This is a genomic window from Methanosarcina sp. DH2, from assembly GCF_020804225.1.
Classification (GTDB): domain Archaea; phylum Halobacteriota; class Methanosarcinia; order Methanosarcinales; family Methanosarcinaceae; genus Methanosarcina.
The window spans coordinates 57672-112899 of the sequence record NZ_WJBI01000014.1; the positions used below are offsets into that span (position 1 = coordinate 57672).

Here is a 55228-nt window from a genome sequence, read left to right on the forward strand (position 1 = left end):
CTTTATTTGCTCGGGTTCTATATCAGGTTCCACATTAATGGCATATTCCCTGAAGGTATGGCTGTTGCCCTGGTAGTTTGCCGAAAGCAGCCTGTTGAAAGATTCTGCCGTGATATCCTTTATAGGACTTGCTTCAATCTGGAACCAGTCCGAGGCTTTGAGTTCGTCTCCATAATAGAGTTCAATGGATGCATATCCTGCTTCTCCAGTTTCCGGAACTTCCACATACTCATCAAAGGAAACTTTTTGAAGAAAACCGGTAGCTTTACCATAATTCACACGTTTGAGTTGCTTCCCTGCAGAATCTTTTACGACCAGGACAACGTCCCTGTTTTTCCAGAGTGATTCGATTCTACCCCAGACATCGGAGGGCAGGTTTAAGGAGATTTGAAGGGTGTCTCCTTTCTCAAGGTTCTGGTTTTGTGGAACTGCCATAAAATTGTCTTCGGAGAACCTCTCAACAGGAGAGCCTTCGGGCAGAATAACAGGGTGTTCTCCCTGCCATTCCAGAGCTTCCATCCCGGCATAGTTAAGACAGCGGGAAAGATCATACACGGCGAGATTGATAGCCGTCTGCCTGGGATCGCTTTTCTCAGTAGTATAGATTGTTTCGGCAACTTCGCTGTCCATTTTCAGAAGGTAGACAGAAGTAAAGGTTGCAGCAAGGACAATGAAAATCCCTATCACAGCATAAGGAATATAGGCGCTGGTATCCTGGAAAAACCAGGAACATTTGAAAAAAGAGCGTTTAATAAATTGTTTCCCAGCTATACGCCTCACCCGCAAAATAAATATTGTAAAGAATTGAAGAATTAGAGTAAAAAATATTAGATAGTTTTATGCATAAATAGTTTCCTTTATATTGGAAAAGCATATAAATAAAAATAAAAGATAGATAAATAAAAATAAAAGGGAGATAAATGAAAAAAAAAGTAAAAAGCAAATCAAAAAAATTGAAAAAAATAATTTATTTTATTTGTTGATACTGTTATTTGCTGACACATTTCATCCTTAACTGATAATTTTCCCCAGGAAATAGCCGGGCTTCGCGCTCGTAATTTCCACTTTAGCATACTCACCGGGCCTGAGATTGGAGCCACTAATCACAACCGGGCGGTAGGAATCAGTACGTGTAAGAACATCCCCCATCTCCGTATATTTCGAGACAAAAACCCTGCCTTTCCAACCAATCATCTCGTGCTTGGACTCGATCTTTATCTGCTCACAGACTTTATGTAGAGTGTGGGAGCGCTGCACGGAAATCCTGGAATCGAGGTTCCGGAAAGAAAAGGCTTTAGTGTGCGGACGCGGGGAGTATCTGGAAATATTGATCTTTTCCGGGCGGTATTTTTTTACCCATTCTACAGTCTCTTCGAAATCCTCATCGGTTTCCTCACAGAAGCCAACAATTATGTCGGTAAAAAGGGAGAGGTCTTCGAAGCGAGAACGGAATTTCATAATGATTTTATCCACAGCGTCCATTTTATGCAGGCGGTTCATTTTTTTCAGTACAGAGTGAGAGGCAGACTGAATCGGAAGATGGAGGAGCTTGAAAACTTTATCGGAGTCGAAGGAATCTACCAGATCGTCCAGGATAGGAAGAACGGAAAATGGGTTCATCATGCCGACCCTTACCTTGAAATCACCGGGAATTCCCGAAATCATGCGCAGGAGCTCAGGGAGTTTGACGCCTGTATCCATACCGTACTGGCTGTCGTCCTGTGAGGTGAGCCAGATCTCCCGGCAGCCGTCTGCAACTGCGGAGCGAATATCCTCTACGATTTCTTCAGGCGGGAAAGAGCGAAGCTTACCCCTTGCATACTTTACTATACAGTAGGAGCAGGCGAAGTTGCAACCCTGGGAGATCTGGCAGATATGAATAATGGGGTTGGAGCGCTCACGCGGGACATTAAGAAAACCCATGGGCTCGGAAGTCCGCAATTCCAGGTGCTCTCCTCCGGAAATCCCTGACTTTTCCCTCTTTTCGATAGAGGAGAGAAGATCGCCCAGACGAGAAATTGCATTTACCCCAAGAATATGGGCTTCAGGGTTTGCATGCAGGATATCTTCAAGCTGGACTTCGGGCATGCAGCCGGAAACAATTACCTGGATGCCCTTCTCGCCCATAATGCGGATCTTATAGAGGATTTTTTGTTCTGTTGTATACTTGACCGTGCAGGAGTTGCATATATAAATCTCTGCCTGACTGACAGCGCCAGGGCTCAATAATTCGTGCCCGAGCCTTTCCACACTTGCCTTCATGATCTCTGCTGATGCCTGGCTTGCAGAACAACCAAAACTCTCAAGATAGACTTTCATACTCTGCCTTCACAATTTGATTTGACACTTTGACGTGACATTTTTTAATTTTATTTTTTGATTTTATTTTTTAATTTTATTTTTTGATCTGACATTTTTGATTTGGTTTTTTGATCTGACATTTTGATTTGACATTTTGACTTCGTACTGTGACTTGATATTTTGACTTGACACTTCGAATTAATACTTCGGCTCAAAATTTTGCAGTTTGCCCTGATATTTATAACGATGTCCATAATCCATATTCACTGATTATACCAGAAGATACCTGAGAAGATACCTGAGAAGATACCTGATCCACACCGGTCCGTGTTTCAAAAAGTAGTGGAAATAAAAAGATGAAAAAAGGATTTACAGGTAGAGTGGAGTCTCCCGCTTATCCTTGATATAAATACTGTCTGTGAACCTGACAGCTCCAGATGCACCCATGGAGACTGTGTGTACTCTGGCATCTCCGCCACCAAAGAGGTTGGCTTCACGCAGGAAGTGACCCGGAGTTACGGCTGTTGCGGAAAAAATTACATCTTTTCCTGGAACAAGTCTATCGGTATCAAGGATGTCATTAAGATTCTCAAGGGTGATTCCCATCTTTTCGAGCCTGGGCATTTTTTCTTCGATTTCTTCCTCAATTTTGTCTTTCGTCTTTCCGTTTGCAACGGTTGGCAGGACAAGCCTTGCAAGGATTTTTCCACCCAGGATCTTGATTGCAGCGGCTGTCAGGACAGCCTCTCCCGAACCACCTGCTCCCATAACCATATGGATCCCTGAGCCACGGACAGCAGTTGCAACGCCAGGCATAAGGTCTCCGTCGGTAACCAGCCTTACGCGGGCTCCAGCTTCCCGGATTTCGGTTATTTTTTGGACGTGTCTGGGACGGTCAAGAATCACTACCACAAGTTCTTCAACGCTCCTTCCGAGCGCTTTTGCAACAATTTGAAGGTTGTACCTGACAGGGGCATCCAGATCGATCCTTTCATCAGGATGGTCCATTTCATAACGAACAACATCCGGACCGACAACTATCTTGTCCATATAGATATCCGGACCGTGGAAGATCCCTCCCCTTTCAGCCATAGCCATGACTGCAACCGAACCCGGGCAGCCGTCTGCTGTAAGGTTTGTGCCTTCCAGAGGATCAACTGCAATATCAACTTCAAGGTTACCTTTCCCTGTCCCGACCTCTTCTCCGATATAAAGCATAGGGGCTTCGTCCCTCTCTCCTTCCCCTATCTTAATTATGCCTTTCATGTCAAGCTTGTTCAACATCCTTCGCATGGAGGCAACTGCTACCTGGTCGGCAAAGTGCTTGTCCCCGCGTCCCATCTGATAGGCTGCGGCAATTGCAGCAGCTTCGGTTACATGAATGAGCCTTGGCAGCAAGTTGTATTCAATAGGCCCGGCACACTCGAACATCTCTTCTACAGTCTTTGGATGAGGCATGATAATCGACTCTTATTTCCTGCTTCCTGATAAAATCCTGAAATAAAAATCCTTTTCTAACTATTCCCTTTGTCTGTTTATGTGATCTGTTGGCACAATACTATATTAAGGAATCTATTAGCAAGGTCCAAAGACAGATATTTATTTCATGAAATATCTATCGAAGAAAACCCTATAAAAATATCAATAAGACAGTATAAGGTTGACCCGAATCAATTATAAATACGGAAATATTAAACACGAAAACTTTTTATTACACTCACAACTGAAGTGAAAAAACCATGAAAGTCCACTGCCTCCAGCACCTTAAAAATGAGACCCTTGGAAATATAGGGACCTGGGTGTCCCTGAGAGGGCACAGCCTGACAAAAACCCTGCTTTATGAAAAACCTGTCTTTCCTGAGCCTGAAGACTTTGATTTGCTCCTGATAATGGGCGGTACAATGAGTGTTTATCAGGAAAAGGAGTTCCCATGGCTCAAGCCTGAAAAAGAGTTTGTAAAAAAGGTAATAGATACAGGCAAACCTGTGCTTGGAAGCTGTTTTGGAGCACAGATGATTGCAGAGGTTCTCGGAGGAAAAGTTACCAGAAGTAGGTTCAAGGAAATAGGCTGGCACAGGGTGAAATTTTTACCAGGAAAAGACACGAACAATGAGGAAGGGATAAGCTCAGAGTTCCCTCCAGGCTTATTTCCCGAATTTACTGCTTTCATGTGGCACGGAGAAACTTTTGAAACTCCCGCAGGCGCAGTAAGACTTTTCGAAAGCGAAGCCTGCCTGAATCAGGGTTTTATTTATAGAGGAAACATTCTCGGGCTGCAGTTTCACCCTGAAGCTGACAGGCAGTGGATAGGGAACCTTATAGAGGATTCGGGGCACGAGCTTGTTGAAGGAAAATTCATCCAGTCTAAAGAGGAAATACTCAGGCATGAACATTTTCTTGGAGGCTCCCGAAATATTGCTTTTTCCCTGATGGACTGGTTTGAGAAAAAGTGTGAAAATTGAGGTAGAGGCGAAAAGGTCATAATATGAAATAGGAGCTTAAAAAGATAATCCTGTGTTTAAAAATCAGGTAAGCCTGGGCATTAATTTAAATCCAGGCATTAATTTAAGTTCTGTTCAAGTTAATTTCTGCTTATTTTAAGAAGTCTGCGAGAGCTACTCTTTCGATCACGAGTTCCGGGATATGTTCTTCTCCTGAGGCTTCTATTTCTGCATCTGTAATTTTGAAGAGAGAAAGGATCCCTTTCCTTTTCGCACTGGAATAAGCAAGCAGTTCAGAACACGGTTTTTCTTCGATAAGATTCTGAAGTTCGGAGAAAGCAGGAAGCAAATTATCCATTTTTCCAAGCAGCACGAAAACCGCATTATTTTCTCCTTCATGCAGGCCTATAGAAAAACTCCTTTCAATCTGCCTCTCTCCGGCTGCATAACGCATGATCTCGATGCCCGGGTCTTTTGCAACGTTCCTACCTGCTGCGACAGCTCTGAGAGCCTTCCCTACTGCAAAATGAAGGTGTCTTTCGCCCGCGACAAGGTCGGCATTCAGACCCTGGATTGTTACTCTGTTTTCGGAAGCTGTTGTATTTATTGTCTTTAGAAAACCGGGAAGGTTCGGGATTCCCACCGCTCCGCAAATAACCTGGATTTCCCTTTGCATTTCCATACTCCTGCCATATCCCGGACTCTACAATAAGGGTTTCGGTTGAGGAAAATGTGTGATAAAGCAAGCAGGCAATCTGGACCTGATATAAAGGTTTTTATTCTTCCAATGTATAAACTTAATGACTAATAAAATTAATGGAGTAGTTATATATATATTATAAAAGTCCCTAATATATTTTGCACTTAAACAGTTCGGAGAGCTAAGTCCATATGTCTCCGGGAAGGTGTTAAACATAAAAAATAATAGGATCAAGTCAGAGTTATGTTTCTGTTCAGTTATTCCGTCCAATGGCCTTACTGCGATCTATAAGGAAGCGGAAGAAAGGACAGAGCTTACAGCAGCTTATATTAAGGCAGGGCTGCAACAAAACGAGCGCTGCATCTGGCTTGTCCCGAACCCTGAAAGTGCAGAGTTAGCAAAAGATTTGCTTGCAAACTCGGAGCTGGATATCGAAAACTGCATAAAAACAGCAAGGCTCAAGATAATCCCCCTGCAGGAAGCGGCAGCCGTTTCTGTCAAGCAGCCTGAGGTTTCAGAGATATATTTTGATTGGAAAGCAGGAGCTCCGCAAAAAGAGATTATTAAGTTTATCCATACAGGAAACTGGCGGTACCTGCGCATCAACCTGGAAGTTAAAACGTTTGGAAAATCAATTACCGGCTCCCTTAAAGAATTAAGACGTATCCTTGCTGAAAATATACCTGAAAAGAAAATCAGGTCACTCTTTATGATTAAAGAGGAAGATCTTTCCCCAGGGGAGGTTTTCGACCTTATAGAAGCCGGGGAAAAATTGCTGACAAGAAGAAACGGAAAATGGAAATTTCTCAGAATAAAGCAAGAAAGTCCGGACAAAAAGTTTAAGACATTACTTGAGAGTTCAGGGGACTCCATTCTCATACATGACATGAAAGGCAGGGTTCTGGAAGCAAACCATGTAGCCTGTGAAATCTTCGGATATACACGTAGCAAAATGCTCGGAAAGCACATTAAAGATTTACGGACCAATATCCACCTTACCGAGTTCGGACAGCAGATAGAGAAGCTAAAACAAACCGGATATTTTATTTTTGAAATGGACTCCCTGAGGAGAGACGGCACGGTTATTCCTCAAGAAATCAACAACAGGCTAATTGAATACGAAGGAGAGGCAGCCGTAATATCCATCGGAAGGGACATAAGTGAAAGGAAGCATACCGAAGAAGCCCTGAGGGATTCGGAAAGAAAATACCGGATGCTTTTTGAAGAGTTTCCCGGAGGAATAGCCCAGTTCGATACAGAGGGAGTAATTACTCTATGCAATGAAAGCTTTGTGAATCTTGTTGGAAACCATGAAAAGGAAAAAATCAGCTTAAATTTACTTAATCTTTTAGAAGAAAAAAATCCTGAAGAAAAAAATCCTGAAGAAAAAAATCCTGAAGAAAAAAATCCTGAAGAAAAAAGTGCCACACACCTCCCAGAAGTTCCTGTACACTATGATATGAAGTACATATCTGGCAATAAAAATGGAGGGAATGGAAGGATACCTGTTGCGATAACATACAAGCCTCTAATGTCTGAAAACTCAGGACTTGCCGGAGGCATCGTACTTGTAGAGGACCTCACTGAGGTAAAGAGGCTGGAAATTGTAAGGCTTCAGCAGATCGAGTCTCTTCGAAAACTAGTGGATTCAATACCTGTACCCGCCTTTTGTAAAGACAGGAATGGAATATATATTGCCTGCAACAGGGCTTTTGAAACTCTTATGAGGATGCAAAAAAAGGAAATCCTGGGGAACTCTCTTCGTAGTTTTACCTCTCCTAAATTTGCTGAAAAGTACCATATAATGGATATAGAACTGGTAAAACATAAAACAACCCGGGTCTATGAAACCTCTTTAAAGTTTGCTGATGGTTCTGTACACCAGGTAATGCTCAACAAGTTCGTATTTAGCGGCGTGACAGAAGAAGACTCGGTGCTTCTCGGTATTATAATTGACATAACCGAACGCAAGCAGGCTGAAGAGAAAATGCTTCAGGCAAAAATGGCTGCTGAAGCTGCAAACAAAGCAAAAACCACTTTTATTGTCAACATGAGCCACGAACTGAGAACTCCCCTGAACGCGGTTATAGGTTTCTCAGACCTCCTCTTAAGTGAAACTTTTGGTCCTCTTAACGAGAAACAAAAGAGGTATACTGAAAATATTTCAAAAAGCGGTAACCATCTTCTTGACGTAATCAATGATGTACTGGATATCTCAAGGCTTGAGCTGGGAAATATTGAGCTTTATTATGAAACAGTGGACGTACCCGGAATAATTGAAGAAGTTCAGAGAGTACTCTCTCCCCTCTCAGTTGAGAAGAATATCAGTATAGAAACTAATATTGGACAGGGATTGAAAACCATAATTGCTGATAGGGTAAAGCTCAAACAGATCCTTTACAATATTTTGAACAATGCAATTAAGTTCTCTTCCGAAGGCGGGAAAGTAAATATCGCTGCAGAGCTTCGGGAAGATATGGTTGAGATCAGTGTAAAGGACGAAGGTCTCGGCATACACGAGGTTGACTACGAAAAGGTTTTCCAGCCATTCGTACAGATCGATGAGTCCATATCCAGAAAACACGGAGGGGTGGGGCTTGGACTCGCACTCGTCAAAAGGTTTGTCGAACTCCATGGAGGGAAGGTATGGGTAAAAGCAAGTCCCGGAAAAGGCAGTACCTTCATCTTCAGAATTCCGAAAAGACCTGAAAACAAAATCCAGGAAAAAAATGCTACGAATTACTTACAGGTCTTGTATAACCCTGAAATTGAAAAGGAAGAGGAAAGAGTTAAAGAAGAAATAAAATTAAAGGTAACCTGAGAGTTAAAGAAGAAATAAAATTAAGGGTAACCTGAGAGTTAAAGAAGAAAAAATTAAGGTTAGTTTGAGGAAAATAATATTATGGGATAAGAATTAAAGTTAGGAAAAAATAAAAAAGAAAATAAAAGAAAAGCCGAAGTTTCAGTATGGGCCCTGAATTATCAAACATTTGAGAACAAACTCAACCACAAGTAACCCAAGCACCACCATTAAAAAAAGAATAAAAAGGTTGAGGATGATCTGGCCGACTTTTGTCCTGACCGACGCCAGTTCATACATCTGGATTCCCATATATAAATATGAAATGGACGATATATAACCATTTGGAAATCCCCATACTTACCTGAATAGTTGAGCTTGAAAATTCAGGTTAACAAAGAAGTTTCAGGCAATTGCTTTTTTAGCGACCTGCTCTTCGCTGCAATTATCTTCTGCTGATCAGCCTTTTGTTACATTTTATTATTAATGCTCTTCCATTACTCCTTTTTGATCCTTTTCTTCAATTACCTTGACAAAATGTCTGTCTGATAAATCTTCTTTTCCGGACCAGAAAATTGCTTTATGGTATTTCCATACATCAGGGTCAAACTCAAGAATGCCTACATGGACAACAAGTTCAAAGACAAACCAGTAACCTGCAAGCAGATGCCCTAAACGGATCAGTCCCAGAGCATCAATGTTAAGCAAAGGCGCAATATACCAGGCTGCAGAGAGAATCCAGCCGGAGATAGGGATCCCTAAAGGAGCCCAGGCAATATTGTAAAGCACTATTCCCGTTATGGCAATAACAGCAATTGCAGTGCTTTCTAAAATAATAAGCAGCTTGAGCAGGGGATGAAGTTTCGTGACATAATGTCCCTTGCGTTCATCATAAACCGTAAAAGCAGGGTACTTGCCTTTCCCGAAAAAATTCCTGACAATACCGAACAGGCGTTCTGCATCATCCTCTCCGAACATGTAGGATTCCCTGAAATGCCTTATTCTATCCCTAAAACACAACCTCTGCCCTTCGCAGGAAAAGACATTATAGGGGACCAGAAGCCAGTTTGCGACCAGGAAAAAAGGAACTGCAATCATGTGTAGAGTCCGAGCTGTATGAAACTCCATGAAATCCCAGCCAAAATAAATCTTGAACCCTGTGATAAGAAGGGTAAACATAGCAAGTAAATGAACCAGATGAGTAACCCTCTCAAGCCAGGTGTACCGTTCAACGACCATCCTTCTGGAAGCAGGTTTCTCAGCAGACCGTACCATATCAAGCCTCCTTAAAGCACCCTGATTATCTGATCCGGATGTTTTCCGGTTCGATCAATTGTATGGACCGCACATGCGAGACAGGGGTCATAGGAGCGGGCGGTATGCAGGATACCAAGAGGGTTTGCATAGTCTACCCCGAGGGCATTTTCAGCAGCTGAGATTTTAGTTCCTATGAGAGCCTGCTCAACAGGGCTCGGAATTCCCTGCGCGTTCCTTGGAGCAAGGTTCCAGGTACTCGGAACCACAGCCTGGTACAGAGTGGTCATGGAGTCCGGACCTGTAGCAATCCAGTGCCCGAGAGCTCCACGCGGAGCTTCCCATAAGCCCATCCCTTCCGAGTCCTTTGCCATGGAAAGGTCGGTATGCACTGCAACCTTTGCATCTGGCTCCAGATCCTGTAAAATCCATTTCATAAGTTCCGGGATAACTACAAGGATCTCCTGCATTCTTGCAATCATTCGGGTATAGTTATTTGCAGGAGAGTAGCCGTTTTCCTCAAAGGCCCTCACCAGTCCTGTAGTGAGAGGTTCCCCCATAATCAGAAGACGGGCAAGAGGTCCAACCTCACAGGGAATACCATCGTAATGGGGAGCTTTTGCCCAGGAGTAACGGCTTTCCGACCCTCCCGTGTAATTGATTTTATCGGGATCTCCTTCGGGGACTGTAATCCCATTCCAGGGGGCTCGATCTTCTTCCTCATCAACATAAAATGAATGGGTAATATTCTCCGAAATCTTCCTGTAATCGAATTCTTCAAGTTCCAGATGCCCGTTCATATGACCTGAAGGAATGACCCTGTCATCCGCAGGGCTTCCAGGGTCATACCCATCCCCTTTCTCAGGCTTGAAGAAGAGTCCATAAGAGAGAAAACCGATTTTATCAGGGTCACTGTAACCTCCTGCCCGATCCATTTTCATACTGATAGGCAGGTCAAGAAGCTGTTCCCCTATCAGTTCCGAGCCGAAAGCCGCAAAAAGAGGGACGTCTCCCCAGCCGGAGGAGTGTGAAAAATCATTGCTGGCAAGGGAATTCCCCAGAAGTTCCTGCAGGCGTTCCAGGAGGAAATCGACAGCGTTTTGCGGAGAAGAAGCCCTGTAAGTATTTTCAATCCAGGTATCGGGAGAAACTCCGAGAGTAAATGTTTCAACAAACTCTGCAGTCTTCGAGACATAAGCTGCAAGTTCTCCGATATCTCCTATGTGTGGAGAGTAAACCACTCCTCCTACATGCTGCAGGACAGAATGAGGCATCTTGCCGCCGAAAAGGGAAATTGCTTCATGCAGGCGGCGAAGTTCGCCTATAGCACCAAGGTAAGAAGAGCCAGCAGGATGACGGATACCATTGTACTGATTAACCAGAGGCGCAAAACGCCCGGATAATTCCCCCCATACTGCGCTCCCCATATCTCCGTGCTGTATCAGGATATCATGATAAGCAGGGTTTGCAAGGTCCGGACCCCAGAGCACATAGATATGGGCAGCATGGCTTGCAATCAGATTCATTCCCTGGTGAATATTCCGCATAACAAGGGCATCTTTGGGGACCTGGTCAGCAACCCCGAAAAGGTCATCCAGAGCATTTGCTGCAGCTATGCTGTGGCATACAGGACAGACCCCGCAAATCCTTTCGGTCATAAGTGCTGCATCCCTGGGGTCATGCTTCTGAAGAAGCCTCTCAAAACCTCTAAAGAGCAAAGCATTGCTCTGGGCATCGGTAATCACGCCGTCTCCGTCAACCTCGGTGTTGATTCTGTAATGCCCTTCAATTCTTGAAACCGGGTCTACGGTTACCTGAACCATTATTTTTCATCTCCTGTTTTTTCTGGAGCATGTTCTTCAGAAATATCCTTTTTTTCCTCAGGCTTTTTCAAAACAGTCCTCCTTATGGCGTGAGCACCTGCAGCAAGAAGCGCCCCTCCTATTGCCACGCCTGCTATAGTATCGAGATCGGTACCGACAATTCCGGTATCTTCAATCTCCACGTAAAAAGGTCTGGTGCTGTCAGGAAAACCTGCCTGCACGCAGCCGATACAGGGAGAGCCTGCCTGCGGACAGAAATTGCGGTGTCCGTTCCAGTGGCGAGTGGCACAGTCGGCATGGGAATAGGGGCCCTTGCACCCCAGTTTCCAGAGACATTTTTCTCCCCCAACAGTAAGGTCAAACTCTCCACGGTCATAGAATCCGCGGCGTGGGCAGTTATCGTGCACTGTATGGTCAGGAGGGTAGAAAACTTTAGGACGTTTCCATCTATCCAGCACCTCAGGTAAATCTTCAGGCACCCTGATCTTCCTCAGGGCAAGTGCCCCTATCGTCAGAAAAACCCAGTCCGGATGAGCAGGACAACCATTGATATTAATTACCGGAGTATTGATACTAAGTAGATCGACAATACCCTTTGACGAGTCTTCAAGAGTAAAAGCAATCCCGCGGTGATCCAGAAGCTCACTCACGTCGCTCTCAGCAGCATTTACTCCACTATGGGTCGCACACTGCCCTATTGCAACAATTACCGAGGCATTTTTTGCAGCTCTCTCGTAAACCTCTTTATAGGGCCTGCCTCCAAGGATCAGATATTTCCCTGAGCCGTCAGGCCCATTCGGGACTCCACCCTCAGAAATAAGAATATAGCCTCTTTCGTGTTCAAGAATCTCATCCAGCAGGATTTCAGAATTCAGTTCACTGTTATTTGCTGGCTTTCCATCCACGAAAATTCCCTGCTGCATCATGAGAACTTCCTGATAAAGCAGATTTAGATTAAAAATCTGGAGTAATTCTACAATATCAGGGGATTCTCCGTCCAACATTGATATGCTGCAACCAGTACATTCTACCCCATGGAGCCATACTATTTTAGTTTCAGGGAGTTCATTAAGGGCTTTTGCCATATCGCTTTTATATGTTTGTAAAAACAGCGAGGCCCCCAGTACCCCAACCGCCTTTATAAAGGTTCGGCGGTCCATCATCATGAAATCAAGATTTTTAAACTTTTCAAGTAAAGATTCTCCACTCGTTCTACTTCCCCCGAAGAAAATAAATAATTTTTATATAGAAATATAATAAAACATAAACCCTATTGTATTAAAAGACTATTACGCCCTTGAACACGGTCATCCAAACTGTATAACCACCACCTGTCATGGCTATTCTTCAATTTATTAAAGCAGTCTAATTACATTTAAAAAAAATATGGTTTTTTCTAAAGATTTATATATTTTAATGACCAGTTTATATATTGAAATTTTAAATCTAGTATCTGCAGTGTAATATGGAAAAAACAATATGCGCTGCATACTATAGGGAGTAGAATTATGGATAATGTGGGGAATAGAATATGACTATTGGGGACGGTCACGATTTAAAATCGTCGAGGTTTGCAGGCGACGAGGTTTTAGAGGCTTGCTATGACAAAGAAAAGGTTCTTCGCAGAGGCGATAGCGGCTCAGCAGTAAAAAAAGTTCAGGAAGCTCTGATAATTCTGGGCATTCCTGTGCCCAAAGTTGGAGCCAATGGTATCTTTGGCGACGAAACTGAGCTGGCTGTCAGGAGCTACCAGGAGGCACGCGGCTTGAAGGTTGATGGGGTAATAGGGCAGGATACTATAGAAAGTCTGGACGCGGAATTCCCCAGGGTAGTACAAGAACCTTCAGTTTCACCAGCAACAGAACCATATGTTTCTGAGGTTCCAACTCCATTGGAACCGGAGCCTCCGGTTAAACCACCCAGGGCATCTACGGTTAGACTATCCGGGGACTATCCGGAACCTGTAAGAGCGCCTCCGGTCCCGATAGTAGAGGAGCCTCAGGTTCCGCCAGTACAGGCTCCTGTTGTAGAGCGAGTAAGTGCGCCTGTGATCGAACCGGTAAAGGCACCACCTGTTCCGCCTGTACCGGAGGTATCAGCTCAACCAGAGAGTGCAGCCAGGCGTTTAAAAACAACACCGCCTTCAACTGCACCTGTAACTCCACCTGTAACTCCGTTGCCCCCGCAGGCTGACAGCCAGGGCAGAAAATTCCATTCGTCAGGGATATGGAGTGGGGATAGTTACTTTGAAGTCCAGGGTGGCCAATCAATGCACTTTGAGGTGAAAAATATCCATGCTCTTGCATCAACTATCCGGATAAAAGCCAATACTGGAGAAGCTCAAGAAGCTATGATTTTGTCTCAAACAACTGCCACTTTCGAATTCTCCATGGTTGGCAAAGAGCCTTTTAACTGGAGATTTGAGATTGAAACGGATAGTGATGATACAGCTTTACTTGAGTGGTATCTCTACAGTACCTGGGTACCAGGAGATCCAGATAATTTTTGAGCGGAAAGAAAAAATCTTTCCTTTTTTTAATTTGCCTGCTCAGCACGTTCTTTAAGCGCCCGGTTCATCTCGTTAAAGCTACTTTTCGTATCTTTAAGCAATTTAGTAGAAAATGGGATCAGTATCCCGTTAAATTCCTCATGTTGAATGAAACGCACCTGATTCTCATTCAGTGGTTCGATGATAAAGCTGTGCTCGCCGTCAAATATCCAGGGGATAAAAAGACGTCCCAACCAGCATAATTGTCTTTCAGGCCTCGCGATAAGAACGGTTGGATGCAATGTCATAATGAGATTTCCCGCACGCATCTTAGCTGTCAGCTTTTCACCTGGACTTGGAGTTCCGGTCATATTCTGAATAGAGGGATTCCACTGAGGATATGCCTTGAAATCGAGTAACACCTGCCACACCCTGGAAGCAGATGCGTTAATGACTGCTTCAGCCTGAATATCTTTATGAGTAACAGATGTATTTACAGAGACAAGCCTTACTACATGGAGAACTAATAGGAAAAAAAGCATTCTTATTATTAATTTGATAGTAGATTTTGACATTGTTTTCCCCCTCGTTTATAAAATTATCAAATAAATATATTAGATTAAAAAGAATCTGTTAATTTATCAAATAAGTATATTAAATTAAAAAGAATCTGTCAATATATGATTTGTATCTTTATATTGATCTTTCATTGATTTTTGTATAGTTTATCAAAAATAAAGAAATTCTGCCAATAAATCAATGAGAAAGGGTTTTGAGATAAAACAGAAAAAAGCCAAAGCAAAAATCAAAGCAAAAATTAAAGCAAAAGTCAAAACAAAAGTCAAAAAGAAAAACCAAAAAGAAAAACCAAAACAAAAGTCAAAACAAAAGTCGAAAAGAAAAACCAAAAAGAAAAACCAAAAGTTACAAAAAATAGATTAAAGAGTGTAAGAAAGCTCGTCCCTGATAAGCACTATAGTTTCATCCACAGCCTCGAGGACTTCAGGACTGATATCACAGGAAATTTCAGTAGCTAATTCTCCGATTTCTATCCCTATTACTACAATTTCCGGAAGCGACTGTACCTGCTCTCCAATTCTCAAAACATCGGTAATTGTAAGGTCGTGCACAGAGACAAGGGTGTGCGGTTCAGCACCTTTTATCAGGTCCCTGCCTTCGATACGATGTATCGAACCTGTCCGACTGCCTGTCAGAACTGCATCGACTATTATGACTTTTTTCGCACCGTCAAGCAAGTTAAGGAGATCAAGCCCACAGACACCTGCATCCGCTATATCAAGGCCTTCGAGTCCTTCAAGTTCCGTTTTTTTAAGGGCTTCGATAACTTTCAGGCCGACGCCATCATTGCCCATTAGAGGGCTTCCGCAGCCCAGGATTCGGACAGGAGCATGTAATATAGACATATTATCACTTTAAAGAGTTGATTATGTGTTTATTATTCTTTTTTAGCTATTGTATTTTTCTAGCTATCGTATTTTTCTAGATATGGTACTTTTCTAGCAACTTTAGATCCATGCAAATCTATATGCCTATATTACATTCCTTGCATTCTTCCCGGGCTCTGGAATTCCCTGAACGTTAATCTTTTACGACTTCAGAAGGCGTATCGGACGAATCGTGCCAGAGTTCCCTGTCAGGAAGGTGTTTTGGATTGGGCTTAACAATTTCCACATAGTGAGCATCTGACAGGTCCTCTTTTCCGGACCAGAAGATTGCTTTGTGATACTTCCAGACGTGCGGGTCAAACTCAAGGATACCCACGTGGACAACCAGTTCAAAGATAAACCAGTACGTCAAGAGCAGATGAGAGGCCCTGAGGAACTGCAGGGAACTCATCCCGAATGAAGGTGCAATCAGGTCTCCTGCAGACAGGACCCATGAACCTATAGGGAGCCCGAAAAGTGCCCAGTCAAGCCTGTAAAGTACAACGCCTGAAACGGCAATTGCAAAGATGGCGGTGCCCTCAAGCACAATAAGGATCTTCATTACGGGATGAAGTTTGGTTTTGTAGTGTCCCGACACTTCATCATAAATGGTGAATGCGGGATACTCACCCTTTCCGAAGAAATTGAGGATTATTGCTTTCAGGCGTTTTGCATCTTCAGGACCGAAGACATAATGGTCCATGAAATGTGCCAGTTTCTCCTGAACTCCACCTTCGCTTGAAGAGAAGATGTTGTACGGAATAAGGATCCAGTTCACTGCAAGCAAAGCAGGAACCATGATCATGTGAAGGGCGCGGGCGTTGTGGAAACTCATAAAGTCCCAGCCTGCGTAGATTTTTAACCCGGTAATGATGAGCACCAGCATTGCCACAGCATGGATGGTGTGGGCCGTCCTGTCAAGGACGGTATAGCGCTCAACAACCATCGGGTTGTCTTTGGATTTCATCTATAGGTCGCCTCCTTATACTATTCTTAAAGTACGTGGAGCGTTTTTCCCGGTAAGGTCAATGGTGTGGACTGCGCATGAAACGCAGGGATCATAGGACCTGCCGATATGAAGGATGTTAACCGGATTGGTGTAATCGACGCCAAGAGCATTGTCTACGGCATTGATCTTTGCCCCTATAAGGGACTGCTCAAGAGGACCGGGCACACCTGCACCATCTCTCGGGGAGAGGTTCCAGGTGCTCGGGACCACGGGCTGATAGGTAATAACCTTAGAGTTGCTGTCGGTAGAGACCCAGTGCCCGAGAGCACCGCGCGGAGCTTCCCAGAGACCCATGCCTTCGGAATTCTTTGCCATTGAAAGGTCGGTGTCAACAGCGATCTTGCCGTTAGGGTCATAATCGACAGTTACCCACTTAAGGAGCTCATTTGCGATAATGGCTGTTTCCTGGATGCGGGCCATCATTCTTGTGTAAACGTTAGCCGCAGAGTAACCGTTCTCGTTAAAGGCCAGAGCAAGTCCGGTCACAAGAGGCTCTTTAGCTGCAAGCATACGTGCAAGAGGTCCGACTTCACAGGGAACTCCGTCATATCTCGGAGCCTTATTCCAGGTGTACCTGCTCTCGGAACCCTGATCGAAGCGGATTGCTTCAGGATCGGTAAACGGATTGGTCTCACCTTTTGAAGGATGGACATCAGTTGTGTCTTCATAGAAGGCGTGAGCAACACTCTCGGTAATCTTGCTTGCATCAAAATTCTGATATTCGAGGCTTCCGGTTACCACGCCTGAAGTCAGGAAGCGGTCTCCTGCAGGGCTGTTCGGGTCATATCCGTCCCCATTATCAGGGTTGTAGAACCCACCATATGAAAGGAAGGCGATCTTGGAAGGGTCGCTGTATCCGCCGATTTTGTCATGTTTGAGGCTTGCAGGAAGGTCAAGAAGGGTCTCTCCAACAAGTTCGGAACCGAAGGCAGCATAGAATTCCGCATCTCCCCAGCCGGCTTCTCTACTGAAGTCGTTTGAGTCTACGGATTTGTCAACAAGGCCTTTGAGGTGTTCAACCACAAAATTTACAGCTTTCTGAGGGGAGCTTGCCTTATAGGTGTTTTCAATCCAGGTATCGAATGGAACTTTCAGAGTGTAATTCGAAACAAAGTCCATGACCTGAAGGTAGTAAGAAGAAAGCTTGCCAATATCTGCCACATTCGGCTTGTAAGTATACCCGCCCGGATAGGAAGTTACCTGATGAGGCATTTTTCCGCCGATGACTGCAATGGCTTCCTGAAGACGTTTCTTTTCAGGAATTGCTGCAAGGTAGGAAGAGCCTGCAGGTATAGCTTCCCCATCGATCTTGTAGCTGATAGGGGCAAACCTGCCAACCATTTCTTTCCAGACTGCGTTTCCGGTCTCTCCGAGGGGGGTGAGGACATCCCGGTATGCAGGGTTTGCAAGGTCAGGACCCCAGAGAATATAGATATGGGTAGCATGGCTTGCAATAAAGTTCAGAGCCTGATTGATGTTTCTTGCTACAAGTGCATCTTTCGGAACGGTGTCAGCCACGCCGAAGAGCTGGTCAAGGGCGTTGGCAGCTGTGAGGGAATGGGAAGTCGGACAGACACCGCAGATCCTCTGGACAAGAAGGGCTGCGTCTCTCGGGTCCTGGTTCTGCAGCATTCGTTCAAAGCCTCTAAACATGAGGCAGGAGCTCTGGGCATCGGTTATAATGCCCTCAGCATTTACTTCAGTGGACAGGCGAAGGTGACCTTCAATCCTGGTTAAGGGGTCGACTGTAACGTTTACCATTTTTTATTCACTCTCCTTTCATTCTCCGAACAGCATGTACCCCTGCAACTACGGTAGCAGCACCGACTGCAGCTTTGGATAATGTGTCAATATTTGCCCCAAGAAGCACGCCCTTGTCTTCAGCTTCAACATAGAAAGGTCTTGCCGAGTCCGGGAAGCCGGGTTCAACACAGGCAATACAGGGAGAGCCTGCCTGAGTACACATGCTTACGGAACCATTCCAGCGGCGAATGGCACAGTCTGCGTGAGAGTAAGGAGCTTTACAGCCTAATTTCCAGAGGCATTTTTCTCCGCCAATCTGCTCGTCGAACTCTCCACGGTCATAGTAACCGCGGCGGGGGCAGTTTTCATGCACTGTGTGGTCAGTAGGGAAAAAAACAGTGGGTCTTCCATACTTATCAAGGACGGTATCCAGGTCGTCAGGAATCTTAATCTTGTTAAGGATTACCGCACCCAGGGTAAGGAGAATCCAGTCAGGGTGTGCAGGACATCCAGGGATGTTAATTACAGGTTTGTGAATGCCAAGCTCTGTGAGCATGCCTTTTGAACTGTCTTCCTTTGTAAAAGCTACTCCCCTGTAATCCAGAACATCGGAAACAGCGCTGCTTGCACAGGTAATTCCTCCATAAGTGGCACAGGTTCCAACTGCAAGGATAGCATTTGCACGTGTTGCAGCTTTTTCAAAGAGTTCTTTAAAAGTCCTGTTCCCGATAACGCAGTAACGCCCCGAGCCGTCCGGACCGTTTGCAATTGCACCTTCCACAACAAGGATATAGTTGCCTTCTTCGATAAGTTCGTCAACTAAAAGCTCGGAGTTCAGTTCAGAGGTGTTTACAGGCTTGCCGTCGACAAATAGCCCCTGCTGGGCGAGGAGAGTCTCATGGTAAGCAATGTTAACATTGAGCTTGCTGATTGCCTGGACAATATCAGGATTGCCCCCGTTTAAAATGGATTCGGAACAGCCGGTGCACTCAGCACCATGAAGCCAGATAATCTTTGTCTCTGCAAACTCAAGCGCACTTACAATCTCTGTTTTATAGGTGCCGAGAAATGTAGTTGCACCAAGCACGCCTACAGCCTTCATGAAAGTACGCCGGTCTAGTTTTAAAAAGTCTAAACTATCCAGTGTACGGATAAGATTCTTCATTCCAGTACTCATCTCTACCACATCTTGTTTTTTACCCAAATTATATGTACGAAAGAAAATCTTAATTTTAATTTCCACTGAAATTATATAAATGAGTATATAAATATACCGATAATGTTTTCAATGAGGGAATAGTATTTAAGGTTTTTTACACGATGTGATAAATATATTAATACGGTAGATGGAATTTTTTTAATAAACATAAAAATATAATAGTTTGTTTAAATAAATAATCCATCTTAACATACATGATAAACCGGTAAAAGACACTTTAGCAGGACCAGCTAACCTTAAAGAAAAAAAATAATTCCCTCTTTAGAGGAATTCTCTATCCAGAAATTCAAGATGAAATGTAAAAATAGGACTTGAAATCAGAGATTTGTATGACAAAATATGAAGAATCAATACAAAATTAATAAGCCTCCAGAGAAAACAAAAACCATTTACAATACGGGAAGGGAATTTAATAACAGGAGTAAACTCACGACAAGCATAATGTATGACTTATCCCCTGTCAGGTTCCACAAAAAACTGAACCTCTTATTTTCACAGTTATTCCCTGAGGAATCCCTCTATTTATTGTTAACCTACATATTAATAACTCATCAACCCGTAACTATACTCTCAGCCTCTAGATGTACCAAGCCTTGAACCCGTACTTTAAGCCTCATGTACTTGATAATGAGCGGCTTATACTTGTGTTCTTATCTATTTTCAGATGCAGTATCAAGATACCTGTATCCTCAGTTGATTAACCTCTACTTTCGTACTGATTAATGTTTCCCGATTGATCGTTTTTTGAATTATGTAAATCCACACATGGAGCCTTAATCAGCCGTGTACGCAGAACCGTGCTCATTTCTGCATTATTGTCAACCATGCCAATGACAATTTATTAGCACCCTCATTTTTGAAAAAAGTGCATAAGGAAGTTTTTAAAGTAAAGAAACGTTTTAAAAAAAATAGCTTTTTTTATATGAAAACGTTAAGAAAGGGCTTAAAATATTAATAATTTGATACAAATATTGGATAAAAACGCCCATAAATAGTCAGAACAGATTTTAGAGTATTATTATCAGAGTTTCCTGGCCTGCTCTAAAATAAGAGCAAAAAACATGTATAAATTTTGAAGGTGAAATTAAAAAACAAAAAGGATATAAAAGAGAACTATACAATTGTGCAAAATAAAATTACTAATATACTTATTTTTATAAAATCCAGTGATTTAGTTCCCGTATATCCCCGTATACCACATTAGTATACTATATTTTCATACTATATTTTCATACTATATTTTCATACTATATTTTCATACTATATTTTTAGTATGCCATAATAAACCCTGTATATTAGCTGCATTCGTTTAGTCATAAGAAGTAAGGGCAGACGAAAAATAGGAGCGGTTAGGGAAGGTAAGTTCCTCATCAATCATTAACCTCAGAATTATAGCCTTGATAAAAGTCTTCTCAAAAGAGCTCATTAAACTGAACCAAATACTAATTCTCAAAATATTAATTCAGATATCAGTTAAATATCAATTCAAGCATCATTCAAATAGAATTCGAGCATAACTTCAAGTATCAATTCAAGTGTTAATTAAAGCACTATTCAAAATCAATTAAAGCATTATTCAAAATCAATTAAAGCGTCGTTCAAGTATTATTCAAATAGAATTTTTAAGTATCAATTCAAATGAAGAGTAATTGCATTAAAACCAGTCCTCTTAAAAAACAGTCCTCTTAAAAGATTGTTCTTATTGGACTGTTTTAACTGAAAATAGATTTCGTATTACCAGATTTTGAAAAGAAAAAGAAGAGAAAAGCAGGAAAGAAAAACAGTAGAGGTAATATGTGTATAGCTATTCCTGGAAAAATTAAGGGCATCGTCAACGAAAACACTGCCACGATTGATATGGGCGGGATATGCAGAGATGTAAATATGGACCTGCTCGGAGGTGCCAGTGAATCTCTGCTCGGGAAATATGTCCTTGTCCACGTTGGGTACGCAATATCTGAAATCTCGAAAGAAGAGAGTGAAGAAACCATGCGCCTGCTCAGGCAGATATCAGGCCTTGAAGATTCAGATATCTTTGAAACGAGGTTCTCCGAAGAAACGGACGCTGAATGAAATGGAAAACAAGGACTCTTCTTTAAAGCCCGCTCTACCTGATCTTGAAAAAAAGCTTCTGGAAAGGATTTACGCTTCTGAAACTTCACTCCGCATAATGCATGTCTGCGGCACTCACGAAAGGACCATATCAAAATACGGGCTCAGAAGTGTGCTTCCGCAGAATATGGAAGTCATAAGCGGTCCCGGATGCCCGGTATGCGTCACCCCCGAAAAAGACATTGACATTGCAATTGCCCTTGCAAAGAGTGGAGCAGCTGTAGTCACTTTTGGGGATATGATGAGGGTCCCGGGCTCGGTAGAAAGCTTGCTGGATGCAAAGTCTGAAGGAGCAGACGTAAGGATGGTCTACAGCATTGATGATGCTGTATCCCTTGCAAATAAAAAGCCTGAGCTTGATATTGTTTTTTTTGGAATAGGCTTTGAGACCACAGTTCCTGCAAATGCAGCTGCCCTCCTAAGGAATACACCTGAAAACTTCAGCCTACTTGCCTCCCAGAAGCAAACTCCTCCTGCAGTAGAGCTTCTTGCCAGAGATGCCGAAGTTGATGCTTTTATCGCTCCCGGGCATGTAGCAACCATTATAGGGACAAAGCCCTTCGAACCTCTTGCAGAAAAAGGCTTTCCTGTTGTTGTAAGCGGGTTTGAGGCAAGAGACATCCTGCTAGGAATAAATCTGCTCCTGGAGCAGGCAGAGAAAGGAGTCTCAAGAGTTGACAATGGATATCCGAGGGTTGTAAAGGCAGAGGGGAACAAAATAGCCCTGAAACTGATGAATGAAGTATTCGAAACCTCGGAGTCCGAATGGAGAGGCATTGGCAACATAGAGGGTTCGGGGCTTGTTCTCAGGAGAGAGTATGAGGAGAAAGACGCCTCAAAAAAGCACGAAGACCTTTATGCCGCTTCCCTTTCAGAGATTAGAGCTAAATCGGACAGAAAAGATAAGAAGCGCTGTATCTGTGCAGCTATCCTCACAGGGAAAGCAAAACCCTCCCAGTGCCCGAGCTTTGGGAAAGACTGCACCCCTAAAAATCCGACAGGCCCCTGTATGGTCAGCCAGGAAGGTATGTGCTATAACTGGTTTAGATACTCGCGGGAAGGGGGAAGCAGGTTTGCATGAGTATTCTATAGCCTGTGAGATCTTTGAGCAGGTAATAGCAACTGCAGAAGCTCACGAAGCCCTGGAAGTCAGGCATATAATCCTGGAAATGGGGAGACTTGCTCATACAAATCCGGATCAGTTGAGCTTCTGTTTTAAGGCAATTGCAGAGGGGAGCATTGCCGAAAATGCGGAGTTTGTCGTAGAGATGATACCACCCTCCCTGGAATGTGAGTGCGGATACACAGGCACTGTGGACGAAACACAGATCGGAAAAGATGGGGAACTCCGAAGCGAACTTCTGGAATACATAGCAGCGCTTGAATGCCCGGTATGCGGAAGAAATGCTCGCATCACAGGTGGCAGAGAGCTGATTATAAAAAGCATTGATATTGAGACAGAAGTAGAAAAATAAACTTCAAAGCAGGCAAATATATAAATGTGGTAAAAGGTAGCAGGTTTATAAAATATACTTATAAAAAATCCACTTAAATACCCGCTAAAATTCACAATAGATTCACTAAAAATTCAACTCGAAATTCAACTAAAAATTCAACTAAAAATTCAACTAAAAAACTTCATTCAAACATACATACCTGGACATACATCCTGCTCCACAAAGTTGAATTCAATACCAATGAGTGATTTTCCATCAAGATAACCAGTAACCCCGAGTGATGTTTATGTTAATGCATGTAATCCACATGGGACACGATGTGTTCAAGGCAAATGACAAAATCGCCGAAAAAAACAGGAAGGCTCTTGACAAACATGGAGTCTTCTCAGTCAACGTTATGGGAGCCATCGGGTCAGGAAAGACCACTCTGATCGAAGAGGCTGTCAGGCACCTCAAAGAAAAGTACAGAACAGCGGTAATCGCAGGTGATGTTATCGCAGAGATGGATGCTTCACGCTTTAGAAAACTCGGGGTGCCGACAATCCCTGTAAATACGGGAAAGGAATGCCACCTGGATGCAAAGCTGGTGGAAAAAGCCCTCGATGAGATCGATCTTGAAAATACGGACCTTCTTATCATTGAAAATGTAGGCAATCTGATCTGCCCTGTGGACTTCAAGCTTGGAGAACATCTCAGGGCAGTTGTGGTGAGCGTCACTGAAGGAGACGACATCATCCTGAAGCACCCCATGATTTTCAAAACTGCAGAACTTGCAGTCATAAACAAGGTTGACATTGCCCATGCAGTTGATGTTGACGCCGAAAAAATGAGGGACGACATCCTCTCCTTAAACCCTGACGTGCCGGTTATCCTAACATCAAAACACGACTGGGATAGCCTTGAGACCTGGATAAGCTTTATTGAACTCGGGCTCAGAAGAGCACAGGAAGCTCAGAGAAATTAAGCCGATTCAAAGCGATTCAAACGCTGATAAAAGCAATTCAAACGCTGATAAAAGGAAAAGGAGACCGGACATGAAAGCCAATACTATTTCCCTGGAGCACGGGGCAGGCGGAGAAGTAATGCAGGCGCTGATAGGGGAGATTATCCTTAAGAACTTCCATAACAAAAGCGCAGGCTCGATAGGGCTTGACAGCCTTGATGACGGGTCTACGGTCAGACTTGAAAACTTTAACCCTGCCTCCGAACTTGTGCTGACAACAGACAGCCATGTGATAACTCCTGCTTTCTTCCCGGACACAAATATAGGACGCTTGGCGGTTTCAGGCACCATTAATGACCTCACTGTAATGGGAGCAAAGCCCCTTGCCCTTACCTGCTCAGTCATAATCCCTGAGGGCTTTCCAATCCATGAGTTTGAAGAGATAATCAAAACAATGGATAAAACCGCTGCTGAGGCTGGAGTGCCCATAATTACAGGCGATACCAAGACCATGGAAAAAACCGCCCTTGACTCAATCATCCTGAATACAGCTGGCCTCGGCATAACGGACAGCCCTGTAAGGGACTCAGGCCTGAAGCCAGGAGACCGGCTCCTTGTCACTGGCACTATAGGCGACCACGGGATCTCTCTTATGGCTCACAGGGAAGGCTTTGACTTCGATACCGATCTTGTCTCGGACTCCGCACCCCTCTGGAAACTTATAGAGCCAGTCCTGAAAATAAAAACACCGGAAGGAAAACCGGTAGTTACAGCTATGAAAGACCCGACTCGGGGCGGGCTTGCAAACGCCCTCAACGAGATGGCATCAAAATCCGGGGTTGGAGTCATGCTTGAAGAAGACCTGATCCCCTTCAAGCCCGCAGTCACTGCAGCCTGTGAAATGCTGGGCCTTGATCCCCTTGAAGTGGCAAATGAAGGAAAAGCCGTCATCGGAGTCAAAGCCGGCTTTGAAGAAGAGGTTCTTTCGATCTTGAAGCAACATCCCTACGGCAGGGACGCAGCTCTTATCGGAGAGGTTACTGCAGAAAACAAAGGAGAAGTAATCCTCAGGAACCGCTTCGGCGGCATGCGTTATGTGGACGTCCCGGCTGGAGATCCGATTCCCAGAGTATGTTAAGAGGGAAGGCTGCCGTTAGATCAGACAGCCGCCTAGTTATCTCAAAAAGGTGCAATTAGGATTCCTCCTTCGCCCTTCTGGAGAAATACTTACCTTAACCCCGGAAACCATTTTTCAATTCACAGGCGATACGTGTCTCCGCCAGCTTGTCTGGCGGCCCTTCAAAAAAAGAAAGAGAAAGAGACCTAAATAGAGCATTTTTTCAGGCATCTAATTCTTTTTTATTTACTATCATACTGGGTTTTTCGGTTGTTTTTATTTGCGGGTTTTTATTGGTTCCCTCTTGGTTTCTTACAGGCTCCCTCGATCGCTTTTACTTAGGGCTTTTCTCTTTTTTTATGTCCTCTATCTCTTCTTTTTCTCTTCTTTATTATATTTTTAGGAAAGCCACTCTCCTTTGTCGAACGTGACAGAAACAACCCGGTATGGTGAATAAGGTTGTACTGATCATAAATATTTGAATAAGTCGTCCGAGCAAAGTTCACTACTAAAACTTATAAATTAGTCCTCTTGAGCGAAACGAAGTGAAGCGAAAAGGACCGCGTACTCCGAGGCGCAATTCGGGCGAGGCGCAATTCGGGCGAGGCGCAATTCGGGCGAGGCGCAATTCGGGGCGAAGAGGACGCGGACTCCCGGGGCGCAATTCGGGCGAGGCGCTTTTGGCGATAGCGGTCATTACATACCTCGTTTATAATTATGCGATCTGAAGTGAGAACTATTTTTAAGGCTGTAGAAAGAAGATTCCATGCATGGAGCTAAAATCGAGAAACGATATAAATAATGCCAGGCGAGAAAGAGAGTAGATAAAGAGAAAAAATAAAACCTGGAAAAGTAGAGTGATAAAGATGATAATACATTTTAAAGGGAAGAGCCCGAAGATTGCTGAAACGGCTTTTGTTGCGGATTCTGCAAACTTAATCGGAGATGTTGAGGTAGGGAGTTTTTCAAGCATATGGTTTAATGCCGTGCTCCGGGGAGATCAGAACAAAATAAAGATTGGAAACACGACAAGCATCCAGGACGGCGTGGTGATTCATGCAGACCCTGAAAACGGAGTTCAGGTCGGCAATAATGTGTCAGTAGGGCATGGGGCTGTGCTGCACGGGTGCAGAATAGAGAATAATGTGCTTATCGGCATGAATTCGACTGTGCTGAACGGAGCAGAGATAGGGGAAAACTCAATTGTCGGAGCAAATGCGCTTGTACCTCAGGGGAAGAAGTTTCCGGCTAACAGCCTCATTATCGGAGTCCCAGGCACGGTAAGAAGGGAAACAAATGAGGCAGAGGTTGAAGCCATAAAAGAAAATGCTGAGGAGTACGTAGAGATGGCAAAAGAGTATAGAGAAGAGATGAAGAAATACGCCTTCGCAGCATCAAACTCAAAGACCTGAACAGGAGGAAACCAGAGAAGAAATAGCAGGATTAAAAAGGGGAAGAGAAATGCCAAAAATAGACTTTAAAAAAGAAAATAAGGAACTTTACAACCCATCTGCAAAAGAAGTTTCAATTTTAGATATTCCTGAAATGAATTATCTAATGATAGACGGGAAGGGAGACCCTAATACATCAAAGGAATATCAGGAAGCAATAGAAGCATTATTTTCAGCGTCATTTAAGATAAAGTTCATTTCTGCAAAAGAGACATCTCAGGACTATGTGGTAATGCCTCTTGAAGGGCTCTGGTGGGTTGAAAATACGGAGGACTTCAGCATTAGGATAAAAGCAACTGGAAATGGATAGCAATGATAAGGCAGCCCGACTTTATCACGAAAAATATGATGGAAAAAGCCATAGAAGAAGTGGAGAAAAAGAAAAATCTTCCTGCACTTTCCAGGATAAGGTTTGAAAGCCTGCATGAAGGCTTATCAGCCCAGATAATGCACCTTGGCCCGTACTCCGAAGAAGAACCAATAATAAAGAGACTACACGGTTTCATTGAAGCGAATGGCTACGAATTTGACGGGATCATGCCCGGTGAAAAGCACCACGAAATATACCTGAGCGATGTATGCAGGACAAAACCGGAAAAGCTTAAAACCATTATAAGGCAGCCCATAAAACAGAAGAAAAAGAAATAATAATGTCCAGATACTTTAAAAGCGGCAGACACTTGAAGCATCCTTAAATTGAAAAATAATAAGTAAAAACTTATCCATTCTGTAGAAACTGACTATGGAAGCTAACTTTTTACGGTTTAAACTGCATTCGAAAGAACTCAAAAAGGATTCCGGGAAGTAAGTCAGTGAGCAGGATTCAGAAACAAACCTGTTAAAGGACATGATTATCTAAAGGGAGTAAAAACGATGGAAAAAACGCATTCCGAACAGTCCGATACAACCGCAAATGTTCACTCGGTAGCTGATATAACTCCCGGATACGGAGTGGAAGAAACCAGGCACAAAAGAAAAAACCCGGCTATTGCAGCATTATTATCTCTAATAATTCCAGGGCTCGGTCAGGTCTATGCAGGAGACCTGTATAGAGGATTTGCACTGTTCGCCGCACTGGTAGTCAGCCTCTGTTTGATAGCTCTCATTATCGGGTTTTTCTCATTCTTCGCTACATGGATATTTGCAATATCAGATGCATATAAGATGGTTAAAAAGCAGAATAGTGGAATTGAAAAGAGAAGAAATGGGATTTCTGCGTGATCTGATACGCATATTTTATAATACCCATATTTGACAGGTTCGAAATCAGCTTCTCTTTTTCTATTTGATGATGAAACATGGCCAATATACCTGTTTTTTCAGATCTGGTCAGCAATATACTAACGGACTCTGACCGGGTCCTTAAATATTTTATCTTCATTATTCTTCATTATTTGATATTTCATCATTGTTTATTACTCTTCACCGATCTCTTTTCTGAATTCTATGTAATCTCGTTCGACTTCTTCAAGTTCGTATTCCATTTTAGACCTCCGTTTTAAAGTTATAGCAATTGAAGTTTCTTAAATAAAGCTTACATTTATCTTCTATTATAGGAATAAGGTAACCTATTTCCTATTTTATATTATAAATAATTTTCCATCAATGGAGATTATCTTTACAGGAGCTATCATATTATATGAAAAATCATGGCTTGCAGATCCTCAAAAATAGCCACCGGAATGTGAATGAGAGCTGAAATATCGAGTCTCACTCAACTAATTGACATTGTTGAAAAATAATTAAATCTTATTGTCGGCAGGTTTTCATTTGTGCCACAGTAGAAGTTGTTTGTAACATAAACAACAGGAGCAGGAATGGTATTAGCGTATCGATAAGCGGAAATTATGGCACAGCTGTTATTTCCCTGCTTGATGCTTATTTACACTTCTTCTACTTTTTCGATTTCATCCGGCAAAAGCACCAGCTGTTTAGAATTATTATTTTTATTCACAAATTCAACTTCATAGGTTTCATCTGGCTCACGAAATGCAACCACTATGGAACCGACATCTCCTTTTTTAATACATTCCTCAGGAATGTCCTTCTTTACTCTTACAACATCCATTTCTGAAAACTTCACGTTAATCACCCCCCTTAACCCACAAAGTTGTTGGTATTGAACTATCAGGTTCCACTTATATAGGGATATGGTGCAGGGCTGGACAAAAATCCTGTACCCAGGGCGAAAATACCTTGCACCGTAGTACATCAGCGACAGTAGTACATCCTGCACCGTAGTATATTATCCCTGTATCATCATCATTTTCCTGACCTGTGAAACTGTATTTCTCCAGACCGCCTGACCTGAACTGGCCGTATGGGAAGTAATCGGTGCATTCGACCTCAAGAACATTCTCACCAACCATCAGGGAAGTGCTGCCGAGGTGGTCGGAAAGGTAACTTTCGATACCTTCAGATGTTTCCTTAATAACCTTGATTATAAAAATAATCAAAGGGGATTATAAGCAATAAAAAACTCCGTAAAGGGTAGATTAAAAGTGTTCCAATAGATCCAGGATCAAGAAGAAAGTTTTAACAATAGTTTATAAAAAGAGAGTATGAGGGTGCGGTTCGAACGCACGAATTCCTACGAAACCAGGTACTCAACTTTGTCGTATTAATGACGTAAGGTTTTTCAAAAAATATCCGAACGAATATTACAAAAAGATAGGGGTAAATTCAGGAAGGTAATAATAAAAAACAAGGTATTTAATGAAGATATTGGACTATTATTCGGGTTGATAGTCTTTGTCCGGGAAGAATCTCTTCATGGAATTTCATTAAACTGATTTACTCTTTCTACCAGTTCCAGCCAGTTAGCACAATCCTCCCTATCTTTGAGTAACCGGGACTGTCGGCTTTTTCCCGGTTCACCAATGATATCGACAGCATAAACGCGATAGGCGCTGCTTAAAGCGCCGATGTTTGGGAACCACATCGTGGAGCCTGTGACAGTAGCATGCAGCACAAGCAGTGGTGCGACCCTTTCGATCCGCTCGTGATGACATGGGTAGTTCCGAATCCGGTCATTACATCATTTTCTTCAAAAGGTACTGGCCAAAGTTTCAGGATCGCATCATAAGCTGATACATACTCAGCTTCACCTTTTGAGCTTTTGAAAGAGGCTAGTTGGCTGAACATTGTAAAATCTTCATTCCTGGTAGAATCGCTTGAGAAGGCAAACAGAATCGGGTCTTGATATTTCTCCGAGGTATTGGACATGGACAAAGTTATTACAAACCTGGATCCATGCGTCGCCCGTCGAACCCTTGAGACGATCTGATATTATGAAAGAATAAATTATGAAAAAATATGCAAGAAATAGCGACTCGCCAATGCGCTGCTTCTCTTATTCTCAACGAGTTCATCATTGCCGGGAACAAAATAAAAAACCGGACTAAGCCGTAATTATACAGGGGATGGAATTTGAACCCAGGAACTCCTAAGAGAATAGGCCATCAACCTGGCGTTTTGACTTGGCTTGTGAAGCCCATCTCGAGATAGCAAATGAATAGACATTAAGATCTTAGTATAAACTTTATTATAAATTTATTCTGAAAAAAGTATTTCTGTAAAAAAGCATTAAATTTGAAGCTAATATATTAGAATTTAGTGCGAGGGATGGGATTCGAACCCACGAACTCCTACAAGACTAGGCCCTCAACCTAGCGCCTTTGACCTGGCTGGGCAACCCTCGCATTTCGATGTAATTTTCGATGTAATAAATGAATTGGTTTTAAGGACTTATTATAAAATTTTACATAAAAACATATTGAATTTAAAGTACCAATATTAATTCAATGTTAAGAAATCTGGTGCGAGGGATGGGATTCGAACCCACGAACTCCTACAAGACTAGGCCCTCAACCTAGCGCCTTTGACCTGGCTGGGCAACCCTCGCATCCTGTTTTCCTTTTAAATTCCGGCGCGCCTTGCGCCTTGCACTTCCTCACAATATCATGGATAATATATAAACGTTTCGAGTCATGAGGAACGCTGGTAATAATTGATAGAATAACCCGCAGTAAACGGAGTAATTCCCAAGGTGTGCGGGTAGAGGAAACTCCCCGGACAGAGAGCTTTCCGGGGCCAGAAAGGAATAAATTTTTGGCTCCGGAAAAATTGGTTTGAACCACAGATGAAGCTGGGTTCAGAGCTGGTTCAGAATTGCCAGAAGACCTTCGGCTTTGCCCTTAACCACGTTTGTGGCGTTAAGAACAAGATCTTTAGCTGTATATGAACCATCGGACTCCATGGTAAAAACAAAAGCGTTTTCGTAGAAGTCCACTTTTATAGCGTTAATGTCGCATACCTGCTCACAGAGCCTGCAGAGGGAACACCTTATGACGTCATCCTCAGCAACCCTTGCTCCGGCCTCTTCAACCCTGATAATGCTCTTAGGACACTCTGCTGCACAGTGCCCGCAGGCATCGCAGTTTTCAATGGTTATAATAGGCACGTTTTTGTAGCCGCAAGCAACGCCTGCCTGCCATTTTACGCTGTCTCTGCCGTAACCCATATGGGCGATAGCCTCGAGTACAAGCTTCTGTCCTTTCTTCAGCTCAACAATCGGTACATTAGGATCTGCTGGCTGGATTTTAGGGTCAGAAGAGATGAGGTCCCGTGAATGAACAATCCCGGGTCCTTCTGCACTGAGGGTCAGGGAGACCTCGCAGGCAGGGCAGCCTTCTCCTCCGCAGATTTCGCACTCAGCCTGAGGCATATACGTCTCTATATCCGTTACAAGCGGGATTAAGGAGAGACGGAGAGCCAGCTGTTCATCATAGAGCACGGAGGTGTTGTCATAAAGGTTTACATACTCAATTGCAAGAGTGGGTACATCGGCGATCATGGCACGCCGGATGCCGTTAGCAAAAGCCGTGGTTGCCTTTGACAGCACAAACTTTGCGGATCTATCCGATAACTCCAGAATGTCTACTTCCATCGTCATATACCTTAATTCCCCTTAATTTTGAATACATTAAAAAAAGAGAATTTTGAAGAATTCTCTGAATAATTCTCTTTATACACGCCTTCCGCCTTTCGGACGGGTGCCGTCGTGCGGGACAGGAGTAACATCTTCGATCCTGCCAATGCGGATTCCTGCTCTCGCAAAAGCCCTGATTGCAGCCTGTGCACCGGGTCCGGGGCTTCTCTGCTTGTTTCCTCCAGGAGCTCTTACCCGGATGTGAATGCCGTTGATGCCCTTGTCCCTGAGCTGGTCAGCAAGCTGGCCTGCCATCTGCATGGCAGTGTAAGGAGAACTTTCGTCCCTTGCAGCCTTTACGACCATACCACCAGAGGACTTTGCAATGGTTTCAGCCCCGGTGATATCAGTTACTGTGATAATTGTGTTGTTAAATGAGGACTTAATGTGAGCTACAGCCCATTTCATATCTGCCATGTTTATCTCCTCCCGCCTCTCTTCTTCCTGCCGCCGCCTCTCTCAGGGGGCTTTTCTCTTGCCTGCTTTGCCTCGGCAGCAGCCTTAAGGGTTGTTGCACTGTCTGCAAGGAAAGATGCGACCTGGACAGGCCTTTCAGGGTGAGCTTCACTAATAAGAGGGGAGTTCCCGTAATACCCGATATGCATCTCATCATCCTTTGAGACCAGCATTCCCGGAATTGTAGCCTTTCTTCCGTTTATTGCAATGTGGCCGTGAGTGATGAACTGGCGTGCCTGGATAACGGTCCTGGCAAGCCCGAGACGGAGAACCTGGGTCTGGAGCCTCCTTTCAAGGATATTTTCAGTCTTTAAAGAGAGAATATCGTCAATATTGGCGTCAGATTTTATAATGCCGTAACGGATAAGCTTGGAAAGAATTTCTTCGGACTGGGTCCTGTAGTGTCCTTCAAGCTCTGCTTCCTGCCCACCAGCGACGCGTGCAAGAAGTTTTCTGGCTTCGGACCTGTACATCCTGAGCATACTTGCTGCTTTCCAGACTTCCCTTTTGTTTCTGAGGCCGTATGCCTTCACGAGCTGGACTTCAGCTGCCATCCTGGCTTCCTGCCAGGGATGCTTGGGAGTCTCGTAACTTTTACTTTTTTTACCTGGATATGCCATTTCAAATCACCTTAACCGAAAAATTACTTCTTCCTGCTCACACCAACAGTTGATCCGCGGCGGCCTGTGGATTTTGTCCTCTGTCCTCTGACCTTAAGGCCTCTCTCATGCCTGAGACCTCTGTAGGCACGAACCTTCTTCAGGTTGTTAATGTCTTCCCTGAAAGTCAGTACGATATCCGTTCCGAGCAGGTGCTTGTCCTGTCCGGTGACCAGGTCTTTTTGCCTGTTAAGCATCCAGGTAGGGACGATATCCTCAAATCTTCCGATTGTAGTGTCGAGTTTGGCTACTTCCTCATCCGGAAGGTATCCAAGTGTAGCAGCAGGGTTAACGCCTGCGCTCTTTGCAATAAGTATTGCAGTACGCCTCCCGATTCCGGGAAGACCTGTAAGAGCATACTGTACGGGCTTTGCCCCCTGCAGGTCGGTATTCATAATCCGAACAAGATGCCTTAGTTCTTCTTTATTGTTTTCTTCTGCCATGTATTTCCTCCATTGGAGTGCATACAGCATCCTGTAGCCCCTGATCGAATACCCTGAAAGAATACACGAAAAACTCAGGAGCAGCTCTCAAAAGGAGCTTCTTTACAGCATATACTGATGAGTTCTTTTACATGCAGCTGCCAGTATATAAGGATATCTGCGCTCGCCCCCCGCTGAAAGTGAATGTTCGGAAGGACTGATAGATGTTAACTGGAGATTTTTGAATAAGGAGAAAATGTGAAGAAAAAGGATATGTAATTAAAATTAAGCTAAAATTGTCATGATATGATTTCTCTATTGTGAACTTAGGAGAAAAAACTATGTTTCAGAGGGGAAATTGATTATCACAATTTAAGAAGGCAGCTGTAGTTTAACCTTTTTTCCTTTTTGTGTACGCATACCCGCGAAAAGATATAATTTATCCTCTTGAAAATCGCTTTTTCTGGCGATTAAAAGTAACCAGTGTCCGGATCAGACATAAACTTATTTAACCTGGCCATTGCAGTACGCATTTTTTTAAACCCGCACTTCATGTAAAATCCTTCCCGCCCGGGAACAGAATACAATATTATATTCTCAACGGGCAATTTATCGCATAACCTGTCAAGCATTCCTTTTCCAATACCTTTTCCCTGATACTCGGGCAATACTACCATATCATAAATGGCTGCCTGATATTCACCATCGCAGAGAGCACGACACATACCGATTAGTCTGTCAGAATCACAGACAATTACAGCTGCATAACTTGCCTCGAATGCCCTCCTCAGTTGTTCAGGATCACGTTTTTGCTTACCAAGCGGGGCTCGCTTAAATAGTACAGAAGCTTCTTCCCAGTCCACTGCTTTCAAAGAGTTACTAAAAGTAATACTTGAGGTATGTGAAATATCCGCAGGAGAATCACTATTCACCATTGCTAGCTCCGAAATTACAAGCATCTCAGTTTAAAGCTATTTCACATTTAAAAAACAGAATTTGGACAAAGTCAACAGATTAAAGAAAAAACTGACGCCGAGGGGGAGATTCGAACTCCCGAGGGGCTAAGCCCCACAAGCTTTCCAGGCTTGCGCCCTACCACTAGACTACCTCGGCACAGAACTTATGGCACGACTTATACCATAACGGAATAGTGATATATAAATCTTATTCTAGGAATGCATAAAGAAGGAAGAATTGTAAAGGTTAGAGCTGAACACTCTCCTCTTTTTTAGTCCAACCTTTTGGATAAGTTCCTGCTTCCATAAGTACCCGAATAGGAGAGGCTGCAATACCTGCAGAAGCCTTGAGGATCTCCTGGGTGTTCATTTCAGACTTTGCAAGAGCCACAAGCTCACCTTTTAAGGTAAAGAGACCTGTAAGTTCCCCTTTAGTCAGATTGGCGTCCAGGCTTGTAATGCCAGGGACTGCCAGGGAAGCGCCCGAACAAACTGCATCTACTGCACTGTCCCTGAGGATAATTTTGGGGAGGTGGGATACAGCCGATTCCATTGGTCTTATCACCCTTCTCAGTTCGGACTCATCTCCCTCTTCCTTCCAGAACACATATGCGTCTTTAAGTTCATGAAGAGTGACAAGGGTTCTTTCCGTAAACGGCCCTGCTTTAGTCCTGCGAAGCCCCTGCATATGCCCGCCGCAGCCCAGAGCAAGCCCGATGTCATGACAGAGTTTCCTGATATAAGTTCCTGCCTCACACCCAACGCGGATAAGAACGGACGTGCCCTCAATTTCAAGCACCTCAATATAATAGATTGTCCTTACCCTTATGACACGTTTAACAGCTGATTTGATAGGAGGCATCTGGTAGATAGGACCTGTAAACTCCTCGCATATCTGGCGGACCATCTTCGGAGGCATAGCCCTGTGAAGCTTCAGATGGCAGATATACTCTTTTCCCGAAAGGCGCAGAGCAGGTACGGCTTTTGTAGCTTTTCCCAGCAGCGTGGGCAGAAGCCCTGTGACCTTGGGATCAAGAGAGCCAGCATGCCCTGCCGTATTCACGCCAAGTATAGCTTTTACCCAGGCTGCAACTTCGTGGCTTGTAGGTCCGCTAGGCTTGTCAACATTCACCACTCCTTTTTCGATATATTCAAGAATGGGGCGCTTTTCCGGAGGACAGCCGTACGATGGATTTGTCCAGGCGCCGGACTTCCGGACAAGGGTTCTTTCAACTTCGGCAGGCAGTTTGCCGGCGGATGACATGGTTTTTCAAAACTCCTGGGTTATGTTTATTGATTCAAATGGGTAATGCGTACAGATATAAATACTCTTTAGATCTGAATTTCTTTAGATCTGAAACAATCATATTTAAAGTATTCAAATAAATCAAAAATACCTGTAATAAACCTGAAGTCTCAGAAAAGTCAGGCAATTTAAAGTAAATAATTTACAGTAAATAATTTACAGTAAACAATTTTCAGTAAACAACTTCCGGTAAATAATTTCCAGCAAAGATAATTACGCCCTGTTCAAGTAATCACTGCAGGGAATGTGTCGTAACGGTTGCAGAGAGTTAACAGCACATGAATCGAGCAAATATCCGGCAAGAATCATAAATTGGTATAGATACATCATATCAGGGCACGGCAAATAAAACCCTGCGCTGATTTAAAGCCCTGCTCGGAAAATCCCCTGGAGAAATCGGCGGGCTGACGAGAATCACTCAGGCCCGATAAGAGAGTCAATAGCGACCCTGAGGATATCAAGAGTCTGGTACTGGTTCCATTTTTCAGAATCGATAACAATATCGTAAATTGATAAATCTGTAATATCAATCCCGTAATAGTTCTTATAACGGAGGGCTTCTGACTTTTCCCTTTCAACCGTTTTTTCCAGTTCTCCATCAAAGGAGATTGATTTTTCGCGCCTCTGGATACGCCTGACCCTTGTCAGCAATGGGGCTTTAATCCAGATTTTAAGCACATGCGGTACCCCTTGAGCCATATGGCCTGCAAGCCGGCTTTCGAGAATGATATTGTCCTGGGTATGGATAATGGATTTCTGGTTCTTATCGATGTCAAGGTCAATAGAGGGATTCCTTTCAGCCAGGGCTCCGAATTCAGCCAGGCTCATTCCTCTCTCCTTCGCCATCTTTCTGAAGATTTCACCCGAAGAGACCAGCTCAAGCTCATAATATTCGGCCAGGAGCCTTGAGAGGGTTGTTGTCCCGCTTCCGGGGAGCCCGCTCACTGTGATCTGCATTAGACCCCACCGATATTAAGTGCCTTCCTGATAAGCTGGCTGACCCCGAGAGAGGAGATAAAGTACCAGTAGATCCAGTGCTGGAAGGGACCAAAAGCTTTCGAAGTAAGCAGCTGCTCGCCCCAGAAGGGAAAGACCATGGTTGCAGCTCCGTGCCCGCTAATGTAATAATAAGCCCACATGAAGAGAGGAAGGGAGATGATACTGATATAAGCCATGGGCTTAAACTGCTGCTTGGACATCTTCATCTGGTCTTCCATCATCTCCTTACGCTGGTCTTCAAGCTTTTTCAGCATATAGGTATTCTGGGAAAGCTGTGCCTCCCGGAACTCCTTCTGAAAAACCTTCATGCGCTCCTGAGTATTTCTCATGAGATCCCAGTCAATAGTGTACTTCTGGATAAGAGATGCGTATAGGGCAGTGATGGCAGCCATAACTAAAAGGACCAGGTGGAAGTTGTTCTGTCCGACCAGCATGAGCACAGGGTCCATTAAAACGCCTACTGCTTCACCTACTGCCTGCCTGAAGTCCTGTCCAAGGATCATTATCCCGAACATAAGGGAAAAACCGAAAGCCAGCAGGAACCGGTCTATTTGCTTTTTTAATACCTCTGAAACCAAGTTGTCCTCACCATTTAAGGTTCAATAAATATAATTCTGAAATTTTGGATATGATCTTATGATTCCTTCAAACGAAGAATGAATCAGAGAGAATGAAGCCTGATAAAACATAAAGCACAAATAAACAAACTCTAAGGAGAGCCGTATTAAAATTGTTTACACAGGGTTTTCAGGATAATAAGTTTCGATGTATATATAAGTTCTACTATTCACTCGAAGTTTGATAGCGGCATTTTTCAATCTGGAAACAGAAAGATGCAGTATGGAAGAAGTCTATCTCAATACTCAATAACTTCAATCCCCGAAATCCGTCTAAATTCGAATCCTTCGTAATAATTTGCCTGCCCTGATAAAATATAATTATAGCCATCAATTTATCAAAAGTTCCTGCTGGTTTTCCATCGGAAAGCAACTGGCAGAGAATGAAGCAAAGATATCATTTTCCAGCCGGATTGCACTTCGTTAGCACGATCCTTTTTGGCAGTTTCGGTGGCTGTAAAGATTTCGAGGAATCATATTTCCGAAAATTAAGAGGCTTACTTTAAAGTTTTGGTTCACTGGGATGGAGAAGAATAAACGGAGAGGCTCTTAGAGATCACTTCCGGCAGGACCCATACCTCAAAGGTAAGCAATTTATTGTTTTCGCTTGTCCGGTGTGAACGAGTCGTTGAGGAAAAGTGTTGAAGCATCTTTTTTGAAAGTGCTGAATCAAAACATAGTTTTAAATAATTTCTCATAAATTATCATAAAAAAGCTTCGAAGCCTGAAAAGAGAGAGCCAGGTTCGGGATAGAAACTTCGAAAGAAGGTCCGGTAAAGTACCTGCAGGCATGAAAGAGGTTAAAAATGAATCTTCCAAACCCCCATAAACAGCACCCGAGAGTCAGCAAAAAGGCATGGATATCCGAAACTGCAGTAATAATCGGAAATGTAAGCATTGCAGATGACGTATTCGTAGGGCCCAATGCAGTCCTCAGGGCAGACGAGCCAGGGTCATCCATAACAGTTCACAGAGGCTGCAACGTGCAGGACAATGTTGTTGTCCATTCCCTCTCACACTCAGAAGTTCTGATCGGCAAGAATACTTCGCTTGCTCACGGCTGCATTGTACACGGCCCGTGCAGGATCGAAGAAGGCTGTTTCATAGGGTTTGGAGCAGTTGTATTTGACTGCAATATCGGGAAAGATACACTTGTCCTCCACAAATCCATTGTCCGTGGAGTAAATATTTCCTCAGGCAGGATGGTACCTGATGGTACCGTGATCACCAGCCAGAATTGTGCTGATGCTCTTGAAGAGATCACAAAAGACCTTACCGAGTTTAAAAAATCAGTGGTCAGAGCCAATATTGACCTTGTTGAAGGATATATAAGGCTTGGAGAAGAGGGTTGAAGGTAAAGATGCTTTACCTGTCCGGAAATATTCAAAAATAACCAGAGAGATCCTAAAATATCTAGAGATATTCACAGATATTCAAAAATATCCAGAGATATTCGGAAATATCATGGAGAAAGGAAAAAGTGATTCCGATCGAAAAACTCTGACCGAAATTAAAGGTATTTTCCCTCCAGCTTTTCCAGAACCTCTTTTCCTTTATCCGTAAGCATGTATTTTTTCCAGGTCGTTTTCTCAGGAGTCAGGCATTCGATTAAACCCCTATCTTCAAGCTCTTTTAAAGCGCGGCTGATATTTTGCGTAGACCTGCTTGCTTCATGGGCAATATCCGAAGCCCTCACTGCAGTATGCTTTTTCATAGACTCCATAAGTATTAGGCGACGGTCAACGCTGATGACCCATTTCATCAGTTCATCTATTGAGTTTTCAGTCATGTTAAGCAGGTTCTCCAGTAAAAGCTTCCTACTGAGATAAGCAGTCGCATAATATTTAAAATTTAATCACTCTGTCGTGTAAGAAATTTCTGGTACGCCCATTCAAGCGCTTAAAGAAGCCAAATTTGAAGAGATTCCAGAGAACGGCAGTCAAAGAGAGGCAGATGGCAGTCAAAGAGAGGAAGTAATATATGGATTACACCCAACCTGAAAGAGTTGGCCCCAGGTTCAAAAGTTGAAGAGTTGGAAAAGTTAGAGGCTGGAAAAATAAAACTCCAAGGGCTGCTGAAAGAAAACAAAAAGCAGCCCGGACTTAGTTCAACTTATTAATTCAACCTCTGCAACAAATTATTGCTTGCTGCTCTGCGGGCCGTGACAAGCTCGTCCAGCAAACTTTCTGCATCTTTTTCAATCATCTCAATAAGTTCTTTCCTATGATTTGTAAGCTTTTCTGCAAGCTCCATATTTTCCACTGCCATCAGCTGGACAGCCAGAATTGCGGCGTTGTCCCCTCTTCCGATTCCCACGCAGGCAACCGGGATCCCGGTAGGCATCTGTGCAATCGACAGGAGGGCATCGATCCCATCAAGGGCTGAGTTAACAGGAACCCCGATAACAGGTTTTATGGTGCTCGAAGCCACAACTCCGGGCAGATGAGCAGAGAGCCCGGCAATAGCAATAAAGGCTTTAACATTGTTTTTATGAGCACTTTCGATTATTTCGGCAAGCCTTGCCGGAGTCCTGTGAGCAGATGCAACTGTAATTGTATATTCAATGCCAAACCGATCAAAGATTTCGGTTGCTTTTCTTGCGATTTCTTTGTCCGATTTGCTGCCAAGTATTATTACGACGTCAGTCATGGATTACTCCGTATTCATAGATATGAGAATGTATGATAATATATGATAAATTATTTAAATTTTTACCTCCCGAAGATTCACTAGAAATAAAAAAGAAAAAATCCCCTGAATCACACAGCTGCATAGCCGGACTACCATCCAGAGAGTTAACTCTCTTTACTTCGGAGCGATGTTCCAATTCTGAAATCCTAAAATTCCCTCGCCAGCTTATCTAACGGCTCTTCGAAAGAAAGACTAAGGAAAAAGAAGATCAAATATAAAGAAAAAGAAAAACAATAGGTAACTTGACATTGTCAAATTAACTCATTTTTGTAGGTATCACAATTTATTTCTACCCAAATTTACACCATTTTGAGAATTTTTACCTTACTATTTTTGTTTCTTATATTTTCGTCTTAATCAACGCTTCCATTATTTTCACTGTCACGAATTATTCCTGTCAAAATTGCATACTTACCAGTAACCAGAGCAAGAATCCATTTATTCTGATCCGAAATTTATTATGAACCTCTTAACCTGCTAATTCTTGCCTTCCTTCTCAGTTCATTATCTTGATTTAATATTCTTGCAATTTCCCAAGCATCGATTCTTTTCAAAGGATTATGGTATTTCAGTATCCATATGACCCCAGGAATTGAAATCTTATACATTTTGTTGAATTTTTTCTGATAGGAGATTAAAATAAGCATCGCAAGCATTACCAAGGCCATATGATGATGCCATGCATTCCAATTTCTCACCATATATTCTGCCATTCCACAGTTTCCTTTTGCATCCTGAAATGCTCTCTCAATCCAATACCTTGAACTCTGCATTTTTGCAAGTTCGTCTAATGGAGTATCTTCAGAGGCATTACATAGTGAATATTTAATTTCACTTGTTTCTGAATCTTTACTTATGAGAAGCCATAATGGCTTCTCACAAGGTAATTTATTCTGACGTCTCCAAACTTTTATAGCCTTAAAACAGACTTTTTTGTACCCTCTTTCCGTTTTTCTAACTTTGATAAGTTTCCATCCCTCAATTGAACTGGAAAGAGAATCAACTCTTGCTGATAATGTATTCAAAACCTTAAGGATAGTGGGTTTTCTTCCTCTTATTCCCTTTTTCACAGGTACCTCAGCTACTGGTTTCTCTACATAAACAAGAGTATCGATAGCTATGTCTGCAACAAAAGTTAAGCCTCTATTTTCAAGTTCTGTCAGTAACTCCGGGTTTTCACCGTAGAATCCGTCCATTGTGACATATGAAAAAGGAATACCTTCTTGTATTGCATTATCAATCATTTCAAGTCCAAGCTCATGCTTGGTTCGGAATTTTAGCTCATCATGAGGAATTTTAGCCTTTAAGCAACGTGCCTTGTCATCAATCCATTTTTGGGGGAGATATAACCTCCCATCAATCAACATTCTCTTCTTTTTCTTAAAATAAGCAAGGAAGACACCAACCTGGCAATTGTCTTTTTTTCCAAGGTTGCCACAGTACTGATGAGAAACTCCAACAGAACTATTTCCAGATTTTTTTATGCTTGATTCGTCAAGTATAAGAACACCATTTTTACCTATAGTTTGAATGGCTTTTGTTCGAACAGATTTGAGGAGATCTGCAGAACGCCAAGGAGAAGTTGAGAGGAAATGGCTTAGTGATTGGTTGTTAGAGCGTTTACAGCAATAAATTGCCATTTTTCTCATATTTTTCCTATATGGAAGAAGCATCAAACCATTAAGGTAATCAATACAGGTTGAAACCATACAACGAGTTTTAGTTTGAAAATAGAATTCAAGATTCGTTTCAGAAATGTATTTTTCTACAGAGATAGTGTTTGACTTGATAAAGTCTCTTGTTATTTGTTTCACCATCTCAAATTTATATGGGAAAAATTATACTTCATGGTAGACACGAAAAGGAAATGTGACAAAGTCAAGATAAAAACCACTGAAAAAAGCTCCATGACTTAGCGCCTTTAATGATTCAGATAAAAAGAACAAAACAGTATTCAAAAATAGTTTTCTCTAAATTTTGTTATCAGTTCGTTCTATCTTTTTTTTGAGAAAGACCGCCCTCCTTCGTCGAGCGTGACGAAAACGGTCCTGTAAAGGGAATATAGTTGTACGGATCAGAGATACCTGTGTTAGTTCTCTTGAGCTTGGCGAAAAGGACCTCCTGCTGTTGCACTTGCAGTGCAACTTCCCGAAAATCTCCGATTTCCTGTGATCCCGAAGCGAAACTCAGGAAGCAAAACTCATGCGAGACGCGATTAGTATTGCCTGATTATACTCTACCGCTCTGCACCTCTTTTTAGCCCGCCCGCATAAAACAGATTAAAAACCAAAACAATTGCCGCTCTTAAAAATTTCAATCTGGAAAATCAACCGTTTAGCAGGCAATCAAAAAAACAGAAAAATAACAAAAACAGGATACAGAAAAATAGAGAAAGTAAAGAAAAGTGAAAACAAAATAAAGAAAAAAAGAGAATTCAGGCAAACTTTGCCAGAATTGCCTTAATATCCTCAAAAACCACTTCTATATCCTTTGTGCCGTCAAGGGTGACAAGGATGCCTTTTTCTTTATAGTAGTTGATAAGCGGCTGGGTCTGCTTTTTGTAGACATCCAGGCGGTTCTGGACAGCATCTGCAGTATCGTCAACGCGCTGGAAGACCTCGCCGCCGCAGATATCACAGATGTTGTCTTTCTTTGGCGGATTGGAGATAGTGTGGTAGCTTGCCCCGCATTTGCACATAAGGCGACCGCTTATTCTTCCTACAAGAACTTCGTCAGGCACCTCGAGGTTGAGGACGATATCGATGGGTTTGTCAATTTCGTCAAGGATTGCTTCGAGGGCATCAGCCTGGGGGACAGTCCTTGGGTATCCGTCAAGAATGAAGCCTTTTTTGCAGTCATCCTCTTTCAGGCGATTTTTAATTATGCCGATAAGCACCTGATCAGGGACAAGTTCTCCCTTGTCCATATATGACTTGGCTGCAAGTCCCAGTTCTGTTCCTTCTCTAACATTTGCCCGCAGGATATCCCCTGTGGAAATCTGCGGAATTCCATAGAAATCAACCAGTTTTTTGGCCTGGGTACCTTTGCCGGCACCCGGGGGCCCGAAGAGTATTATGTTCATTCGAAGATCCCCTTTTTGTGTCCTTTTATTTGATTGTTTTCCTTTCCGATCTTTTCTGATCTATCTTTTCCAGTTATCTCTGCAATCAGAGGTTTCCGGCCTTACTGCTCCCCGAAGAAGGAACGGATCATCGGGTGCATCTCCATCATCTGCTCGGAAGCGATATCCTCGTACAGACGGTACACAATGCTTACAGTCAGCAGCAGCCCTGTACCTCCGGCAGATCCAATAGTACCGAGCAGGCTTGCAACCAGGGTAAGAACCCCAATGAAAGCTCCACCTATTACAGTTACCTTTGGAATATAGCGCTGCATAACTTTTTCAATACTACCGATGTTTCGCCTGAAACCAGGGATCTGCATTCCTGAATTGAATATCTTCTGAGCTGTGGGCTTTGCTCCCATGCCTGTGGTTTCTATCCAGAAGAGGGCGAAAATAATCCCGCCTCCGATAAGCATCACAGCATCTGCAAAGACGTGAAGCACTATCTGCCAGGTAGCCGGAGCCGCTGCCCCATAAGCTGCAAAGGACTCCCGCACAAGGGATGGAATCCAGTCATAAGGGCTGTTTATGGGAGCCAGGTAATACATAATTCCGTTCAGTGGCGTTGAGCCGCTGAATTCTCCGAGGAATGTAATTCCACGGCCCGAAAGGATGATCCCGACCATCTGGATGTTAGCCTGAAGAGCCCTGACAAGGATCATTGGCAGGACTGATGCATATATGAGCTTGACAGGGAAACGGCCCCTTGCTCCTCTAACCGCACTGTGGGCGAGAGGGATCTCGATTCTCGTACTTTCCACATATACTACGAGCAGGAAGATAATAACCGTGCTCAGGAGAGCCAGAATTCCTCCTCTGATCAGCAGGAACATCAGGCCTTCACCGGATAAAAGGAAGTCTGCACCGGTATTCTGGGCGATGTAGATCCATTTGGGAATGAGTCCAACAGGAAGCCCGTTCTCGAGTTGCCAGTTAAATATCCCTGTAACGATCTGCTGGGAAATTCCCGCAACTATGAAAAGCCCGACTCCTGACCCGATACCCCATTTGGAAACCACTTCATCCATGAAAAGGATCAGCGTGCCTCCGATAAAGATCTGGACAAGAAGCAGTAAAGTGATCACTCCCAGGCCCACACCAAGAGCAGAAGCAAGCCCCGGATCCGGCTGGATATATCCACCAAGAAGCTGCGGTAGAGCCTCCAGAATGATCATGACAAAAACAAGGAACTTCTGGGCTCCCTGAAAGAATGCCTGATCTTTGGGGTTCGAAAGGTCCATTTTGATAATGTCTGCCCCAACAAGAAGCTGCAGGACAATAGAAGCCGTGACAATTGGCCCTATACCAAGAAGGACTAAAGATCCCGAAGCCCCGGCAAAGAAGGCACGGTAAGATTCAAAAAGGTCAACAGAATCCTGAGACATCCCGAAGAGCGGTACATTTGCAAGAGCAAAGTACAACACCAGAACTCCCAGAGTCCACCAGAGTTTATCCTTAAAGTGGACGTGTTTTTCCGGACTTGCTACTGCGGGTAACTTGTTAAAAAACGGTTCTAAGGTATCCCTGAGAGTCATCGATTACACCATTCAAAATATACTTTATTTATACTGATTTAAATATTAGATTATGTTTTACCTTAAGATAATGGTATATATCACATCTAATATAAAAAGGTACTAAAAGAATGAAATAAGTAGTGTCAGAATGACACCACTTATTCGGCATCGATGCAGCTTCCACCAGCGTTTTCAATTTTTTCGCGGGCAGAGGCGGAAAACTCCTCTGAAGTGATCACAAGGTTCTTCGTGACACGTCCGCTTCCAAGCACCTTCTCGATTCCGAGATTTTCAAGGTTAATGTGGTATGCCCCGTCCTTAACTTCAGCAAACCCTTCTTCAACAAGATAGGAAGCGAGTTCGTCGAGCTCACCAACATTTACTATGGAAACGTCCCTGGACACTTCAGCAGGGCGCTTGAAACCGTGCTTCCCGTAGCTGTACCCACGCATCATAGCTCTTACGAAGTGGTGTTTACAGCCACCGGCTTTCCCACGGCCTCCGCGGTTTCCGGCTCCACGCCTGTTTTTATGGGTCCCGCCTCCGCAGGTCCTGGACCCTCTGAACTTTTTAATATCCATTTAAACCACCTTATCTCATCTTGTGCAGAAGCACGTTGATATTTTCATCGTGGTTTCCGAGTACGCCACCCTGCTGGACTGTCCTTTTAATCCCGGCATGCCCTTTTCTGGGCGGGTGAAGCCTGAAAACAGGCTTCAGTTTGGGGACATCCTTAAGGGAGGCTTTACCCTCTACAACAGCTTCGGCAAAGGCCTGTATGGAATCATAGTCCGTGTTTTCACGGATGTATTCTTCCGTAAGGCGGTTGTCGCCTTCAAGCCTTCCGCGGTTTTCGAGGACTTCTGCAAGGATACCTGCATCAATCTTTCCGTATGCAACGTAGTCCTTTACCTTATGAACCATACCCTTGTAGTGAGGATTTTCCGGCACAAACACACAATGGTTAACTCTGTGCAGGCGAAGCATCTTCATGGTGTCCTCAATGGTATAGCGCACGTTGACCTGACCTCTCAGTCTCACAACTGCATACATCTCAGACTTCCTCCTTACCGTAGTACAGAGGCAGCCTTATAACGTTGACCTGGTTAAGGGCATCGTAGGTAGCCTTTGCAAAGTTGAGGGTTGACCTGGTGGTTCCGAAAGTCTTGGTCCACACGTCTTTAATGCCAGCTTTTTCGAGCACCTTGGTTGCAGTGCTCCCTGCGGCAATTCCGAGTCCCCTTGGGGCAGGAATGAGGGTTACACTTACACTGCCTGCCTTCCCTGTAACCTCGTAAGGTACGGTATGCTGCAGCCCGCAGGCACATTCCCAGGAACCGCAGCCTCTGCGGATATAGGCAATGTTGAGTTTTGCAGCGTCGATTGCCTTGCGGATTGCAGGCCCGACCTGAACGTCCTTTGCCTGTCCGAGCCCTACATAGCCGTTTCTGTTTCCTACGATTACGGTTGCTCTGAACTTTACACGGCGTCCGGAGTCAGTCATCCTCTGGACCATGTTGATATCGAGCACCTCATCTTCCAGGTCAGGAAGCAGCATATCAATTATCTGGGGTTCCCTGATAGGCAGGCCTGACCTGATTGCTTCATCCATGGAAGCAACCTGTCCTTCAACAACTAATTTTCCAAGCCTGGTTTTCGGAACCCAATCTTGATCGAATGCCATTTAATCACCTTAACTAAACTCAGCAAAGATTTTCTCTTTGGTTGCTTCAAACTGCTCTGGCAGGTCTGAGCTCTCTTCTCTGTATTCGGCTATGTGCTCTCCGCGGATCCTCTCGTCCGATGGGAACACTTCCGGGCTGCAGGGGATTTCAAAGCCAGAATCTACAATCCCTTTAAGGGCGGCATAGACTCTTGAACCTGCGGAGGAAGCCTGGAGTCCTATATCCATGATGCCTCCTTCATATCCTTTCTGCAAACTTTTCAGCCCGAATAAGAGCCCTGTAAGATATGCAGCCGTTGTGTTTCCGGTAGCTCCTGTGTAACCGTACTTTGCAAGTTCACTCGAAACGGCTGATGAATAAGTTATGTCCCCTTCAAGGGTTGGAGCTATTAACTGGATCTGAACGTTTCTTGCACTCTTTCTGACAACCACACGGTCCTGCCTTGAGAGTAGTAATTTAAGGCGGAGGTGGTAATTGGTGCGTCCTTCTCTTCTTCTTCTAAAAGGAACCTTATATCTTGGTCCTGTTGCCATCTTCAGCTCCTCCAGGTTATTCTTTCTTTAACATTTTTTCGGACTCAAGATGAGAGTTAAGGTGGGAAACGCTTCTGTATTCTCCGCCTTTTGCCTTTCTGTAGAGTCTGCAGTACACTGACTTGTCAAGTGCTCCGTCTGCACGCAGCTCCTTGAGTCTGTTTCTAAGAGCCCGGATCTTTTTGATCCACTGTTCCTTCTTGGGAGTACGGGCTCCTTTCTTACCCTTTCTGGAACCATGCCCCTTGCAGTGCCCGTATTTACGCTTGGCAGCAAGAGCTCTGGCTCTGCCTCTGCTGACTCCTTTTACAGGCTTTGCCTTAATGGTGCCTTTCTCAATGAGCCCGCGGATATCTTCTCTTGTGATTGCGGAGGCAATTTCTTCGGATGCTTCGGGGTTAAGCCATACCCTGTCAAGCCCGCACTCAAGAACTTTGGAAGCCAGCTTCCTCTGGTTCAACAGGTCTGACATTTTATTCACTCCTTCCAGGGTTCAGTACTTTAATCCCTGATTCTTCAGCTTTTGCAAGAATGAGGGCTTTCTTTTGTGCACCTATTGTCCTTGCTATTCTGATAGCCTCGAAAGACGGGTCAACAAGCTCAAGCTCCGCAATGCTGGAAATCAGAACATCAGAATAACCCGAAGGGTGCAGGCCTTTGACTGCAGCAGGGCTTCCGTATCCTACCTGGGCAAGAGCACCTTTTGCAACATACTTTCTGCGCTGTTTACCCTGAGAACCTCTCGGGCGCCTCCAGTTGGTGTCAAGCCTTTTGAACTTGTGGCTGCAGGTTCTCTTGAAATGGGGTTTCTTCCCCTTCTGGACCTTTCTCACATTGAATAATCGTTTGGATTCAGGATCCATATCAAGGGCGGAAACTGAGGTACTTTCAACTTCTTTGAATTCTTCTGCCATCATAACCACCTTCAGGCTTTCTGCACTATGTAGATTCCATCCTGGAAGATCCTCGGATCGAACCTCTTAATCTTGGTCTTCTGTTCTATGTTTGCGGCAGTCTGCCCGACATCTTCCTTGTTGATTCCGGTGACGGTGACCTCGTTTCCGCTTACCTTAACCTTTGTCTCGCCAAGGATTTTTGCAATTCTTGGCTTCTTTTCTCCAAGGAAGTTCCCGATAAACAGGGTTTTGCCTTCAACTTTTACCTGCATGGGGAAGTGAGCGTACACAATGGACATCTTGCACTCAAAGCCTTCACTTACGCCTATGATCAGGTTCTTGATATGGGAAGCAAAGGTTCCTACCATGGCTTTCTGCTCTTTCCTTGAGGATTCGGCATCCACGAGTACTTCGCCTTCCCTTAATTCTATCTTGATTCCGGGGTACCAGAACGTTCTTTCGACAGTTCCCTTAGGGCCCCTGGCTGTAAGGACATCCTGAGAGAGAGAGACGGAAACTCCTTCAGGAATCTCTATTTTTCTTGCAATTTCCTTAACCATTTCCTGTTCCCTCCTCAGTACACATAAGCAAGAAGCTGCCCACCAATCTTCTTATCGCGGGCCTCGTACTGAGACATGACCCCGCTTGAAGTGGTTACTATAAGGGCACCAAAGTTCTTTGCTGGCAGAAACTGCTTTTCCCAGCGTTCAAAGCTGCCAGTTCCTACGGAGTACCGCGGCTTGATTGCACCGCACTTATTGATTCTTCCCACAAGGGTAACGCTGTAGATTCCGGCTTTTCCATCGTCGATAAACTCGAAATCTCCAATGTAGCCAAGATCCTGCATAACCTTCAGGACGTTGCCGATATTCTTAGAAGCAGGCCTGACAATACAGGAGCTCTTTCCAATGGCTTCCGCATTTTTGATTGTGGAAAGGGCGTTTGCAAGAGGATCAAGTAATACCATTTAAATCACCTTACGAGTATTTCTCAAAGCCCATCTCGTGGGCAATCTCCCTGAAACAGTGCCTGCAGAGGTAGATGTCGTATTTGCGGACAAGCCCCTGTTTTCTTCCACACCGTTTGCATTCGTTTACTCCTCTTCCGGACTTGTTTATTGTATCTGTCATTTACATGACCTCCACGCCGTAACTTTCGTTAAGGAAGGTGATCGCATCGTCCACCGTAACCCTGTGGTCAGCAGGGATCTTTCTGGTTGCAATTCTCCTCTTGCAGATCCTTTCTCCCGGGCGCTTGAGTACAACAGTTACGTCCATTCCGAAAACCCCGATATTAGGGTCATATCTCATACCCGGAAAGTCGGTGTGTTCTTCAATTCCGAAAGAGACGTTTCCGAGGGAATCGAACTGTGACCTGCTCAGGGTCTTTTCGATGATCCCGAGAGAGGTCTCAAGGAACTCCTGGGCTTTCTGGCCCCTGAGGGTTACCTTACAGCCTATGGGTTCATTCTTTTTGATCGCGAAAGCAGGGAGAGTCCTTTTTGCAAAGCACCTTATGACTCCCTGCCCTGTGATAGTCCGGAGGATTTCTTCGGCGTTTACCAGGTGCTGGCCACTTTCTCCAACACCCATGTGAACAATTACCTTTTCGACAACAGGTGTGCGCATAGGATTACTCACTTAGCTCACCACCAAGCCGGATTTCGGGTTTGTCCTTGCCAATAACGATTACGTAGTCTTCGATTGTTTCGAAATCGGTTTCCCCGGAAATCATTACTGTGTTGTGTCTTGAACTCTTAACTTCCTTGATATCCATAATCTTTCCGGTTTCTCCAGAGTGCTGGCCACCTATAATCATTGCAAGGTTGCCGACTTCAAACTTCAGGTGTTTTACTACCTGCTTGTCAGGAATGGAAAGAATCAGGGAGTCCTTTGTCCCATACTCGTTAGAGCCAATGATGTTGGTTCCATCATTGAGGTTAAGCTGTACTTTTCCTCCTTTGATGGTTGTCTTGTTGTCGATCCTGCACAGCTTGTTTACGTTAGTTTCGTTAAGCTTGTGGAGGGTCAAACGTCCCTTATCATCCTGGAGCATCCTGTATGCTTCATTTACGAGAGGGAGTGTAATTACATCAAAGAGTCCTACCGGGAACCTGAGATCTTTCCTGGGAATTCCGTCAACAAGGACTTTTCCTTCGGAGAGGATCCTTTTACCTTCCCTGCTGTTATCAACAAGCTTGAGAACGTCCCGGATTATGATTCCGAGCGGAAGACTGCGTGCCTGGCTGTGAGGCCCCGGGCGGGTAGTGGAGATCCACTTGTTACCTTTTCTCCCGACCTTCCAGCTCTTCGGAACTGATAATCTTTTCTGGTGTGTCACAAAATCACCTGCCTCACTTCTTAATGCTTGACGCTCTGCGCCCGTCCTTCGTTTCCAGTTTTGTGATCATGACATTGGAGGGGTTAACGGGCCTTGGGACTTCGGTGCCGTCCACTTTTGTGGAGATGACTCCGTCCACTGCAATCGTGCCGTCCATAAGGGATACGGACTGGACTTTTCCTTCAGTGCCCTTGAAGTCTCCGCGCATGACCTTTACTGTGTCGCCAGTGATAACTGCAGCACTTCTTGTGCCGTACTGCTTGGACAGTGCCTCACTGAGCCTTGCACCCATATATTTCTGCCTGATGTGGAGAGGTGCAGTGTATCTTGCCTTTCTTTGTTTTCTGGGCTGTTTGGATACCATTGCAATCGCCTCAGACAATAATGGATGCTGTAGTTCCGATTTTCGGGAACCTTTCAGCCACTTCCCTGGCAACAGGGCCTTTTATGTCCGTGCCTTTGGGGATTCCGTCTTCGTCCGTAATTACCATTGCATTATCTTCAAATGAGACATGCAGTCCATCCGGACGGCGGAACTCCTGCTTCTGGCGAACCACGACTGCAAGGAGAACCTGTTTCCTCATTTCGGGTGTGCCTTTCTTTACGGACACTACACACATATCCCCAATTCCTGCGCAGGGCATTCTGTTTTTGACACCTCTGTACTTCTTGACAGAGATAATCTCAACCACTTTAGCCCCTGTGTTGTCCACGCAGGCGATCTTGGCACCTGCATTGAGTGCTCGCGGAATGCTTGAGCGTATGCCTTTCATTTAGGCACCTCTGCTTTGACGACAACGTAGGATTTGGTTTTGCTTATAGGCCTGCACTCCGCAATCGTGACAATGTCACCGACTTTTGCGGAGATACATGCCGGATTATGTGCATGAATCTTCGAGCGTCTCTTTTCATATCTTTGATATTTCGACACCATTTTCATGTATTGCCTTTCAATGACTACCGTATTGTCCATTTTGCTGCTGACCACGGTACCCACAAGGAGCTGACCTCTTACCGGAAGTGTTCCGTGGAAAGGACAGTATGAATCGTCGCATTCCTCTGATGGCGCCGGTATATTTAATCCAATATCTCTTGCCATGAATTTAGCCCCATTTACGTAGCTTTTTAATGTTCTTGATCCGATTTTCGGGTTGTGAGAGCAGCAGGTTTCCCTGAATTTTAACGAATGTATCGGATCTGCGGCCTTTTTCTGAGAGCTCGGCAGGGATCCGGAAGATAAATTCCGAATCCGCCTTGGGAATCTTCAGTTCCCGGAACCGGGAGTTTTCTATTACAAGCATATTTTTCGTCTCGTTGATTACCCTGCCCCGGATTCCTATCAATGATGGATTAGTGGAACAAATTACCTTAGTCTCGAGCCCTATCAGTTCATGAAAGATAAGAGTCGAAGGCAGAATTTCCACTTTAGATATCATTTAGCTCGTGCTGAATTGTCTTTATCCGGGCGATCGTTCTCCTGATTTCTCCGATCCTGCCAGGGTTATCCGGAGCTCCACCTGCAGAGGTAAGAGCTCTTTCCCTGACCAGTTCGTTATTCAGGTTTTCGAGTTCGTCAGCCCGCTCTTCGATTGTCATGGTCCGGATTTCGTTGGTCCTGAGAATTGCCATTATTCCTTAGCCTCCTTGTGGACCCTTGCCATTGGATGCCAGTAGTCATAGCTCTCATGCTTATGCTGCCAGACGCCATTGACCTGCCTGCGGACTTCCTCTGAACCTTCAACATAGATAAGTTCGGCTTCTTCGGAATCCTCGGATGATTCAACCTGGGATTCTTCTGCTTCTTCAGGCTCTGCAATTTCAGCTTCTTCTACGGGTGCCTGTACAGGAGTTGCAGGAGTTACGGGAGCTGCGGGAGCTGCAGGAGCAGAAGTTTTTGCCTTTGCGCTTTCCTTTCTGGGAGCTTCGGCTGGTTTCTCAGCCGGTTTCTCGGCTGGCTTTTCAACAGGCTCAATAACTTCAGCTAATTCCTTAACTCTGAATGAGTCGGGCAGGACAACGCCAGGTTGAATAATCCTGACTTTGCAGCCAAGGGTTCCGAGCTTTTTGACTGCTACTGCAAACCCTTCATCTACGACTTCTTGTACAGGGTTTCCGGAGTGCTTTATGTACCCGTCAATGAATTTTTCGACTCTTGACCTTGCACCTGTAAGTTTTCCGGAGATTACAACTTCACAGCCAAGTGCGCCTGCACTCATGACTGCCCTAATGGTGTTGTGTCCGGCTTTCCTGAAATACCAGCCTCTCTCAATGGAAGCTGCAAGCCTGGACGCCATCATCTGGGCATTAAGTTCAGGTCTCTTGACTTCCTGAGCGTCAATCTGCGGGTTTTCGAGGTTGTATTTGGTTGCAACGTCGCGGGTAAGTTTTCTGATGACCTTCCCGGCTTTCCCGATTACCATTCCCGGCTTTTCGGAGTAGATAATAATCTGGGTGCCCATGGGGGTCCTGTTAAGCTCCATGCCGCCGTATCCAGCTCTGCTAAGCTGTTCTGCAAAATACTCGTCCATGGAGGCCTTGACATACCCGTCATTGACGAACTTTCTCTCTATTGCCATTTAGCGCACCTCGGAGAGGATCATCTCGATGTTTACAGTTTCCGTGTCTTTAGGCGTTGCCCTTCCTCTGGCCCTTGGCATGAACCCGTGAATTACTCTTCCGCGCTGGATTGCAGCGTGGGTAATATACATGTTTGCGGGCTCGAGACCTTTGTACTCGGCATTGCTCTCTGCATTTTTAAGGACTTTTAAAATCTCTTTTGAAGCACTGACAGGGTATCTTCCTCCAGCCATGGGACCTTTCCTGTGACCTGCCCCTTCGGAGTGTCTCTTGAAAGGAACTGCCTGTTTCAAGACAATTACATCTTCAAGGAATTTCCTTGCTTCAGAGACTTTCATGCCCTTAATTTTACAGCAGACTTCACGGGACTTCTTCGGGGAAATGTGGAGTTCGGAACCCATTGCTTTAGAGGTGGTTTCAGGGTCTCCATTAATTGAATAGTTGATTTTTGCCATTCCCTTTCACCTCATTTCAGCGGTACGAACTTGCTTGAACGGGTTGCTCCCACACCGGCACTGCCGTGGTTAACTTTTGATCTTGTAGGTGCAAATTCTCCGAAGCGGTGCCCTATCATTTCAGGCTGGAGCTCTACACTTACAAACTGTTTCCCGTTGTGGATTTCGATAGCTGTTCCGATCATTTCTGGGAGGATGATCATGTCCCTGTGGTGGGTCCTGACCGTCTTTCCTTCCTTGAACTCGTGAAGGACTTTCTTCTGCCCGTCGGTAAACCCGCGTTTGATGCTCCTGCGCTCTCTTGAAGGCAGAAGTTCTGCAAACTCTTCGAGGCTCAGTTCCTGAAGTTCTGAGACGGTCTTCCCGCGGTAGGTATACTCACCCTTTCTCTTCGGTAACCTTGATGATATTTTCTTTGCCATAACGAATACACCTCATCAGCGCTTCATTCCGGTCCTTCTTGCTGCAATCAGTCCGACCTTTCTTCCAGGCGGGGCGTTTCTGCTAACCGTGGTTGGCTTCCCCGGGTGTTTCCAGGCACCGCCACCGAATGGGTGGTCACGCGGGTTCATGGCAACAGCTGAAACCCTCGGATACTTTGCAGCCCTTGTTTTCAGTTTGTGATACTTTTTCCCGGCTTTGAGCCAGGGCTTGTCAACTCTGCCACCGCCGGCAACAATACCGACAACTGCCCTGCACTTCGGGTTAAGCCACTTTATGTTCCCGGAGGGCATAGCCACTGCGGTTCTGGTAGGTTCGTGGGTCACAACGGTTGCATATACTCCGGAGGAACGGACAAATTTGCCGCCGTCGTTTGGCTTTGATTCGATGTTGCAGACGAAGAAACCTTCAGGCACATTTCCGATGGGTACAATATTCCCTGGCTTGACCTCGGCATCGTCTCCGCATTCGATTATATTCCCTATTGCAACGCCTTCGGAAGCTAAAAGGAAAAGTTCCTCTCCGTTTTCAAAGGCAACTTTTGCGATAGGGGCTGAACGGGCAGGGTCGTGCTCGATGTTTATGACTTCTCCCTGAAGGGAAGTATTTTCATCCACACGGGGATGTCTGAGGTCGGCCTTGAACTTGTGAGAAGGAGCTCTGTAGGTCGGAGTGCCTCTACCCCTGTTCTGTGATATCAGTCTTTTACCCATGATCACACCTCACATAAGTCCTATTCGGGTTGCAATCTCATGTGCCGCTTCAGGCTCTTCAAATGCAAGGACTGCTTTCTTCATACCCTTCATTGTGGTCATGGTCCGCACGGATCTTACTTTGAATCCGTACATCTTCTCAACATCTTCTACGATCTGCTTTTTGTTTGACCTGGTATCAACGATAAACTGAAGCTTGTTTTCATCAAGCAGCATCATCGCTTTTTCAGTAACAAATGGATAATTGATAGAACTCATTGGAATGCGCCCTCCAGTTTTCCAATTGCAGACTCTGTCCAGACAGTAAGGCGACCTGCGTGAGTGCCCGGTGCGAGAAGTTCGGCATTCAGTGAGTCGACTGTTACGACGTCTACTCCGGAAAGGTTTCTTGCAGCCTTCATGATGGGAGAGTTTTCTCCTGCAACAATCAGGACGCTCTTTTTATGCTTGTATTTCCTGCCTCTGAGCTTCCCACGGCCGGCTCTGATGTGCCTTCCGTACTTTGCCCTGAGTACATCCTCATACAGACCAGCAGCTTCAAGGAATTCTATTACCTGCTTTGTCCTTTCGAGGTTTTCAAGGTCATTTACCGCAACAATCGGAAGTTCAGCTTCAAAGATGTGGCCCCTCAGGCTTACGAGAGTAGGGTCTATGGTTGCTGCGATTGCAGAGCGGATTGCATAGCGGCGCTCTTTAGTGTTAACTTTCTCACTCCTGTCAGTTTCCGGCTTTGGCGGGTGAGCTCTCCGACCTCCCTTTGCGTGCGGGACTCTTGCAGCCCTGCTGCTGTTTACGAGCCTTGGGACATGGGATACGCCCCTTCCGGAACCCCAGCCTCTTGCCGACGTCTCCATACCTGCATAGAGGCGTGGACCGTAGGGCTGAAGCCTGTTTGCCTGGGCTGCGAGTACTGCCTTTTTAATGAGGTCAGGGCGGTAGTCTACATCAAACACTGCAGGGAGTTCAATTTCCCCGACAGCTTTTCCTGTAAGGTCTATAGTTTTTGCTGTAGCCATCTTAGATCACCCCTGCTTGGATTCCCTGCTTATGTACAGGATGTTGGGTTCGCCAAGGTCGGCTTTTTTTGCCCTGATAGGATCTCTGAGCCTTATAAGCCTCTTGGAAGGCCCTGGGACACTGCCTTTAATCAGCACATAGTCTCCACGGATAAGGCCGTAGTTAATGAACCCGCCATCCGGAGTGACTTCCGTTCCGTCGGTTCCGATCTTGAGGATACGCTTGTTAAACTCAGTCCTCTGGTGGTATCCCATCTGACCCATCTGGGGAACTCTCCAGGAAACGCGAGCCGGGTGGAAGGGACCAAGGGTACCGACCTGCCTGAGGCTTCCCTGCCTGGAGTGCTTGCCCTTCTGCAGCTGAATACCCCAGCGCTTTACAGGGCCCTGGGTACCTTTACCTATGGTAATTGCGGCGGTGTCAACAAGTGTTCCGTTCTTGAAAATATCGGTAACGCTTACAAGGGTGCCGAGAATTGACTTTGCATATTCGAATTTGGTGCTGAGGTCCCTGGCACTGATCCCGGATTCC

General features: G+C 44.5%; 68 protein-coding genes and 3 tRNA genes (2 of these 71 only partly in view). 17 read left to right on the forward strand and 54 right to left on the reverse strand.

Going from position 1 to position 55228, the window contains the following annotated elements:
- From FXV91_RS14090 to glpX, 3 genes are all read right to left on the reverse strand, one after another.
- A protein-coding gene (locus FXV91_RS14090; protein ID WP_229391327.1) for a hypothetical protein crosses the window boundary here: on the reverse strand, window positions 1-780 show its 5' end (the start). 3360 nt of this gene lie to the left of the window's left edge; the window shows 780 of its 4140 coding nt (coding positions 1-780); the start codon lies at window positions 778-780; its stop codon lies off the left edge, out of view.
- A 231-nt stretch (window positions 781-1011) separates the two neighbouring features.
- Window positions 1012-2319: a tRNA (N(6)-L-threonylcarbamoyladenosine(37)-C(2))-methylthiotransferase gene (locus FXV91_RS14095; protein ID WP_229391328.1), complete on the reverse strand. Its 1308-nt coding sequence runs from the start codon at window positions 2317-2319 to the stop codon at window positions 1012-1014.
- A 351-nt stretch (window positions 2320-2670) separates the two neighbouring features.
- Window positions 2671-3759, reverse strand: a complete 1089-nt coding sequence (gene glpX, locus FXV91_RS14100; RefSeq protein ID WP_229391329.1) for a class II fructose-bisphosphatase — start codon at window positions 3757-3759, stop codon at window positions 2671-2673.
- Between the two features lie 281 nt (window positions 3760-4040).
- Between glpX and FXV91_RS14105 the strand changes: the two genes are divergently transcribed.
- Window positions 4041-4763, forward strand: coding sequence for a type 1 glutamine amidotransferase (locus FXV91_RS14105; protein WP_229391330.1), 723 nt, complete (start codon window positions 4041-4043; stop codon window positions 4761-4763).
- Window positions 4764-4893: 130 nt separating this feature from the next.
- Here FXV91_RS14105 and cgi121 read toward each other — a convergent pair whose 3' ends face one another.
- Window positions 4894-5418 carry a KEOPS complex subunit Cgi121 gene (cgi121, locus tag FXV91_RS14110; protein ID WP_229391331.1) on the reverse strand — a complete coding sequence of 175 codons (525 nt, stop codon included), beginning with the start codon at window positions 5416-5418 and terminating at the stop codon, window positions 4894-4896.
- A 229-nt stretch (window positions 5419-5647) separates the two neighbouring features.
- Between cgi121 and FXV91_RS20275 the strand changes: the two genes are divergently transcribed.
- A complete protein-coding gene (locus FXV91_RS20275; RefSeq protein WP_229391332.1) occupies window positions 5648-8263 on the forward strand; it encodes a PAS domain S-box protein in 2616 nt (871 codons plus the stop codon).
- A 141-nt stretch (window positions 8264-8404) separates the two neighbouring features.
- On the opposite strand, the gene FXV91_RS14120 is transcribed toward FXV91_RS20275, so the two are convergent.
- The 4 genes from FXV91_RS14120 to FXV91_RS14135 form a co-directional block, all read right to left on the reverse strand.
- Window positions 8405-8554, reverse strand: coding sequence for a hypothetical protein (locus FXV91_RS14120; RefSeq protein WP_229391333.1), 150 nt, complete (start codon window positions 8552-8554; stop codon window positions 8405-8407).
- A gap of 171 nt (window positions 8555-8725) precedes the next feature.
- Entirely contained in the window at window positions 8726-9517 is a 792-nt protein-coding gene (locus FXV91_RS14125) for a cytochrome B (RefSeq protein WP_229391334.1), read from the reverse strand.
- Between the two features lie 11 nt (window positions 9518-9528).
- Complete coding sequence (locus tag FXV91_RS14130) at window positions 9529-11319, reverse strand: nickel-dependent hydrogenase large subunit (RefSeq protein WP_229391335.1); 1791 nt, start codon at window positions 11317-11319, stop codon at window positions 9529-9531.
- Window positions 11319-12485, reverse strand: coding sequence for a hydrogenase small subunit (locus FXV91_RS14135; protein ID WP_229391336.1), 1167 nt, complete (start codon window positions 12483-12485; stop codon window positions 11319-11321). The genes FXV91_RS14130 and FXV91_RS14135 overlap by 1 nt, the downstream gene beginning before the upstream one ends.
- Before the next feature lie 365 nt (window positions 12486-12850).
- Between FXV91_RS14135 and FXV91_RS14140 the strand changes: the two genes are divergently transcribed.
- Window positions 12851-13828, forward strand: coding sequence for a peptidoglycan-binding protein (locus FXV91_RS14140; RefSeq protein ID WP_229391337.1), 978 nt, complete (start codon window positions 12851-12853; stop codon window positions 13826-13828).
- A 26-nt stretch (window positions 13829-13854) separates the two neighbouring features.
- On the opposite strand, the gene FXV91_RS14145 is transcribed toward FXV91_RS14140, so the two are convergent.
- A complete protein-coding gene (locus FXV91_RS14145) occupies window positions 13855-14382 on the reverse strand; it encodes an SRPBCC domain-containing protein (protein ID WP_229391338.1) in 528 nt (175 codons plus the stop codon).
- A gap of 184 nt (window positions 14383-14566) precedes the next feature.
- Here FXV91_RS14145 and FXV91_RS14150 point away from each other — a divergent pair, with 184 nt between their 5' ends.
- A complete protein-coding gene (locus FXV91_RS14150; RefSeq protein WP_229391339.1) occupies window positions 14567-14749 on the forward strand; it encodes a hypothetical protein in 183 nt (60 codons plus the stop codon).
- Here FXV91_RS14150 and FXV91_RS14155 read toward each other — a convergent pair.
- The 4 genes from FXV91_RS14155 to FXV91_RS14170 all read right to left on the reverse strand — a co-directional run bounded on the left by FXV91_RS14155 (window position 14746) and on the right by FXV91_RS14170 (window position 19181).
- Window positions 14746-15231: a hydrogenase maturation protease gene (locus tag FXV91_RS14155; RefSeq protein WP_229391340.1), complete on the reverse strand. Its 486-nt coding sequence runs from the start codon at window positions 15229-15231 to the stop codon at window positions 14746-14748. The genes FXV91_RS14150 and FXV91_RS14155 overlap by 4 nt on opposite strands.
- A gap of 175 nt (window positions 15232-15406) precedes the next feature.
- Complete coding sequence (locus FXV91_RS14160) at window positions 15407-16219, reverse strand: cytochrome B (RefSeq protein ID WP_229391341.1); 813 nt, start codon at window positions 16217-16219, stop codon at window positions 15407-15409.
- Between the two features lie 15 nt (window positions 16220-16234).
- The gene (locus FXV91_RS14165) at window positions 16235-18022 is read right to left on the reverse strand and encodes a nickel-dependent hydrogenase large subunit (RefSeq protein ID WP_229391342.1); all 1788 of its coding nucleotides are present in this window, start codon (window positions 18020-18022) and stop codon (window positions 16235-16237) included.
- Window positions 18023-18029: 7 nt separating this feature from the next.
- A complete protein-coding gene (locus FXV91_RS14170) occupies window positions 18030-19181 on the reverse strand; it encodes a hydrogenase small subunit (protein WP_229391438.1) in 1152 nt (383 codons plus the stop codon).
- Window positions 19182-21017: 1836 nt separating this feature from the next.
- Between FXV91_RS14170 and hypC the strand changes: the two genes are divergently transcribed.
- The 10 genes from hypC to FXV91_RS14215 all read left to right on the forward strand — a co-directional run bounded on the left by hypC (window position 21018) and on the right by FXV91_RS14215 (window position 27524).
- The gene (hypC, locus tag FXV91_RS14175; protein ID WP_229391343.1) at window positions 21018-21296 is read left to right on the forward strand and encodes a HypC/HybG/HupF family hydrogenase formation chaperone; all 279 of its coding nucleotides are present in this window, start codon (window positions 21018-21020) and stop codon (window positions 21294-21296) included.
- A 1-nt stretch (window position 21297) separates the two neighbouring features.
- Entirely contained in the window at window positions 21298-22416 is a 1119-nt protein-coding gene (gene hypD, locus FXV91_RS14180) for a hydrogenase formation protein HypD (RefSeq protein WP_229391344.1), read from the forward strand.
- Window positions 22409-22810 (forward strand): hydrogenase maturation nickel metallochaperone HypA, encoded by a 402-nt coding sequence (gene hypA / locus FXV91_RS14185; RefSeq protein WP_229391345.1) that lies wholly within the window; start codon window positions 22409-22411, stop codon window positions 22808-22810. Before hypD ends, hypA begins: the two co-directional genes overlap by 8 nt.
- A gap of 274 nt (window positions 22811-23084) precedes the next feature.
- On the forward strand, window positions 23085-23756 hold the full coding sequence (gene hypB, locus FXV91_RS14190) for a hydrogenase nickel incorporation protein HypB (RefSeq protein ID WP_229391439.1): 672 nt from the start codon (window positions 23085-23087) through the stop codon (window positions 23754-23756).
- A 70-nt stretch (window positions 23757-23826) separates the two neighbouring features.
- Complete coding sequence (gene hypE / locus FXV91_RS14195; RefSeq protein WP_229391346.1) at window positions 23827-24873, forward strand: hydrogenase expression/formation protein HypE; 1047 nt, start codon at window positions 23827-23829, stop codon at window positions 24871-24873.
- A 524-nt stretch (window positions 24874-25397) separates the two neighbouring features.
- A complete protein-coding gene (locus tag FXV91_RS14200; protein ID WP_229391347.1) occupies window positions 25398-25580 on the forward strand; it encodes a hypothetical protein in 183 nt (60 codons plus the stop codon).
- Window positions 25581-25718: 138 nt separating this feature from the next.
- The gene (locus FXV91_RS14205) at window positions 25719-26264 is read left to right on the forward strand and encodes a gamma carbonic anhydrase family protein (RefSeq protein ID WP_229391348.1); all 546 of its coding nucleotides are present in this window, start codon (window positions 25719-25721) and stop codon (window positions 26262-26264) included.
- 49 nt (window positions 26265-26313) lie between these two features.
- Entirely contained in the window at window positions 26314-26613 is a 300-nt protein-coding gene (locus FXV91_RS19900) for a GyrI-like domain-containing protein (protein WP_255680615.1), read from the forward strand.
- Window positions 26614-26615: 2 nt separating this feature from the next.
- Entirely contained in the window at window positions 26616-26951 is a 336-nt protein-coding gene (locus tag FXV91_RS19905; RefSeq protein ID WP_255680617.1) for a GyrI-like domain-containing protein, read from the forward strand.
- A gap of 225 nt (window positions 26952-27176) precedes the next feature.
- Window positions 27177-27524: a DUF5683 domain-containing protein gene (locus tag FXV91_RS14215; protein ID WP_229391349.1), complete on the forward strand. Its 348-nt coding sequence runs from the start codon at window positions 27177-27179 to the stop codon at window positions 27522-27524.
- Window positions 27525-28185: 661 nt separating this feature from the next.
- Here FXV91_RS14215 and FXV91_RS14220 read toward each other — a convergent pair.
- From FXV91_RS14220 to FXV91_RS14280, 13 genes are all read right to left on the reverse strand, one after another.
- On the reverse strand, window positions 28186-28386 hold the full coding sequence (locus tag FXV91_RS14220; RefSeq protein ID WP_229391350.1) for a DUF4926 domain-containing protein: 201 nt from the start codon (window positions 28384-28386) through the stop codon (window positions 28186-28188).
- 55 nt (window positions 28387-28441) lie between these two features.
- Entirely contained in the window at window positions 28442-28759 is a 318-nt protein-coding gene (locus tag FXV91_RS14225) for a hypothetical protein (protein WP_229391351.1), read from the reverse strand.
- 1160 nt (window positions 28760-29919) lie between these two features.
- Window positions 29920-30004 (reverse strand) — tRNA-Leu (locus tag FXV91_RS14230).
- Between the two features lie 115 nt (window positions 30005-30119).
- Window positions 30120-30207: transfer RNA gene (locus FXV91_RS14235), tRNA-Leu, on the reverse strand.
- Between the two features lie 249 nt (window positions 30208-30456).
- Complete coding sequence (locus tag FXV91_RS14240) at window positions 30457-31257, reverse strand: DNA-directed RNA polymerase subunit D (RefSeq protein WP_229391352.1); 801 nt, start codon at window positions 31255-31257, stop codon at window positions 30457-30459.
- 72 nt (window positions 31258-31329) lie between these two features.
- A complete protein-coding gene (locus tag FXV91_RS14245) occupies window positions 31330-31710 on the reverse strand; it encodes a 30S ribosomal protein S11 (protein ID WP_011034088.1) in 381 nt (126 codons plus the stop codon).
- A 2-nt stretch (window positions 31711-31712) separates the two neighbouring features.
- Entirely contained in the window at window positions 31713-32369 is a 657-nt protein-coding gene (locus FXV91_RS14250) for a 30S ribosomal protein S4 (RefSeq protein ID WP_229391353.1), read from the reverse strand.
- 23 nt (window positions 32370-32392) lie between these two features.
- The gene (locus tag FXV91_RS14255) at window positions 32393-32881 is read right to left on the reverse strand and encodes a 30S ribosomal protein S13 (protein WP_229391354.1); all 489 of its coding nucleotides are present in this window, start codon (window positions 32879-32881) and stop codon (window positions 32393-32395) included.
- 419 nt (window positions 32882-33300) lie between these two features.
- A complete protein-coding gene (locus FXV91_RS14260; protein WP_229391355.1) occupies window positions 33301-33789 on the reverse strand; it encodes a GNAT family N-acetyltransferase in 489 nt (162 codons plus the stop codon).
- Window positions 33790-33860: 71 nt separating this feature from the next.
- Window positions 33861-33943: transfer RNA gene (locus FXV91_RS14265), tRNA-Ser, on the reverse strand.
- Window positions 33944-34033: 90 nt separating this feature from the next.
- Window positions 34034-35050 (reverse strand): RNA-guided pseudouridylation complex pseudouridine synthase subunit Cbf5, encoded by a 1017-nt coding sequence (locus FXV91_RS14270; RefSeq protein ID WP_229391356.1) that lies wholly within the window; start codon window positions 35048-35050, stop codon window positions 34034-34036.
- Between the two features lie 456 nt (window positions 35051-35506).
- A complete protein-coding gene (gene cmk, locus FXV91_RS14275; protein ID WP_229391357.1) occupies window positions 35507-36049 on the reverse strand; it encodes a (d)CMP kinase in 543 nt (180 codons plus the stop codon).
- Complete coding sequence (locus FXV91_RS14280) at window positions 36049-36669, reverse strand: DUF106 domain-containing protein (RefSeq protein ID WP_229391358.1); 621 nt, start codon at window positions 36667-36669, stop codon at window positions 36049-36051. Before FXV91_RS14280 ends, cmk begins: the two co-directional genes overlap by 1 nt.
- An 845-nt stretch (window positions 36670-37514) precedes the next feature.
- Here FXV91_RS14280 and FXV91_RS14285 point away from each other — a divergent pair.
- Both FXV91_RS14285 and FXV91_RS14290 read left to right on the forward strand, forming a co-directional pair.
- The gene (locus FXV91_RS14285; RefSeq protein WP_229391359.1) at window positions 37515-38060 is read left to right on the forward strand and encodes a carbonate dehydratase; all 546 of its coding nucleotides are present in this window, start codon (window positions 37515-37517) and stop codon (window positions 38058-38060) included.
- Window positions 38044-38271, forward strand: coding sequence for a hypothetical protein (locus FXV91_RS14290; RefSeq protein WP_229391360.1), 228 nt, complete (start codon window positions 38044-38046; stop codon window positions 38269-38271). Before FXV91_RS14285 ends, FXV91_RS14290 begins: the two co-directional genes overlap by 17 nt.
- On the opposite strand, the gene FXV91_RS14295 is transcribed toward FXV91_RS14290, so the two are convergent.
- The 3 genes from FXV91_RS14295 to FXV91_RS14305 form a co-directional block, all read right to left on the reverse strand.
- Entirely contained in the window at window positions 38219-38497 is a 279-nt protein-coding gene (locus FXV91_RS14295; protein WP_229391361.1) for a winged helix-turn-helix domain-containing protein, read from the reverse strand. The two genes, FXV91_RS14290 and FXV91_RS14295, sit on opposite strands and share 53 nt — an antisense overlap.
- A gap of 326 nt (window positions 38498-38823) precedes the next feature.
- Complete coding sequence (gene purE, locus FXV91_RS14300; RefSeq protein WP_229391362.1) at window positions 38824-39357, reverse strand: 5-(carboxyamino)imidazole ribonucleotide mutase; 534 nt, start codon at window positions 39355-39357, stop codon at window positions 38824-38826.
- A 500-nt stretch (window positions 39358-39857) separates the two neighbouring features.
- Window positions 39858-41108 carry an IS701 family transposase gene (locus FXV91_RS14305; RefSeq protein WP_255680620.1) on the reverse strand — a complete coding sequence of 417 codons (1251 nt, stop codon included), beginning with the start codon at window positions 41106-41108 and terminating at the stop codon, window positions 39858-39860.
- 586 nt (window positions 41109-41694) lie between these two features.
- Here FXV91_RS14305 and FXV91_RS14310 point away from each other — a divergent pair.
- Window positions 41695-41862, forward strand: coding sequence for a hypothetical protein (locus tag FXV91_RS14310; RefSeq protein WP_229391363.1), 168 nt, complete (start codon window positions 41695-41697; stop codon window positions 41860-41862).
- On the opposite strand, the gene FXV91_RS14315 is transcribed toward FXV91_RS14310, so the two are convergent.
- From FXV91_RS14315 to rpl3p, 25 genes are all read right to left on the reverse strand, one after another.
- A complete protein-coding gene (locus tag FXV91_RS14315; RefSeq protein WP_229391364.1) occupies window positions 41834-42481 on the reverse strand; it encodes an adenylate kinase in 648 nt (215 codons plus the stop codon). The two genes, FXV91_RS14310 and FXV91_RS14315, sit on opposite strands and share 29 nt — an antisense overlap.
- A 101-nt stretch (window positions 42482-42582) precedes the next feature.
- Complete coding sequence (secY, locus tag FXV91_RS14320; RefSeq protein WP_229391365.1) at window positions 42583-44058, reverse strand: preprotein translocase subunit SecY; 1476 nt, start codon at window positions 44056-44058, stop codon at window positions 42583-42585.
- Between the two features lie 140 nt (window positions 44059-44198).
- A complete protein-coding gene (locus tag FXV91_RS14325; RefSeq protein WP_229391366.1) occupies window positions 44199-44621 on the reverse strand; it encodes an uL15 family ribosomal protein in 423 nt (140 codons plus the stop codon).
- Window positions 44622-44631: 10 nt separating this feature from the next.
- Window positions 44632-45093 carry a 50S ribosomal protein L30 gene (locus FXV91_RS14330; RefSeq protein WP_229391367.1) on the reverse strand — a complete coding sequence of 154 codons (462 nt, stop codon included), beginning with the start codon at window positions 45091-45093 and terminating at the stop codon, window positions 44632-44634.
- Between the two features lies 1 nt (window position 45094).
- Window positions 45095-45724 carry a 30S ribosomal protein S5 gene (locus FXV91_RS14335; RefSeq protein WP_229391368.1) on the reverse strand — a complete coding sequence of 210 codons (630 nt, stop codon included), beginning with the start codon at window positions 45722-45724 and terminating at the stop codon, window positions 45095-45097.
- Window positions 45725-45733: 9 nt separating this feature from the next.
- On the reverse strand, window positions 45734-46258 hold the full coding sequence (locus tag FXV91_RS14340) for a 50S ribosomal protein L18 (RefSeq protein ID WP_229391369.1): 525 nt from the start codon (window positions 46256-46258) through the stop codon (window positions 45734-45736).
- A gap of 16 nt (window positions 46259-46274) precedes the next feature.
- Window positions 46275-46730 (reverse strand): 50S ribosomal protein L19e, encoded by a 456-nt coding sequence (locus FXV91_RS14345; RefSeq protein ID WP_229391370.1) that lies wholly within the window; start codon window positions 46728-46730, stop codon window positions 46275-46277.
- Window position 46731: 1 nt separating this feature from the next.
- On the reverse strand, window positions 46732-47172 hold the full coding sequence (locus FXV91_RS14350) for a 50S ribosomal protein L32e (RefSeq protein WP_229391441.1): 441 nt from the start codon (window positions 47170-47172) through the stop codon (window positions 46732-46734).
- Between the two features lie 11 nt (window positions 47173-47183).
- Window positions 47184-47714 (reverse strand): 50S ribosomal protein L6, encoded by a 531-nt coding sequence (locus tag FXV91_RS14355; protein WP_229391371.1) that lies wholly within the window; start codon window positions 47712-47714, stop codon window positions 47184-47186.
- 14 nt (window positions 47715-47728) lie between these two features.
- A complete protein-coding gene (locus tag FXV91_RS14360) occupies window positions 47729-48121 on the reverse strand; it encodes a 30S ribosomal protein S8 (protein WP_229391372.1) in 393 nt (130 codons plus the stop codon).
- A gap of 10 nt (window positions 48122-48131) precedes the next feature.
- Complete coding sequence (locus FXV91_RS14365) at window positions 48132-48284, reverse strand: 30S ribosomal protein S14 (protein WP_048127632.1); 153 nt, start codon at window positions 48282-48284, stop codon at window positions 48132-48134.
- On the reverse strand, window positions 48285-48782 hold the full coding sequence (locus FXV91_RS14370) for a 50S ribosomal protein L5 (protein ID WP_229391442.1): 498 nt from the start codon (window positions 48780-48782) through the stop codon (window positions 48285-48287).
- A 4-nt stretch (window positions 48783-48786) separates the two neighbouring features.
- On the reverse strand, window positions 48787-49494 hold the full coding sequence (locus tag FXV91_RS14375; RefSeq protein ID WP_229391373.1) for a 30S ribosomal protein S4e: 708 nt from the start codon (window positions 49492-49494) through the stop codon (window positions 48787-48789).
- A gap of 13 nt (window positions 49495-49507) precedes the next feature.
- Complete coding sequence (rplX, locus tag FXV91_RS14380; protein ID WP_229391374.1) at window positions 49508-49858, reverse strand: 50S ribosomal protein L24; 351 nt, start codon at window positions 49856-49858, stop codon at window positions 49508-49510.
- A 10-nt stretch (window positions 49859-49868) separates the two neighbouring features.
- Entirely contained in the window at window positions 49869-50267 is a 399-nt protein-coding gene (gene rpl14p, locus FXV91_RS14385; RefSeq protein WP_229391375.1) for a 50S ribosomal protein L14, read from the reverse strand.
- The gene (locus FXV91_RS14390; RefSeq protein WP_229391376.1) at window positions 50264-50593 is read right to left on the reverse strand and encodes a 30S ribosomal protein S17; all 330 of its coding nucleotides are present in this window, start codon (window positions 50591-50593) and stop codon (window positions 50264-50266) included. The genes rpl14p and FXV91_RS14390 overlap by 4 nt, the downstream gene beginning before the upstream one ends.
- Window positions 50594-50597: 4 nt before the next feature.
- On the reverse strand, window positions 50598-50930 hold the full coding sequence (locus FXV91_RS14395) for a ribonuclease P protein component 1 (protein ID WP_229391377.1): 333 nt from the start codon (window positions 50928-50930) through the stop codon (window positions 50598-50600).
- Complete coding sequence (gene rpmC, locus FXV91_RS14400) at window positions 50920-51123, reverse strand: 50S ribosomal protein L29 (protein ID WP_229391378.1); 204 nt, start codon at window positions 51121-51123, stop codon at window positions 50920-50922. The genes FXV91_RS14395 and rpmC overlap by 11 nt, the downstream gene beginning before the upstream one ends.
- Window positions 51123-52070: a 30S ribosomal protein S3 gene (locus tag FXV91_RS14405; RefSeq protein WP_229391379.1), complete on the reverse strand. Its 948-nt coding sequence runs from the start codon at window positions 52068-52070 to the stop codon at window positions 51123-51125. The genes rpmC and FXV91_RS14405 overlap by 1 nt, the downstream gene beginning before the upstream one ends.
- Window positions 52071-52526 carry a 50S ribosomal protein L22 gene (locus FXV91_RS14410; RefSeq protein ID WP_229391380.1) on the reverse strand — a complete coding sequence of 152 codons (456 nt, stop codon included), beginning with the start codon at window positions 52524-52526 and terminating at the stop codon, window positions 52071-52073. It abuts the gene before it with no gap.
- An 11-nt stretch (window positions 52527-52537) separates the two neighbouring features.
- A complete protein-coding gene (locus tag FXV91_RS14415) occupies window positions 52538-52948 on the reverse strand; it encodes a 30S ribosomal protein S19 (protein WP_229391381.1) in 411 nt (136 codons plus the stop codon).
- Between the two features lie 15 nt (window positions 52949-52963).
- On the reverse strand, window positions 52964-53680 hold the full coding sequence (locus FXV91_RS14420; RefSeq protein WP_229391382.1) for a 50S ribosomal protein L2: 717 nt from the start codon (window positions 53678-53680) through the stop codon (window positions 52964-52966).
- A gap of 9 nt (window positions 53681-53689) precedes the next feature.
- Window positions 53690-53938 carry a 50S ribosomal protein L23 gene (locus tag FXV91_RS14425; protein WP_048126218.1) on the reverse strand — a complete coding sequence of 83 codons (249 nt, stop codon included), beginning with the start codon at window positions 53936-53938 and terminating at the stop codon, window positions 53690-53692.
- Window positions 53935-54696, reverse strand: coding sequence for a 50S ribosomal protein L4 (gene rpl4p, locus FXV91_RS14430; RefSeq protein WP_229391383.1), 762 nt, complete (start codon window positions 54694-54696; stop codon window positions 53935-53937). Before rpl4p ends, FXV91_RS14425 begins: the two co-directional genes overlap by 4 nt.
- Before the next feature lie 6 nt (window positions 54697-54702).
- Window positions 54703-55228: the 3' portion of a 50S ribosomal protein L3 gene (gene rpl3p, locus FXV91_RS14435; protein ID WP_229391384.1), read on the reverse strand. The gene runs 488 nt beyond the window's last position; 526 of the gene's 1014 nt are visible here — the last part of the coding sequence; the start codon falls outside the window, past its right edge — the gene reads right to left on this strand; its stop codon occupies window positions 54703-54705.

Coding starts and splice junctions, on each gene's coding strand:
- FXV91_RS14095 (WP_229391328.1), bottom strand. CDS start 2,319: ATGAAAGTCTATCTTGAGAGTTTTGGTTGTTCTGCAAGCCAGGCATCA.
- glpX (WP_229391329.1), bottom strand. CDS start 3,759: ATGCCTCATCCAAAGACTGTAGAAGAGATGTTCGAGTGTGCCGGGCCT.
- FXV91_RS14105 (WP_229391330.1), top strand. CDS start 4,041: ATGAAAGTCCACTGCCTCCAGCACCTTAAAAATGAGACCCTTGGAAAT.
- cgi121 (WP_229391331.1), bottom strand. CDS start 5,418: ATGCAAAGGGAAATCCAGGTTATTTGCGGAGCGGTGGGAATCCCGAAC.
- FXV91_RS14120 (WP_229391333.1), bottom strand. CDS start 8,554: ATGGGAATCCAGATGTATGAACTGGCGTCGGTCAGGACAAAAGTCGGC.
- FXV91_RS14125 (WP_229391334.1), bottom strand. CDS start 9,517: ATGGTACGGTCTGCTGAGAAACCTGCTTCCAGAAGGATGGTCGTTGAA.
- FXV91_RS14130 (WP_229391335.1), bottom strand. CDS start 11,319: ATGGTTCAGGTAACCGTAGACCCGGTTTCAAGAATTGAAGGGCATTAC.
- FXV91_RS14135 (WP_229391336.1), bottom strand. CDS start 12,485: ATGATGATGGACCGCCGAACCTTTATAAAGGCGGTTGGGGTACTGGGG.
- FXV91_RS14140 (WP_229391337.1), top strand. CDS start 12,851: ATGACTATTGGGGACGGTCACGATTTAAAATCGTCGAGGTTTGCAGGC.
- FXV91_RS14145 (WP_229391338.1), bottom strand. CDS start 14,382: ATGTCAAAATCTACTATCAAATTAATAATAAGAATGCTTTTTTTCCTA.
- FXV91_RS14150 (WP_229391339.1), top strand. CDS start 14,567: ATGAGAAAGGGTTTTGAGATAAAACAGAAAAAAGCCAAAGCAAAAATC.
- FXV91_RS14155 (WP_229391340.1), bottom strand. CDS start 15,231: ATGTCTATATTACATGCTCCTGTCCGAATCCTGGGCTGCGGAAGCCCT.
- FXV91_RS14160 (WP_229391341.1), bottom strand. CDS start 16,219: ATGAAATCCAAAGACAACCCGATGGTTGTTGAGCGCTATACCGTCCTT.
- FXV91_RS14165 (WP_229391342.1), bottom strand. CDS start 18,022: ATGGTAAACGTTACAGTCGACCCCTTAACCAGGATTGAAGGTCACCTT.
- FXV91_RS14170 (WP_229391438.1), bottom strand. CDS start 19,181: ATGAGTACTGGAATGAAGAATCTTATCCGTACACTGGATAGTTTAGAC.
- hypC (WP_229391343.1), top strand. CDS start 21,018: ATGTGTATAGCTATTCCTGGAAAAATTAAGGGCATCGTCAACGAAAAC.
- hypD (WP_229391344.1), top strand. CDS start 21,298: ATGGAAAACAAGGACTCTTCTTTAAAGCCCGCTCTACCTGATCTTGAA.
- hypB (WP_229391439.1), top strand. CDS start 23,085: ATGCATGTAATCCACATGGGACACGATGTGTTCAAGGCAAATGACAAA.
- hypE (WP_229391346.1), top strand. CDS start 23,827: ATGAAAGCCAATACTATTTCCCTGGAGCACGGGGCAGGCGGAGAAGTA.
- FXV91_RS14205 (WP_229391348.1), top strand. CDS start 25,719: ATGATAATACATTTTAAAGGGAAGAGCCCGAAGATTGCTGAAACGGCT.
- FXV91_RS19900 (WP_255680615.1), top strand. CDS start 26,314: ATGCCAAAAATAGACTTTAAAAAAGAAAATAAGGAACTTTACAACCCA.
- FXV91_RS19905 (WP_255680617.1), top strand. CDS start 26,616: ATGATAAGGCAGCCCGACTTTATCACGAAAAATATGATGGAAAAAGCC.
- FXV91_RS14215 (WP_229391349.1), top strand. CDS start 27,177: ATGGAAAAAACGCATTCCGAACAGTCCGATACAACCGCAAATGTTCAC.
- FXV91_RS14240 (WP_229391352.1), bottom strand. CDS start 31,257: ATGACGATGGAAGTAGACATTCTGGAGTTATCGGATAGATCCGCAAAG.
- FXV91_RS14245 (WP_011034088.1), bottom strand. CDS start 31,710: ATGGCAGATATGAAATGGGCTGTAGCTCACATTAAGTCCTCATTTAAC.
- FXV91_RS14250 (WP_229391353.1), bottom strand. CDS start 32,369: ATGGCATATCCAGGTAAAAAAAGTAAAAGTTACGAGACTCCCAAGCAT.
- FXV91_RS14255 (WP_229391354.1), bottom strand. CDS start 32,881: ATGCTGTATGCACTCCAATGGAGGAAATACATGGCAGAAGAAAACAAT.
- FXV91_RS14260 (WP_229391355.1), bottom strand. CDS start 33,789: ATGCTTGTAATTTCGGAGCTAGCAATGGTGAATAGTGATTCTCCTGCG.
- FXV91_RS14270 (WP_229391356.1), bottom strand. CDS start 35,050: ATGTCATCCGCCGGCAAACTGCCTGCCGAAGTTGAAAGAACCCTTGTC.
- cmk (WP_229391357.1), bottom strand. CDS start 36,049: ATGCAGATCACAGTGAGCGGGCTCCCCGGAAGCGGGACAACAACCCTC.
- FXV91_RS14285 (WP_229391359.1), top strand. CDS start 37,515: ATGAATCTTCCAAACCCCCATAAACAGCACCCGAGAGTCAGCAAAAAG.
- FXV91_RS14295 (WP_229391361.1), bottom strand. CDS start 38,497: ATGACTGAAAACTCAATAGATGAACTGATGAAATGGGTCATCAGCGTT.
- purE (WP_229391362.1), bottom strand. CDS start 39,357: ATGACTGACGTCGTAATAATACTTGGCAGCAAATCGGACAAAGAAATC.
- FXV91_RS14305 (WP_255680620.1), bottom strand. CDS start 41,108: ATGGTTTCAACCTGTATTGATTACCTTAATGGTTTGATGCTTCTTCCA.
- FXV91_RS14315 (WP_229391364.1), bottom strand. CDS start 42,481: ATGAACATAATACTCTTCGGGCCCCCGGGTGCCGGCAAAGGTACCCAG.
- secY (WP_229391365.1), bottom strand. CDS start 44,058: ATGACTCTCAGGGATACCTTAGAACCGTTTTTTAACAAGTTACCCGCA.
- FXV91_RS14325 (WP_229391366.1), bottom strand. CDS start 44,621: ATGGATATTAAAAAGTTCAGAGGGTCCAGGACCTGCGGAGGCGGGACC.
- FXV91_RS14330 (WP_229391367.1), bottom strand. CDS start 45,093: ATGTATGCAGTTGTGAGACTGAGAGGTCAGGTCAACGTGCGCTATACC.
- FXV91_RS14335 (WP_229391368.1), bottom strand. CDS start 45,724: ATGGCATTCGATCAAGATTGGGTTCCGAAAACCAGGCTTGGAAAATTA.
- FXV91_RS14340 (WP_229391369.1), bottom strand. CDS start 46,258: ATGGCAACAGGACCAAGATATAAGGTTCCTTTTAGAAGAAGAAGAGAA.
- FXV91_RS14345 (WP_229391370.1), bottom strand. CDS start 46,730: ATGTCAGACCTGTTGAACCAGAGGAAGCTGGCTTCCAAAGTTCTTGAG.
- FXV91_RS14350 (WP_229391441.1), bottom strand. CDS start 47,172: ATGGCAGAAGAATTCAAAGAAGTTGAAAGTACCTCAGTTTCCGCCCTT.
- FXV91_RS14355 (WP_229391371.1), bottom strand. CDS start 47,714: ATGGTTAAGGAAATTGCAAGAAAAATAGAGATTCCTGAAGGAGTTTCC.
- FXV91_RS14360 (WP_229391372.1), bottom strand. CDS start 48,121: ATGGTATTACTTGATCCTCTTGCAAACGCCCTTTCCACAATCAAAAAT.
- FXV91_RS14365 (WP_048127632.1), bottom strand. CDS start 48,284: ATGACAGATACAATAAACAAGTCCGGAAGAGGAGTAAACGAATGCAAA.
- FXV91_RS14370 (WP_229391442.1), bottom strand. CDS start 48,782: ATGCGCACACCTGTTGTCGAAAAGGTAATTGTTCACATGGGTGTTGGA.
- rplX (WP_229391374.1), bottom strand. CDS start 49,858: ATGGTATCCAAACAGCCCAGAAAACAAAGAAAGGCAAGATACACTGCA.
- rpl14p (WP_229391375.1), bottom strand. CDS start 50,267: ATGAAAGGCATACGCTCAAGCATTCCGCGAGCACTCAATGCAGGTGCC.
- FXV91_RS14390 (WP_229391376.1), bottom strand. CDS start 50,593: ATGGCAAGAGATATTGGATTAAATATACCGGCGCCATCAGAGGAATGC.
- FXV91_RS14395 (WP_229391377.1), bottom strand. CDS start 50,930: ATGATATCTAAAGTGGAAATTCTGCCTTCGACTCTTATCTTTCATGAA.
- rpmC (WP_229391378.1), bottom strand. CDS start 51,123: ATGGCAATTCTCAGGACCAACGAAATCCGGACCATGACAATCGAAGAG.
- FXV91_RS14405 (WP_229391379.1), bottom strand. CDS start 52,070: ATGGCAATAGAGAGAAAGTTCGTCAATGACGGGTATGTCAAGGCCTCC.
- FXV91_RS14410 (WP_229391380.1), bottom strand. CDS start 52,526: ATGGCAAAAATCAACTATTCAATTAATGGAGACCCTGAAACCACCTCT.
- FXV91_RS14415 (WP_229391381.1), bottom strand. CDS start 52,948: ATGGCAAAGAAAATATCATCAAGGTTACCGAAGAGAAAGGGTGAGTAT.
- FXV91_RS14420 (WP_229391382.1), bottom strand. CDS start 53,680: ATGGGTAAAAGACTGATATCACAGAACAGGGGTAGAGGCACTCCGACC.
- FXV91_RS14425 (WP_048126218.1), bottom strand. CDS start 53,938: ATGAGTTCTATCAATTATCCATTTGTTACTGAAAAAGCGATGATGCTG.
- rpl4p (WP_229391383.1), bottom strand. CDS start 54,696: ATGGCTACAGCAAAAACTATAGACCTTACAGGAAAAGCTGTCGGGGAA.